At 73.5% G+C, this 55,000-nt stretch carries 59 protein-coding genes (1 of these 59 cut by a window edge); 17 read left to right on the top strand and 42 right to left on the bottom strand.

Going from position 1 to position 55,000, the window contains the following annotated elements:
- Positions 1-547 precede the first annotated feature (547 nt).
- Complete coding sequence (gene tyrS, locus ACFYML_RS05190; protein ID WP_387419407.1) at positions 548-1,831, bottom strand: tyrosine--tRNA ligase; 1,284 nt, start codon at positions 1,829-1,831, stop codon at positions 548-550.
- Positions 1,832-1,936: 105 nt separating this feature from the next.
- Between tyrS and ACFYML_RS05195 the strand changes: the two genes are divergently transcribed.
- The 4 genes from ACFYML_RS05195 (at position 1,937) to ACFYML_RS05210 (ending at position 4,367) form a co-directional block, all read left to right on the top strand.
- Positions 1,937-2,320, top strand: a complete 384-nt coding sequence (locus ACFYML_RS05195) for a PaaI family thioesterase (RefSeq protein WP_387419717.1) — start codon at positions 1,937-1,939, stop codon at positions 2,318-2,320.
- A 127-nt stretch (positions 2,321-2,447) separates the two neighbouring features.
- Positions 2,448-3,674, top strand: coding sequence for an NRAMP family divalent metal transporter (locus tag ACFYML_RS05200; protein WP_387419408.1), 1,227 nt, complete (start codon positions 2,448-2,450; stop codon positions 3,672-3,674).
- Entirely contained in the window at positions 3,671-4,051 is a 381-nt protein-coding gene (locus ACFYML_RS05205; protein WP_387419409.1) for a hypothetical protein, read from the top strand. Before ACFYML_RS05200 ends, ACFYML_RS05205 begins: the two co-directional genes overlap by 4 nt.
- Positions 4,038-4,367 carry a PRC-barrel domain containing protein gene (locus tag ACFYML_RS05210; protein ID WP_387419410.1) on the top strand — a complete coding sequence of 110 codons (330 nt, stop codon included), beginning with the start codon at positions 4,038-4,040 and terminating at the stop codon, positions 4,365-4,367. Before ACFYML_RS05205 ends, ACFYML_RS05210 begins: the two co-directional genes overlap by 14 nt.
- Before the next feature lie 65 nt (positions 4,368-4,432).
- Here the strand turns inward: ACFYML_RS05210 and ACFYML_RS05215 are convergent, their stop codons facing one another.
- Entirely contained in the window at positions 4,433-5,074 is a 642-nt protein-coding gene (locus tag ACFYML_RS05215; protein WP_387419411.1) for a hypothetical protein, read from the bottom strand.
- A 10-nt stretch (positions 5,075-5,084) separates the two neighbouring features.
- Positions 5,085-5,588, bottom strand: a complete 504-nt coding sequence (locus ACFYML_RS05220; RefSeq protein ID WP_387419412.1) for a GNAT family N-acetyltransferase — start codon at positions 5,586-5,588, stop codon at positions 5,085-5,087.
- Positions 5,589-5,722: 134 nt separating this feature from the next.
- Here ACFYML_RS05220 and ACFYML_RS05225 point away from each other — a divergent pair, with 134 nt between their 5' ends.
- The gene (locus tag ACFYML_RS05225) at positions 5,723-6,001 is read left to right on the top strand and encodes a hypothetical protein (protein WP_387419718.1); all 279 of its coding nucleotides are present in this window, start codon (positions 5,723-5,725) and stop codon (positions 5,999-6,001) included.
- On the opposite strand, the gene ACFYML_RS05230 is transcribed toward ACFYML_RS05225, so the two are convergent.
- Complete coding sequence (locus tag ACFYML_RS05230) at positions 5,974-6,450, bottom strand: cyclic nucleotide-binding domain-containing protein (protein WP_387419413.1); 477 nt, start codon at positions 6,448-6,450, stop codon at positions 5,974-5,976. The genes ACFYML_RS05225 and ACFYML_RS05230 overlap by 28 nt on opposite strands.
- A gap of 272 nt (positions 6,451-6,722) precedes the next feature.
- Between ACFYML_RS05230 and ACFYML_RS05235 the strand changes: the two genes are divergently transcribed.
- Positions 6,723-7,610 (top strand): universal stress protein, encoded by an 888-nt coding sequence (locus ACFYML_RS05235; RefSeq protein WP_387419719.1) that lies wholly within the window; start codon positions 6,723-6,725, stop codon positions 7,608-7,610.
- 21 nt (positions 7,611-7,631) lie between these two features.
- Here the strand turns inward: ACFYML_RS05235 and ACFYML_RS05240 are convergent, their stop codons facing one another.
- The 5 genes from ACFYML_RS05240 to ACFYML_RS05260 form a co-directional block, all read right to left on the bottom strand.
- Positions 7,632-8,258: an FMN reductase gene (locus tag ACFYML_RS05240; RefSeq protein ID WP_357442756.1), complete on the bottom strand. Its 627-nt coding sequence runs from the start codon at positions 8,256-8,258 to the stop codon at positions 7,632-7,634.
- The gene (locus ACFYML_RS05245; RefSeq protein ID WP_387419414.1) at positions 8,255-9,394 is read right to left on the bottom strand and encodes an LLM class flavin-dependent oxidoreductase; all 1,140 of its coding nucleotides are present in this window, start codon (positions 9,392-9,394) and stop codon (positions 8,255-8,257) included. Before ACFYML_RS05245 ends, ACFYML_RS05240 begins: the two co-directional genes overlap by 4 nt.
- 168 nt (positions 9,395-9,562) lie before the next feature.
- Positions 9,563-9,838, bottom strand: a complete 276-nt coding sequence (locus ACFYML_RS05250) for a ubiquitin-like small modifier protein 1 (RefSeq protein ID WP_387419415.1) — start codon at positions 9,836-9,838, stop codon at positions 9,563-9,565.
- On the bottom strand, positions 9,839-10,921 hold the full coding sequence (locus ACFYML_RS05255; RefSeq protein WP_387419416.1) for a WD40/YVTN/BNR-like repeat-containing protein: 1,083 nt from the start codon (positions 10,919-10,921) through the stop codon (positions 9,839-9,841).
- A gap of 176 nt (positions 10,922-11,097) precedes the next feature.
- On the bottom strand, positions 11,098-11,727 hold the full coding sequence (locus tag ACFYML_RS05260; RefSeq protein WP_387419417.1) for a DNA-3-methyladenine glycosylase: 630 nt from the start codon (positions 11,725-11,727) through the stop codon (positions 11,098-11,100).
- An 82-nt stretch (positions 11,728-11,809) separates the two neighbouring features.
- On the opposite strand from ACFYML_RS05260, the gene ACFYML_RS05265 reads away from it, so the two are divergent.
- Genes ACFYML_RS05265 through ACFYML_RS05275 form a run of 3 tightly spaced genes read left to right on the top strand, consistent with a single transcriptional unit; the run spans position 11,810 to position 12,805 of the window.
- Entirely contained in the window at positions 11,810-12,235 is a 426-nt protein-coding gene (locus ACFYML_RS05265; protein ID WP_148799218.1) for a DNA-binding protein, read from the top strand.
- 59 nt (positions 12,236-12,294) lie between these two features.
- Complete coding sequence (locus ACFYML_RS05270) at positions 12,295-12,648, top strand: MmcQ/YjbR family DNA-binding protein (RefSeq protein WP_387419418.1); 354 nt, start codon at positions 12,295-12,297, stop codon at positions 12,646-12,648.
- A gap of 37 nt (positions 12,649-12,685) precedes the next feature.
- The gene (locus ACFYML_RS05275) at positions 12,686-12,805 is read left to right on the top strand and encodes a DUF397 domain-containing protein (RefSeq protein WP_387419419.1); all 120 of its coding nucleotides are present in this window, start codon (positions 12,686-12,688) and stop codon (positions 12,803-12,805) included.
- Between the two features lie 61 nt (positions 12,806-12,866).
- Here ACFYML_RS05275 and argH read toward each other — a convergent pair whose 3' ends face one another.
- From argH to ACFYML_RS05365, 18 genes are all read right to left on the bottom strand, one after another.
- Positions 12,867-14,330, bottom strand: coding sequence for an argininosuccinate lyase (gene argH, locus ACFYML_RS05280; RefSeq protein ID WP_387419720.1), 1,464 nt, complete (start codon positions 14,328-14,330; stop codon positions 12,867-12,869).
- Between the two features lie 14 nt (positions 14,331-14,344).
- On the bottom strand, positions 14,345-15,550 hold the full coding sequence (locus ACFYML_RS05285) for an argininosuccinate synthase (protein ID WP_387419420.1): 1,206 nt from the start codon (positions 15,548-15,550) through the stop codon (positions 14,345-14,347).
- The gene (locus ACFYML_RS05290) at positions 15,547-16,062 is read right to left on the bottom strand and encodes an arginine repressor (RefSeq protein ID WP_073835312.1); all 516 of its coding nucleotides are present in this window, start codon (positions 16,060-16,062) and stop codon (positions 15,547-15,549) included. The genes ACFYML_RS05285 and ACFYML_RS05290 overlap by 4 nt, the downstream gene beginning before the upstream one ends.
- Positions 16,059-16,988 (bottom strand): ornithine carbamoyltransferase, encoded by a 930-nt coding sequence (gene argF, locus ACFYML_RS05295; protein ID WP_387419421.1) that lies wholly within the window; start codon positions 16,986-16,988, stop codon positions 16,059-16,061. The genes ACFYML_RS05290 and argF overlap by 4 nt, the downstream gene beginning before the upstream one ends.
- Positions 16,985-18,205 (bottom strand): acetylornithine transaminase, encoded by a 1,221-nt coding sequence (locus ACFYML_RS05300; RefSeq protein ID WP_387419422.1) that lies wholly within the window; start codon positions 18,203-18,205, stop codon positions 16,985-16,987. The genes argF and ACFYML_RS05300 overlap by 4 nt, the downstream gene beginning before the upstream one ends.
- 111 nt (positions 18,206-18,316) lie before the next feature.
- The gene (argB, locus tag ACFYML_RS05305; protein ID WP_387419423.1) at positions 18,317-19,252 is read right to left on the bottom strand and encodes an acetylglutamate kinase; all 936 of its coding nucleotides are present in this window, start codon (positions 19,250-19,252) and stop codon (positions 18,317-18,319) included.
- Positions 19,249-20,421: a bifunctional glutamate N-acetyltransferase/amino-acid acetyltransferase ArgJ gene (gene argJ, locus ACFYML_RS05310; RefSeq protein WP_387419424.1), complete on the bottom strand. Its 1,173-nt coding sequence runs from the start codon at positions 20,419-20,421 to the stop codon at positions 19,249-19,251. Before argJ ends, argB begins: the two co-directional genes overlap by 4 nt.
- A 76-nt stretch (positions 20,422-20,497) precedes the next feature.
- Positions 20,498-21,499, bottom strand: coding sequence for an N-acetyl-gamma-glutamyl-phosphate reductase (argC, locus tag ACFYML_RS05315; protein WP_387419721.1), 1,002 nt, complete (start codon positions 21,497-21,499; stop codon positions 20,498-20,500).
- A gap of 86 nt (positions 21,500-21,585) precedes the next feature.
- Positions 21,586-22,782, bottom strand: coding sequence for a low temperature requirement protein A (locus ACFYML_RS05320; protein WP_387419425.1), 1,197 nt, complete (start codon positions 22,780-22,782; stop codon positions 21,586-21,588).
- Between the two features lie 60 nt (positions 22,783-22,842).
- Positions 22,843-24,057, bottom strand: a complete 1,215-nt coding sequence (locus ACFYML_RS05325) for a hypothetical protein (protein WP_387419426.1) — start codon at positions 24,055-24,057, stop codon at positions 22,843-22,845.
- Between the two features lie 5 nt (positions 24,058-24,062).
- Positions 24,063-25,112 (bottom strand): thiopeptide-type bacteriocin biosynthesis protein, encoded by a 1,050-nt coding sequence (locus tag ACFYML_RS05330; protein ID WP_387419427.1) that lies wholly within the window; start codon positions 25,110-25,112, stop codon positions 24,063-24,065.
- Positions 25,109-27,889 (bottom strand): lantibiotic dehydratase, encoded by a 2,781-nt coding sequence (locus ACFYML_RS05335; RefSeq protein ID WP_387419428.1) that lies wholly within the window; start codon positions 27,887-27,889, stop codon positions 25,109-25,111. Before ACFYML_RS05335 ends, ACFYML_RS05330 begins: the two co-directional genes overlap by 4 nt.
- A 38-nt stretch (positions 27,890-27,927) precedes the next feature.
- Positions 27,928-29,580 (bottom strand): nitroreductase family protein, encoded by a 1,653-nt coding sequence (locus tag ACFYML_RS05340; RefSeq protein ID WP_387419429.1) that lies wholly within the window; start codon positions 29,578-29,580, stop codon positions 27,928-27,930.
- A 10-nt stretch (positions 29,581-29,590) separates the two neighbouring features.
- Positions 29,591-31,558 carry a TOMM precursor leader peptide-binding protein gene (locus tag ACFYML_RS05345; RefSeq protein ID WP_387419430.1) on the bottom strand — a complete coding sequence of 656 codons (1,968 nt, stop codon included), beginning with the start codon at positions 31,556-31,558 and terminating at the stop codon, positions 29,591-29,593.
- 101 nt (positions 31,559-31,659) lie between these two features.
- The gene (locus ACFYML_RS05350) at positions 31,660-31,845 is read right to left on the bottom strand and encodes a thiazolylpeptide-type bacteriocin (protein WP_046564718.1); all 186 of its coding nucleotides are present in this window, start codon (positions 31,843-31,845) and stop codon (positions 31,660-31,662) included.
- Between the two features lie 76 nt (positions 31,846-31,921).
- Positions 31,922-32,140 (bottom strand): thiazolylpeptide-type bacteriocin, encoded by a 219-nt coding sequence (locus tag ACFYML_RS05355; protein ID WP_241825274.1) that lies wholly within the window; start codon positions 32,138-32,140, stop codon positions 31,922-31,924.
- 185 nt (positions 32,141-32,325) lie between these two features.
- A complete protein-coding gene (locus ACFYML_RS05360) occupies positions 32,326-32,508 on the bottom strand; it encodes a hypothetical protein (RefSeq protein WP_046564715.1) in 183 nt (60 codons plus the stop codon).
- Between the two features lie 54 nt (positions 32,509-32,562).
- The gene (locus ACFYML_RS05365) at positions 32,563-34,662 is read right to left on the bottom strand and encodes a TOMM precursor leader peptide-binding protein (protein WP_387419431.1); all 2,100 of its coding nucleotides are present in this window, start codon (positions 34,660-34,662) and stop codon (positions 32,563-32,565) included.
- 524 nt (positions 34,663-35,186) lie between these two features.
- Here ACFYML_RS05365 and ACFYML_RS05370 point away from each other — a divergent pair.
- Genes ACFYML_RS05370 through ACFYML_RS05380 form a run of 3 tightly spaced genes read left to right on the top strand, consistent with a single transcriptional unit; the run spans position 35,187 to position 37,202 of the window.
- Entirely contained in the window at positions 35,187-36,107 is a 921-nt protein-coding gene (locus ACFYML_RS05370) for an ATP-binding cassette domain-containing protein (protein WP_387419432.1), read from the top strand.
- Entirely contained in the window at positions 36,104-36,946 is an 843-nt protein-coding gene (locus ACFYML_RS05375; RefSeq protein WP_387419433.1) for a hypothetical protein, read from the top strand. The genes ACFYML_RS05370 and ACFYML_RS05375 overlap by 4 nt, the downstream gene beginning before the upstream one ends.
- 22 nt (positions 36,947-36,968) lie before the next feature.
- A complete protein-coding gene (locus ACFYML_RS05380; protein ID WP_187413612.1) occupies positions 36,969-37,202 on the top strand; it encodes a hypothetical protein in 234 nt (77 codons plus the stop codon).
- Positions 37,203-37,341: 139 nt separating this feature from the next.
- Here ACFYML_RS05380 and pheT read toward each other — a convergent pair whose 3' ends face one another.
- The 10 genes from pheT to ACFYML_RS05430 all read right to left on the bottom strand — a co-directional run bounded on the left by pheT (position 37,342) and on the right by ACFYML_RS05430 (position 46,447).
- Positions 37,342-39,924 (bottom strand): phenylalanine--tRNA ligase subunit beta, encoded by a 2,583-nt coding sequence (gene pheT, locus ACFYML_RS05385; protein ID WP_387419434.1) that lies wholly within the window; start codon positions 39,922-39,924, stop codon positions 37,342-37,344.
- Positions 39,925-39,961: 37 nt separating this feature from the next.
- The gene (gene pheS / locus ACFYML_RS05390) at positions 39,962-41,041 is read right to left on the bottom strand and encodes a phenylalanine--tRNA ligase subunit alpha (RefSeq protein WP_387419435.1); all 1,080 of its coding nucleotides are present in this window, start codon (positions 41,039-41,041) and stop codon (positions 39,962-39,964) included.
- Between the two features lie 170 nt (positions 41,042-41,211).
- The gene (locus ACFYML_RS05395) at positions 41,212-42,096 is read right to left on the bottom strand and encodes a TrmH family RNA methyltransferase (RefSeq protein WP_387419436.1); all 885 of its coding nucleotides are present in this window, start codon (positions 42,094-42,096) and stop codon (positions 41,212-41,214) included.
- 32 nt (positions 42,097-42,128) lie between these two features.
- On the bottom strand, positions 42,129-42,521 hold the full coding sequence (rplT, locus tag ACFYML_RS05400; RefSeq protein ID WP_030335718.1) for a 50S ribosomal protein L20: 393 nt from the start codon (positions 42,519-42,521) through the stop codon (positions 42,129-42,131).
- A gap of 32 nt (positions 42,522-42,553) precedes the next feature.
- Positions 42,554-42,748 carry a 50S ribosomal protein L35 gene (rpmI, locus tag ACFYML_RS05405; RefSeq protein ID WP_073835294.1) on the bottom strand — a complete coding sequence of 65 codons (195 nt, stop codon included), beginning with the start codon at positions 42,746-42,748 and terminating at the stop codon, positions 42,554-42,556.
- A 19-nt stretch (positions 42,749-42,767) separates the two neighbouring features.
- Positions 42,768-43,403 (bottom strand): translation initiation factor IF-3, encoded by a 636-nt coding sequence (gene infC / locus ACFYML_RS05410; RefSeq protein ID WP_073835293.1) that lies wholly within the window; start codon positions 43,401-43,403, stop codon positions 42,768-42,770.
- Between the two features lie 450 nt (positions 43,404-43,853).
- The gene (locus ACFYML_RS05415; RefSeq protein ID WP_357442705.1) at positions 43,854-44,318 is read right to left on the bottom strand and encodes a PH domain-containing protein; all 465 of its coding nucleotides are present in this window, start codon (positions 44,316-44,318) and stop codon (positions 43,854-43,856) included.
- Positions 44,315-45,286, bottom strand: a complete 972-nt coding sequence (locus tag ACFYML_RS05420; protein ID WP_387419437.1) for a DMT family transporter — start codon at positions 45,284-45,286, stop codon at positions 44,315-44,317. The genes ACFYML_RS05415 and ACFYML_RS05420 overlap by 4 nt, the downstream gene beginning before the upstream one ends.
- Complete coding sequence (gene hisG / locus ACFYML_RS05425; protein WP_073835290.1) at positions 45,274-46,119, bottom strand: ATP phosphoribosyltransferase; 846 nt, start codon at positions 46,117-46,119, stop codon at positions 45,274-45,276. The genes ACFYML_RS05420 and hisG overlap by 13 nt, the downstream gene beginning before the upstream one ends.
- Positions 46,120-46,165: 46 nt before the next feature.
- Positions 46,166-46,447, bottom strand: coding sequence for a phosphoribosyl-ATP diphosphatase (locus tag ACFYML_RS05430; protein ID WP_221623237.1), 282 nt, complete (start codon positions 46,445-46,447; stop codon positions 46,166-46,168).
- A gap of 139 nt (positions 46,448-46,586) precedes the next feature.
- On the opposite strand from ACFYML_RS05430, the gene ACFYML_RS05435 reads away from it, so the two are divergent.
- The 5 genes from ACFYML_RS05435 to ACFYML_RS05455 all read left to right on the top strand — a co-directional run bounded on the left by ACFYML_RS05435 (position 46,587) and on the right by ACFYML_RS05455 (position 51,125).
- Positions 46,587-47,462, top strand: coding sequence for a transporter substrate-binding domain-containing protein (locus ACFYML_RS05435; protein ID WP_387419438.1), 876 nt, complete (start codon positions 46,587-46,589; stop codon positions 47,460-47,462).
- A complete protein-coding gene (locus tag ACFYML_RS05440) occupies positions 47,459-48,304 on the top strand; it encodes an amino acid ABC transporter permease (RefSeq protein ID WP_073835288.1) in 846 nt (281 codons plus the stop codon). The genes ACFYML_RS05435 and ACFYML_RS05440 overlap by 4 nt, the downstream gene beginning before the upstream one ends.
- Position 48,305: 1 nt before the next feature.
- Positions 48,306-49,049, top strand: a complete 744-nt coding sequence (locus ACFYML_RS05445) for an amino acid ABC transporter ATP-binding protein (RefSeq protein ID WP_387419440.1) — start codon at positions 48,306-48,308, stop codon at positions 49,047-49,049.
- 100 nt (positions 49,050-49,149) lie between these two features.
- On the top strand, positions 49,150-49,809 hold the full coding sequence (locus tag ACFYML_RS05450) for a winged helix-turn-helix domain-containing protein (protein ID WP_387419441.1): 660 nt from the start codon (positions 49,150-49,152) through the stop codon (positions 49,807-49,809).
- A complete protein-coding gene (locus ACFYML_RS05455; protein WP_387419442.1) occupies positions 49,806-51,125 on the top strand; it encodes an MFS transporter in 1,320 nt (439 codons plus the stop codon). The genes ACFYML_RS05450 and ACFYML_RS05455 overlap by 4 nt, the downstream gene beginning before the upstream one ends.
- Positions 51,126-51,216: 91 nt before the next feature.
- Here ACFYML_RS05455 and ribH read toward each other — a convergent pair whose 3' ends face one another.
- The 5 genes from ribH to ribD all read right to left on the bottom strand — a co-directional run.
- Entirely contained in the window at positions 51,217-51,717 is a 501-nt protein-coding gene (gene ribH, locus ACFYML_RS05460) for a 6,7-dimethyl-8-ribityllumazine synthase (RefSeq protein ID WP_387419443.1), read from the bottom strand.
- A gap of 2 nt (positions 51,718-51,719) precedes the next feature.
- A complete protein-coding gene (locus ACFYML_RS05465; RefSeq protein WP_387419444.1) occupies positions 51,720-52,985 on the bottom strand; it encodes a bifunctional 3,4-dihydroxy-2-butanone-4-phosphate synthase/GTP cyclohydrolase II in 1,266 nt (421 codons plus the stop codon).
- Between the two features lie 76 nt (positions 52,986-53,061).
- On the bottom strand, positions 53,062-53,757 hold the full coding sequence (gene pnuC / locus ACFYML_RS05470; protein WP_387419445.1) for a nicotinamide riboside transporter PnuC: 696 nt from the start codon (positions 53,755-53,757) through the stop codon (positions 53,062-53,064).
- Positions 53,757-54,374 (bottom strand): riboflavin synthase, encoded by a 618-nt coding sequence (locus tag ACFYML_RS05475; protein ID WP_387419446.1) that lies wholly within the window; start codon positions 54,372-54,374, stop codon positions 53,757-53,759. The genes pnuC and ACFYML_RS05475 overlap by 1 nt, the downstream gene beginning before the upstream one ends.
- On the bottom strand, positions 54,375-55,000 hold the 3' portion of the coding sequence (ribD, locus tag ACFYML_RS05480) for a bifunctional diaminohydroxyphosphoribosylaminopyrimidine deaminase/5-amino-6-(5-phosphoribosylamino)uracil reductase RibD (protein ID WP_387419447.1). Its footprint extends 436 nt past the window's final position; the window shows 626 of its 1,062 coding nt (coding positions 437-1,062); its start codon lies off the right edge, out of view; its stop codon occupies positions 54,375-54,377.

Below are 55,000 nucleotides of genomic sequence, written 5' to 3' on the forward strand. Positions count from 1 at the left end.
TTTGGCACTGGCTTATCAAGCACCCTGTTGAGTTCTCAAAGAACAACCACACACCATCCAGCAACCCCGCATCATGCAGGACCCTGTCCGGGGCATTTCGTTCACCGCGACCGCCGCTCTCGCGCCGGGCGCTTTTACTACGTTACCCGGTGGTTTCTGCCGTGTCAAACCGCTCTCTGGCGGTTCGTCGTGCTTCCACCCTTTTGCCGGGCACCTCGATTCGACCGACTCACGCCGGACGCCTCGTGGATTTCGGCAGGACGGCCGCTGCGGTCTCCCGCTTGCTCGTCCGTATCCCTGCCGGCCCATAACCTTACCTGGTCGGTTCCGCCTCGCCAAATCCGCCTCGCGGCGAATCCGGGGCACCACCCGGGTCCAGGGTCAGACGGAGAGAACCATCCGATCCTGGCGGTCATTCCCGCGCTCCGGCCTTTTGGGCTTTCGCCCTGTTTCGTCCGTTCCGCGCTGGCAGAGAGAAAGTTACGCGCCCAGCGGTTTGATCGTCAAATCCGCTGGGCGCGTCCCACGTCACATTGTCGAGATACGACTATTTGCGCAGCTCAACGCCCGCGAAGGAACGCTTGCCCCGGCGCAGCACCAGGTACCGCCCGTGCAGCAGGTCGTCCGCCGACACGGTCGCGTCGACGTCCGTCACCCGGGTGTTGTTGACGTACGCGCCGCCTTCGGCGATCACCCGGCGCGCCTCCTTCATGCTCGGCACCAGCCCGGACTCCTTGAGCAGGCCGGCGACGTCCGGCAGCTCGGCCAGGTGGACCAGGCCGGCCTCGGTCAACGCGGCGCGCAGGGTCGCCGGGGTCAGCTCCTCGAGCGAACCGCGGCCGAAGAGCGCCTGGCTGGCGGCGACCGCCTGGGCCATCTCCCGCTCGCCGTGCACCAGCGCGGTCAGCTCCTCGGCGAGCGCCCGCTGGGCCAGGCGGGCCTGGGGCCGTTCCGCGGTCGCCTTCTCCAACTCCTCCAACTCCTCCCGCGAGCGGAAGCTGAAGTAGCGCAGGTAGCGGACGACGTCCCGGTCGTCGGCGTTAACCCAGAACTGGTAGAAGGCGTAGGGGCTGGTCATCTCCGGGTCGAGCCAGATGGAGCCGCCCTCGGTCTTGCCGAACTTGGTGCCGTCCGACTTGGTGACCAGCGGCGTGGTGAAGGCCTCCACCGGCCCGGCGCCCCGCCGGCGGATGTAGTCGACCCCGGCGGTGATGTTGCCCCACTGATCCGAGCCGCCGTACTGGAGCTGGCAGCCGTGCCGGCGGTGCAGCTCGAAGAAGTCGTTGGCCTGCAGCAGCTGGTAGCTGAACTCGGTGAAGCTGATGCCGGTCTCCAGCCGGGCCTTGACCACCTCGCGGGCCAGCATCTTGTTCACCGGGAAGTGCTTGCCGACGTCCCGGAGGAACTCGACCACCGACATCTCGCCGGTCCAGTCCAGGTTGTTGACCAGTCGGGCCGCGTTCTCCCCGGCGTACGAGACGAACGGGGCGAGCTGGTCGTGGATGCGCTGGACCCAGCCCGCCACCACCTCGGGCGGGTTGAGGGTGCGCTCGGCGGTCTCCTTCGGGTCGCCGATCTGGCCGGTGGCGCCGCCGACCAGCAGCAGCGGCCGGTGCCCGGCGAGCTGGAGCCGGCGCGCGGTGATGACCTGCATGAGGTGGCCGACGTGCAGGCTGGGCGCGGTCGGATCGAAGCCCACATAGAAGGTGGCCGTCCCGCCGTCGAGCAGCTCGCGCAGCTCGTCGAGGCCGGTCGAGTCCTGGATCAGGCCCCGCCACTGCAGGTCTTCGGTCAGGGAGTCCCGCCCCTGCGGGAGGTTGCTGTCGGTCACGGCTACCGATTCTCCCCCATCACCGGCCAGGACCCGTACCGGGTTTGCCCACGCCGAGGCGATTAGGCTGGCGCTGCATCGAGGGCGAGGAGGGCTGCCGTGGAGATGCCGGACCTGACCGGGGGCTTCGTGGCCCTGCTGGGCCTGAAGTTCGACGAGGTCAGCGGGGACCGGGTGGTGATCCGCTGGCAGGTCCGCCCGGAGCTGCACCAGCCGTACGGGATCCAGCACGGCGGGGTCTACTGCTCGGTGGTGGAGACGGCGGCCAGCATCGGCGGCGCGCTCTGGCTGGGCGACAAGGGCCAGGTGGTGGGCGTGTCCAACCAGACCGACTTCCTGCGCGCGGTGCGGGACGGCGAGCTGACCGCGGTGGGCACCCCGATCCACCGGGGCCGGAGCCAGCAGCTCTGGCTGGTGGAGATCACCGACGGGGACGGCCGGCTGGTCGCGCGTGGCCAGGTACGGCTGCAGAATCTCACCGCCGCCTGACCTCGGACGGGTGCCGAACGACGCGCCACCGGAGCCGGCGCGGGCGACGGCCTGGTCGATTCAGCCTAAAAGAGATACTTGACGCCGATATCGTCGCGTCGGTGAGATCACCCGCTCCCGATCCGACGTGAGGAAGCTCCTCGCCGCCACCCTCGGCGTCCTGTCCGCCATCGGCGGCTTCGTCGACATCGGCGACCTGGTGGCGGCGAGCCAGGCCGGCGCCCGGTTCGGCATGGCCCACGCGTGGGTGCTGCTCGTCGGGGTGCTGGGCATCTGCGCGTACGCGGAGATGTCCGGCCGGATCGCGGCGGTGAGCGGCCGGGCCGTGTTCGACCTGGTCCGGGAGCGGCTGGGGCCGCGGGTGGCGCTGCTCAACCTGGTCGCCTCCTACCTGGTCACGGTGGTCACCCTCGCCGCGGAGCTGGGCGGGGTGGCCCTGGCGCTGCAGCTGGCGACCGGGCTCAGCTACCTGCTCTGGGTGCCGGTGGCCGCGGTCGCGGTCTGGCTGGTGCTGTGGCGGATGCGCTTCGCGCTGATGGAGCGGGTGTTCGGGCTGGCCGGGTTGGCGCTGCTGGTGTTCGCGGTCGCACTGTTCGCCCTGCCCACCGACTGGGTGCGCCTCGGCCACGAGGCGCTGTACGTCAGCTCCGCCGGGGCGGGCTGGTCGGTGTACTGGTTCGTGGCCGTGGCGCTGTTCGCTTCCACGGTCAGCCCGTACGAGGTGTTCTTCTTCTCCTCCGGCGGGGTGGAGGAGAAATGGAGCGCCGCCGACTTGGCCGACGCGCGTTCCAGCGTGCTGATCGGCTTCCCGGTCGGCGGGTTCCTGGCGCTGTCGCTGCTCGCCGTCGCGGCCGTGGCGTACCACCCGTCCGGGACGGCGCTGGACAGCCTCGACCAGGTGGCCCGGCCGGTGGCGACCGCGCTGGGCGGGGCCGGGCTGGCGGTCGCGGTGCTGGCGTTCTTCGCGGTTACCTTCGGCGCCGCGCTGGAGACCGGGCTGTCCGCCGCGTACGCGGTGGCGCAGTACTTCGGCTGGCAGTGGGGTAAGCGGGTCACCCCCCGGGAGGCGGCGCGGTTCCACACCGTGCTGCTGGTCAGCGTGCTGCTCGGGGTGCTGATGCTGCTGACCACCATCGACCCGGTGCAGCTCACCGAATACATGCTGGTGCTCAGCGCGGTGGTGCTGCCGCTGACGTATTTGCCGATCCTGGTGGTGGCGAACGACCGCAACTACCTGGGCGACCGGGTCAACGGCCCGTGGATCAACCTGCTCGGGGCCGTGTTCCTGCTGCTCATCGTCGCCGCGTCGGTGGCGGCGATCCCGTTGGCGATCATCACGAGGATGGGACAGTGAGGCTCCAGCTCGCCAAGCAGCTGCTCGACCGGCAGATCGTCGACCGGGATGGCCGGCTGGTCGGCCGGGTCGACGACATCGCGTTCGCGATCGACGCCGATGGGGTGCCGTACGTGGACTGCCTGCTCTCCGGGCACGGCGTGCTGGGGCAGCGGATCGGCGGCCGGATCGGGCGGTTGCTGGTGTCGATCGCCGAGCGGTTCGCCGAGGAGGTGCCGGTGCCGCCGCGACGCATCCCGCTCGCCCAGGTCGCCGAGGTGGACAGCGCGGTACGCCTGCGCTGCCGGGCGGCCGACCTGCCGCCGTCTCCCACCGAGTCCTGGCTGCGCCGGCACGTGATCGACCAGATCCCGGGGGCGGATCATGCGCGCCGGTGAGCTGCTCGGCCGGATGGCGTACGACCTGCACGGGCGGCGGCTGGGCCGGGTGGTCGACGTGGTGGTGCGCGGCGGCTGGCCGCCGGACCGGCTGCGGATCACCGACGTGATCGTCGCCGGCCATTGGTGGACCCGGGTGGTCGGGCGACTGATCGCGCCGGAGCTGCACCCGTCGGGACCGTGGCTGCTGCGCGCCGCCGCCCGGGTCCTCGGCCGGAGCACCCACCAGTTCCCCGCCGACCGGGTGCAGCTGCTCCCGCCGGTCGCTGACTTCCCGTTCGGCGCGCCGTCCGGGCCGCCCGGCCACCCCGGCTGAGGCGGCCCGGTGCCCATCGGACCGGCCCGCGAATCCTCCGCCGCGCGCCCGATCCGCTCCCCCGGCTACCCGCGCTGCCCGGCCGGGGCTGCGGGCAGGTCCAGCACGAACGCGTCACCCTCCCGGTTGAAGCCGAGCCGGTGGTAGTACGGGGCGACCATGCCGGGCGGGCTGACCACCCGGCGGAAGCCGCGGTCGGTGAAGAGGCGGCTGCGCCGGTAGACGAACTCGCCCGGGGTGAAGTCGCGGAACGGCGGGGTGACGTAGTCGAGGTCGATCTGGGCCACCCCGTCGGCCTCGGCGTGCGACACCACCACGCCGACCACCTGGTCGGCGCGGACCACGAGGAACGCCGAGCGGTCGGCGCCGGCCGGGTCCCAGCGGAAGGCGGGGTTGAACCGGGCGATGTCGGCGGCGTGCACCCGCAGCGTGTGGGCCAGGAAGGCGTCCCCGGTGCCCACCTCGACCACCTGGTAGGTCTGCTCGTCGTGCCGGGTGGCCAGCAGCTTCCGCAGGTACCAGACGTTGATCACGGCGAGCACCACGTTCAGCCCGACCATGGGCCACACGTGCACGGCGGCGTTGTAGCCGATCAGGATGAGGCAGCCGACGAGGTTGAGGGCGCGCAGCCGCAGGATGCGGGTCTGCAGCAGCGACCAGACCAGCAGCGCGGAGCCGGCCCAGCCGACGAGTTCCAGCCAGTTCACCCGGGGGAGACTAGTGGTCGCGCTGGTCAGCCGCCACGGCGGGCAGCTCCAGCACGTACTCCTCGACCTCGGTGCCGCGGCCGTTGGCGTACCCGGAGTCCTCACCGACCACCACGAAGCCGCACTTGCGGAGCACGGCGAGCGAGGCGGCGTTGTCCTTGGCGGCGCGGGCGTGCACCGGACGCTGCGGCAGCTCACGCAGCAGCGCGGCGAGCGCGGCGGTGGCGTGGCCCCGGCCCCAGCGGCGCGGATCGATCCAGTAGCTGACCTCGGTGCGCTCCCCCACCGGGAAGGCGGTCACGCGCCCGACCACCTCCCCGTCGACCGTCACGGTCCGGAGGACGATGCGCGGGTCGGCGCGGATGCGCGTCCAGTGGTCGTCGAAGGCGGCCCGGTCGGCCGGGTCCTTCGGGCCGAACGCGGCCATCCAGTTGGCCTGCGGATCCTGCTCGTGGCGAAAGAACGCGGGCAGGTCGTCGTCGCGCACCGGGCGGAGCCGCACCTCACTGGTCACCGCCGGAGGATACGCGGACCGACCGACAGGTTCGGACCCGCTGGCGAACGGGCGACGTCACCCGGGCGGTGGACCGGCGCCCGGACCCGCCCCGGACGGCCGGGTGGGAGCGGAGGATTCGTCGGGTGAAGCGGATGACCCACTGCCGGCACCGGCCGGCATTCCCGATGCGTACCCCCTCCGTCACGGGCCCGATGCTGGCCGGCCCGCGGGCCCTGGGCCCGACGGCGGCCGCGCCGCTGGCGCTCGCCGCGGCGGCGCTCGGTGCCGTCGCGGTCGGCACGCTGGCGATCGGTCGGCTGGCGATCCGCCGGGCGGTCATCAAGGAGCTGCGCATCGGCCGGCTGGAGGTGGACGAGCTGGTCGTGCGGCGGACCGACGGCGGTCAGCCGGTGGGCGGCAGCCTCGTCTGATAGCCGTACAGCTCCAACAGGCGGACCCGGGAGGCCTGCAGCCGGTCCACCACCACGCTCATGAAGCAGGTGGTGAGCTGCCGGCCGAGCGCGTCGTCGGACTCCATCAGCCGGCGTACCCCGGCGGCCTGGAACTCGACGGCGAGGCTGCGCCGCACGGCCACCGCCCCGAACTGCCATCGGTACGGCGGGAAGAGCCAGGACCAGCCGACCACCCCACCCGCGCCGATCGTCTCGATCCCCACGTCACCGCGACCGGGCACCGGGAAGTCCAGCGCCACCTCGCCGCCGCGGACCAGCCAGAACCGCTCCGCCGGCTGCCCGGCGCGAAACAGCCGGTGCCCGGGGTGCCACACCACGGGGCGGGCGTGACCGGTCAGCGGGGGCAGCCACTCCGGCGGCAGCCCGGCGAGGAACGGATGCGCGCGGAGCATCTCCAGCGGAGTCATCAGTCTCACCCCCGTCCACGGTCCGGGTCGACGGTCCTGGATCCATTGGACCTCGACCCGGCCGGGATCGTCAGGGCCGAAGGTCCCGGACCGCGGATGCGCGACGCCGCCGGATTTCCCCGGGACGCCTCCGCGCCGGCCCCTCCCCCGCCGACACGGATGGCGGTCCGGCAGGCCGAACCTCGGGGCCGAGGTGTCAACGCCGGGGTGGCCGGGCAAATGCGGTCCGGGGACGAGCGGGCCGCCGACAATGGCCTGAGCCGACCGAAGGGATTCCGATGAACCGACCTGTCGTGGTGGGGGTCGACGGATCACCGACCAGCCTGACCGCCGCCGAGCACGCCGCGCGGGCGGCCGTCCAGCGATCCCGGCCGCTGCACCTGGTGCACGGCTACCTGCACCCGCTCGGCTACGGCGTGCCACTCAACCCGTACGACCTCGGGGTGCCGGCGCCGACCGAGGCGGCGCAGAAGATGCTCGAACAGGTGGCCGGCGACCTGACCGACCGGCATCCGGGCCTGCGGGTGGAGGTACGCCAGGTGGCCGGCGGTCCGGGCGCCACGCTGGTCGAGGAGTCCCGCCGGGCCGACCTGGTGGTGGTGGGCAGCCGGGGGATGGGCGGGTTCGCCGGGCTGCTGCTCGGCTCGGTCAGCGGCCAGGTGGCCCAGCACGGGCACTGCCCGGTGCTGGTGGTCCGCCCGGCCGAGCAGCCGATCCCGGTCGACGGACCGGTGCTGGTGGGCGTGGACGGCTCCGAGTCGGGCGGGCTCGCCGTCGGGCTAGCCGCCGATGAGGCGGACCGCCGCGACAGCGATCTCGTGCTGGTGCACGTCCGGCCGCCCGAGCGGGCCGGGCCGGTGCCGGAGCAGGCGGCTGAGTCCGCGGCGGCCGGGCAGGCCGAGTCGGCCGAGCTGCTGGCCGGGGCGGCGGCCCAGGTCCGCGCGGACCATCCGGTGCTGGCCGTGGTCGAGCGGCCGGTCCGGGCCGCCTCCCCGGAGCAGGCCCTGATCGAGGCGAGCGGGGAGGCGGCGCTGGTGGTGGTCGGGTCGCGGGGCCGCGGCGGCTTCGCCGGACTGCTGCTCGGGTCGGTCAGCCAGGCGCTGGTGCAGCACGCGCACTGCCCGGTGCTGGTGGCCCATCCGTACGAGCGGGCGGAGTGAGGACCGCCCGGAACGGGCCGGTCAGACCGGGTCGCGGCCGGCGAGCAGGTCCTCGAAGTTGGTGGTGAGGGCGAACGGGTCGGCCGGGCCGGTCGCGACCGGGCGGCGGTCCACCTGCTCCGCCAACTCGACCCCGGCCCGCCGGATGCGGGCCCGCAGGGCACCGTCGGCGCTCTCGCCGGACCAGTCCTCCGGCGCCGCGTAGACCACCGTCGGCACCACCACCGCCCGCAGGTACGCGAACATCGGCCGGACCGCGTGCTCCAGGGCGAGCGAGTGCCGGGCGGTGCCCCCGGTGGCACCGATCAGCACCGGCCGGTCGGCCAGGGCGTCCCGGTCCACCACGTCGAAGAACGACTTGAACAGCCCGTTGTACGAGGCGTTGAAGATCGGGGTGACCGCGATCAGCCCGTCCGCCCCGGCCACGGTGTCCAGCGCCTCGCGCAGGGCGGCCGACGGGAAGCCCGTGAGCAGGTGGTTCACCACGTCGTGGGCGTGCTCGCGCAGCTCGATCGGGCGGATCTCCACCTCGGCGCCGCGCCGGACCAGCTCGTCGCGGGCGGCCGCGGCGAGCTGGTCGGCGAGGAGCCGGGTCGAGGAGGGCTGGCCGAGGCCGGCGGAGACCACCGCCAGGGTGCGCCGGGTCATCGGGCCCCCTCGGGCGCCTTGCCGGTCACGTCGTCGACGGCGTGCACCGTGTTGTCCCTGGCGCCGCCCGCCATGGCCAGCAGCGAGGCGTGGGTGGGCGCCTCCGGCACCTGCACCGGTCGCAGCGAGTCGAACTCCTTGCGCAGCACCGGGACGACCTCCTCGCCAAGGAGGTCGAGCTGTTCCAGGACGGTCTTCAGGGACAGCCCGGCGTGGTCCATCAAGAAGAGCTGACGCTGGTAGTCGCCGACGTACTCGCGGAAGCCGAGCGTGCGGTCGATGACCTGCTGCGGGCTGCCCACGGTCAGCGGGGTCTCCCGGGTGAACTCCTCCAGCGACGGCCCGTGCCCGTAGACCGGGGCGTTGTCGAAGTACGGCCGGAACTCGCGGACGGCGTCCTGGGAGTTCTTCCGCATGAACACCTGCCCGCCGAGGCCGACGATGGCCTGGTCGGCGGAGCCGTGGCCGTAGTGCTCGAAGCGCTGCCGGTAGAGCCCGATCATCCGCTGGGTGTGCTCCTTGGGCCAGAAGATGTGGTTGGCGAAGAAGCCGTCGCCGTAGTAGGCCGCCTGCTCGGCGATCTCCGGGCTGCGGATCGAGCCGTGCCAGACGAATGGCGGCACCCCGTCCAGCGGGCGTGGGGTGGCGGTGAACGACTGCAGGGGGGTGCGGAACCGGCCCTTCCAGTCGACCACGTCCTCACGCCACAGCCGGTGCAGCAGGTCGTAGTTCTCGATGGCGAGGGGGATGCCGTTGCGGATGTCCTGCCCGAACCACGGGTAGACCGGGCCGGTGTTGCCGCGCCCCAGCATAAGATCCACCCGGCCGTCGGCCAGGTGCTGGAGCATCGCGTAGTCCTCGGCGATCTTCACCGGGTCGTTGGTGGTGATCAGCGTGGTCGAGGTGGAGAGCAGCAGCCGCTCGGTCCGGGCGGCGATGTAGCCGAGCATGGTGGTCGGCGACGAGGGCACGAACGGCGGGTTGTGGTGCTCGCCGGTGGCGAAGACGTCAAGCCCGACCTCCTCGGCCTTGAGCGCGATGGCCACCATGGCCTTGATCCGCTCACGCTCGGACGGCAGCCGCCCGTTGGTCGGGTCGACCGTGACGTCGCCGACGGTGAAGACTCCGAACTGCATGATCCAGCTCCTCGCGTGACGCCCGGGCCGGTGCGGCCCGGATCGCACCCCACAACATATTTGACGAGTCAACTATTCCGTCATGGGTCGTGGGCGGCGTGGCCCAGGTCACCACCCGCCGGCCGGTTGCGGCCCGCCGGCGTCACTCCTGTCCGGCACGCGGCCCCGTCAGCCGCCGGCCACGGAGGGGAGCACCTGCACCTCCGCGCCGTCGCCGACCGGGGTGTCCAGCCCGCCGGCGTGCCGGCAGTCCTCGCCGTCGACGTAGACGTTGACGTAGCGGCGCAGCTCGCCGCGCTCGTCGCGGATCCGGCGGCCCAGCCGGGGCCAGGTGCCGTCGAGCTCGTCGAGGACGGCCCGCAGCGTGCCGGTGGCGGCGACGGTCAGCCGGCTCGCGCCGCCCGCCTCGCCGCGCAGCGGGCCGGGCAGCAGCACGGTGACCACTCACACCTCCGCGGCCCGGACGCAGAGCACGTCCGGCAGGTGGGCGGCGACCAGCGACCAGGAGTCACCCTCGTCCGGGCTGGCGTAGACCTCGCCGGAGCGGGTGCCGAAGTAGACCCCGGCCGGGTCGGCGTCGTCGGCGCACATCGCGTCGCGCAGCACCGACGGGTAGAACGGCCCCTCGGGCAGCCCGACCGAGAGCGGCTCCCACTTGTCGCCCGCGTCGGTGGAGCGGTAGACCCGGCAGCGGTAGTCGACCGGGAAGCGCTGCCCGTCGGCGACCAGCGGGAAGACGTAGACCGTGCCGGGGCGGGACGGGTGGGCGACCATCGGGAAGCCGAAGTCGCTGGGCAGGCCGGCGGCGATCGAGCTCCAGGTGCGCCCGTCGTCGTCGGAGCGGTAGACGCCGTGGTGGTTCTGCGCGTAGAGCCGGTCCGGGTTGCCGGCGTCCCGGGCGATCTTGTGGACGCACTGCCCGAACTCGGGCCACTCGTCCGGCAGGAAGTAGGCCCGGATGCCGCTGTTACCGGGCGTCCAGCTCGCCCCGGCGTCCTCGGTGCGGTAGACCCCGCCGGTGGACATGGCCACCGCCATCCGGGCCGGATCCCGCGGATGCGGCAGCACGCTGTGGATCGCCTGGCCGCCGAAGCCGGCGCCCCAGGACTCGCGGTGCGGATGGTCCCAGAGCGCCCGGACGAGCTGGAAGCTGCGCCCGCCGTCGTCGGAGCGGAACAGCGCGGACGGCTCGGCACCGGCCCAGACCACGTCGGGCTGGTCGGCGCCCGCCGGAGTGAGCTGCCAGACCCGGCCCAGGCTGGCGCCGGTGTCGGCCGGAAAGGCCACCGGCGCCCGGTCGGGCTCCTGCCAGGAGGCGCCGAGGTCGTCGCTGGTCGCCACGCTCGGCCCGAAGTGCGAGCTGGTCATCCCGGCGAGCAGGCGGGGCCGGCCGGCGCGCTTGTCGACGGCGACCGCGTAGACGCCAGTCATCGGGAAGTGCGGGCCGGTCACCTCCCAGGCGCGTCGATCGGTGCTGCTGGCGAGGAAGAGCCCCTTGCCGGTGCCGATTGCGAGCAGTGTCGCCATGCCGGTCCTCCGATCCGTGCCGAGCGGGTGGCTGCCAGGTCCGGGCGGCACCCGGCGAGAGGCGTACGACGCGGGCGGGCGGGACCTGGCGTCGTGATTATGGTCACCCCGTCCGACAGAATGCCGCTTCACCGGGCCGGTGGCCAGCCCGCACCGCCGTCCGGCAGCCGCCGGCGTCAGCGACGGGTGCGGGGCACGTGGCGGCGGTAGGCGCTCACCGTCGGATCGCCGGCGATCCAGAACCGCCAGGGCACGTCGTGCGCCCCGGTCACCCCGACCCGGGGGCCGGCCGCGATCGCCGCCGCCGGCACCGGCGCCGCCGCGGGCCTCAGCCGTACCGGGCCGTCGCCGAGCAGGTCGACGCCGTAGACCGCGCCGTCGATGCCGAGCGCCGCGCAGAGCCGGGCGGGCCCGCGGGCCAGGTCCACGTCCCGGCGTACGGCAGGGCGTCGCGACCGGGCCGCCGCCAGCCCGTCGACCACCTCTCCGGCGCGCAGCAGCACCGCCGAGGCCTCCCCGTCCGGGCCGGTGACCACGTTCATGCACCAGTGCATCCCGTAGGTGAAGTAGACGTACGCCCGCCCGGACGGGCCGAACATCACCGCGTTGCGCTTGGTGCGGCCCCGGTGCGCGTGCGAGGCCGGGTCCCCGGCGGTGCCGGCGTACGCCTCGACCTCGGTGATCCGGACGGTGACCCCGTCGGCGGTGAGCAGGCAGCCGAGCAGCCCGCGGGCGGCCGGCACGACCGGCCCGGCCAGCAGGTCGGCCAGGTCGGCTGCGGTGGTGGCGGGCTCGGCACTGGTCATGGGTCGACGATAGCCGCTAGACGCTGACGACCTTTTCAATACACCGTTGACAAGATGCTGTTCAAGGGTGTGTCATGGAACCATGCCCACGCTGGACAACGACCCGTTCACCGCTCCGGACGCGGCCCAGGCCCGCGCACACCGCAACTACGCCGCGCTGCTGCGGATCGCCGAGCGCCACGCCGGCACCAATGCCCGCCGCCGGCGGTACGCACACCCCGACGTGCCGGACGCGTACGAGGCGGCCACGCTGGTGATGGCCCTCGCCGGCGGCGCGGAGCTGGAGCCCGGCGAGGAGCCGGTCGACCAGGCGGACCTGATGGCGGCGCTGACCCTGGTCCCGCACGTGCGGGCGGAGGTGGACGCGCTCGAGGCGGGCCTGGTGCAGGTGGCCCGCGGCCGGGGGCTGACCTGGCAGGCGATCGCCTTCGGGCTCGGGCTGGGCAGCGCGCAGGCGGCCCGGCAGCGCTACGACCGGATCACGGTGCGCACCGGCACCGCCGACTGACCGACGGAAACTGTCACAGGGTCCGGCGAGACTGCCCGGGTGGACGGGACGAGGACGCGATGACGCGCGACGAGATGCGGGCGTACTGCCTGGCGAAGCCGGGCGCCTGGCTGGACCAGCCGTGGGAGGGCGACGAGGTGGTCAAGGTCGGCAGCAGGATCTTTGCCTTCCTCGGCTCGCCGGAGGGCGACGCGCGGGTGGGCCTGAAGTGCGGCCCGTCCCGGGAGGTCGCCGACGAGTGGCTGCACCGGTTCCCCGACGACGCCCGCGCCTCCCCATACATCGGCCGTTCGGGGTGGAACACGCTGCGGCTCGACGGCGGCATCCCCGACGAGGAACTGCGCGAGGCGCTCGACGGGTCGTACGACGCGGTGGTGGCCAAGCTGCCCAAGCGTGAGCGACCGACGGCCTGACCGCATTCAAGGTGGGACACACCCGCCGCGTTGAGGTGTGGCCGACAACCTGCCGGGCGTGGTTGCCGTCTGCGACAGCAAGGATCCGGCCGGCCCGGTGCTCGCCTTCGACCCGCAGACGTGGCGCTCGTTCGTCAAGTCTGCCAAGCAGTCCTGACACAGCGAAGGAGCAGGCCCTCAGCAGCATGCTGAGGGCCTGCTCCTTTCCGTCCCTGGGGTCAGCGGGGCACGACCTGCTCGGCGGCCCAGTCGCGCCAGCCGGCCAGCTTGTCCGCGGCGACGGCGAGCTGGTCGGCGACCGGGCCGGGGCCGGTCGAGCCGGGGGTGGTCCGGGCCGCGAGGGCGGAGCGCACCGAGAGCGCGTCCCGCACCGACGGGTCCAGATGCGGGCTGACCGCGGCCAGGTCGGCATCGGACACCTCGTCCAGGGCGCAGTCCCGGGCCACGCAGAGCGCCACCAACTGGCCGGTGATCTCGTGCGCGTCACGGAACGGCACGCCCCGGCGGACCAGCCAGTCCGCCACCTCGGTGGCGAGCGAGAAACCGACCGGCGCGGCGGCGACCAAGCGGTCGACGCGTACGGTCATCGTGGAGATCATCCCGGCGAGCGCCGGCAGCAGCAGCTCCAGGGTGTCGACCGCGTCGAAGGCCGGCTCCTTGTCCTCCTGCATGTCCCGGTCGTAGGTCATCGGCAGGCCCTTGAGCATGGTGAGCACGCTCATCAGGCCGCCGACCAGCCGGCCGGACTTGCCCCGGGCCAGCTCGGCGATGTCCGCGTTCTTCTTCTGCGGCATGATCGACGAACCGGTGGCGAACGCGTCGTCCAGCTCCACCCAGCCGAACTCGTGCGACGTCCAGAGCACCACCTCCTCGCCGAGGCGGGACAGGTGCACGCCGATCATCGCGGTGACGAAGAGGAACTCGGCGACGAAGTCCCGGTCGGCGACCGCGTCCATCGAGTTGGCGAAGGACGTGCGGAAGCCCAGCTCCTTGGAGACCGCCACCGGGTCCAGCGGCAGGCCCGAGCCGGCGAGCGCGCCCGCGCCGAGCGGGCTGATCGCCGCCCGGTGGTCCCAGTCGCGCAGCCGCTCCAGGTCGCGCAGCAGCGGCTGCACGTGGGCGAGCAGCCAGTGCCCGAAGGTGACCGGCTGGGCGTGCTGGAGATGGGTCATGCCGGGGGCGGCGGTGTCCACGTGCCGCCCGGCCTGCTCGACCAGCGCCTCGGCCAGCTCGACCAGGCGGGCGGCCACGCCCCGGGCGTGATCGCGCAGGTAGAGCCGCAGGTCGGTGGCGACCTGGTCGTTGCGGGACCGGCCGGCGCGCAGCTTGCCGCCGAGGCTGCCGAGCCGCTCCAGCAGGCCGCGCTCCAGGGCGGTGTGCACGTCCTCGTCATCGACGGTCGGGCGGAACGCCCCGGAGGCGCAGGCGGCCTCCAGGTCGTCCAGCGCGGCCAGCATCTTGCCCAGTTCCTCGGGGTCGAGCAGGCCGGCGCCGGCCAGGACCCGGGCGTGCGCCCGGGAGCCGGCGATGTCGTACGGGGCGAGGCGCCAGTCGAACTGGACGCTCACCGACAGCCGCGCGAGCGCCTCGGCGGGGCCGCCGGCGAACCGGCCTCCCCAGAGGCTCGTCCGGTTGGGGGCGGCGCTGTTCTCGGTCAGGCTCTTGTCGTCCACCCCACCCATTGTGCTGTTCACGATCAGGCGCCACCCAGCCGGGCGTCCCGCGCGGCGGCCATCCGGCTGGGCAGGCCCCACAGCTGCACGAAGCCCTTCGCGAGGGACTGGTCGAAGGTGTCGCCGGTGTCGTAGGTGGCCATGCCGAAGTCGTACAGGCTGGCCTCGGAGCGCCGGCCGGTGACGGTGGCCCGGCCGCCGTGCAGGGTGAGCCGCACCTCGCCGGAAACGTGCTGCTGGGCGTCGTCGATGAACGCGTCGAGGGCGTTCTTCAGCGGCGAGAACCAGAGGCCGTCGTAGACCAGCTCGCCCCAGCGCTGGTCGACGCCGCGCTTGAACCGGGCCAGGTCCCGCTCGACGGTGACGTTCTCCAGCTCCTGGTGGGCGGTGATCAGGGCGATCGCGCCGGGCGCCTCGTACACCTCGCGGCTCTTGATGCCGACCAGCCGGTCCTCGACCATGTCCAGCCGGCCGACGCCCTGGGCGCCGGCGCGCCGGTTGAGCTCCAGGATCGCCTGGTACGGGGTGACGGTCTCGCCGTCGATGGCGACCGGCACGCCGGCGTCGAAGGTGATGACGACCTCGTCGGCGTCCCGCGGCTCGCTGGGGTCGGAGGTGTAGGAGTAGAGGTCCTCGATCGGGCCGTTCCAGATGTCCTCCAGGAAGCCGGTCTCGACCGCGCGGCCCCACAGGTTCTGGTCAATGGAGTACGGCGACTTGGCCGACACGTCGATCGGCAGCCCCGTCTCCTCGGCGAAGGCGATCGCCTTGTCCCGGGTCCAGGCGAAGTCCCGGGCCGGGGCGATGATCTTCAGGTCGGGGGCGAGCGCGCCGAGGCCGACCTCGAAGCGGACCTGGTCGTTGCCCTTGCCGGTGCAGCCGTGCGACACGATGGTGCCGCCGTGCTTCTTCGCCGCGGCCACCAGGTGCTTGACGATCAGCGGCCGGGACAGCGCGGAGACCAGCGGGTAGCGGTCCATGTAGAGGGCGTTGGCGCGGATCGCCGGCAGGCAGTACTCGGCGGCGAACTCGTCGCGCGCGTCGACCACCTCGGACTCGGCGGCGCCGCAGTCCAGCGCCCGCTGCCGGATGACGTTCATGTCCTCGCCGCCCTGGCCGACGTCGACCGCTACCGCGATCACCTCGGCGCCGGTCTGCTCGGCCAGGTACGGGATGGCGACGGAGGTGTCGAGACCCCCGGAGTACGCCAGGACGACCCGCTCGGTCATGGTGTGGTGCTCCCTTCAACGTTCTCTTCCCGGCGGGCCCACGCGGCGAGCTTGTCGCCCAACGCGGCGCCGCCGACGGCCTCGCGGGCCACGACGAGGATGGTGTCGTCGCCGGCGATGGTGCCGACGACCTCGGGCAGGCCCGCTCGGTCCAACGCGCTGGCCAGATAGTGGGCTGCGCCCGGCGGGGTGCGCAGCACGGCGATGTTGCCGCTGGAGTCGACCCCGTTGAGCAGCTCACGCAGCAGCCGGACGAGCCGGGCCGGGGCGGCCTCGGCCTCGCGCAGCGGCCGGTGGCCGTCCTCCGGGATCAGATAGACGCCCCGCCCGTCGCCGCCGCGCGCGGTGACCGCCCCCAGCTCCTTGAGGTCCCGGGAGAGGGTGGCCTGGGTGACCTGGATGCCGTCGCCGGCGAGCAGGTCGGCAAGCTCGGTCTGCGAGTGGATGGCCCGGTCGCGGATCAGCTCGACGATGCGGGCGTGCCGGGCGGCGCGGGTCAGCGGGGCGGTCATGGGGTTGATGCCTCCAGGAGAAACGTCAGCAGCGCCTTCTGGGCGTGCAGGCGATTCTCCGCCTGGTCGAAGACGGCGCTGCGCGGCCCGTCGAGCACCTCGTCGGTGATCTCCTCGCCCCGGTGGGCGGGCAGGCAGTGCAGCACGATGACGTCGGCCGCGGCGTGGCCGAGCAACGCGTCGTTGACCTGGTACGGCAGGAACGGGGTGGTCCGGTCGAGGCCGTCGGACTCCTGACCCATGGAGGTCCAGGTGTCGGTGGCGATCACGTCGGCGGCGCGGACCGCCTCGACCGGGTCGGTGAGCACGCGGACCGATCCGCCGGTGCCGGCGGCGATCTTCTCGGCCCGGGCGACCACCTCGGGGTCGGGCTGGAACCCGGCCGGCCCGGCGATCCGGACGTGCATCCCGGCGGTCGCCCCGGCCAGCAGGTAGGAATGCGCCATGTTGTTCGCCGCGTCCCCGACGTACGCGAGGGTCCGTCCGGCGGTGGCGCCGAACCGCTCGCGGACGGTGAGCAGGTCGGCGAGCAACTGGCAGGGGTGGTACGCGTCGGTGAGCGCGTTGACCACCGGCACGGTGGCGTGCGCGGCGACCTCGGCGATCCGGTCGTCGCCGTGGGTCCGCAGCACGATCGCGGCCACGTAGCGGGAGAGCACCCGACCGGCGTCGGCCAGGGTCTCGCCCCGCCCGAAGTGGGTGACCTGGGTGTCCACCACGAGCGGGTGCCCGCCCAGCTCGGCGATGCCCACGTCGAACGAGAACCGGGTGCGCAGGCTCTGCTTGTCGAAGAGCACCGCCACCGACCGCGGCCCGGCGAGGGGCTGGTGGCCGAAGCGGTCCGCCTTCATCCGGGCCGCGAGGTCGAGCACGGCCGACTGCTCGGCGGGCGAGAGGTCGTCGTCCCGCAGGAAGTGCCGGATCATGCGGGGACCTCCGTCGTGGTCGGGGCATCCTCGGCGGGGATCGCCGGGACGGGCGCGGCGGCGGCGAGCGCGGCCGGCAGGGCGGCGAGGAAGGCGTCGACCTGCGCGGCGCTGAGGATCAGCGGCGGGGCGAGCCGGACCACGCCGGGCTGCACCGGGTTGACCAGGAAGCCGGCGCCGCGCAGCGCGGTCGCCAGCGCGCCGGCCACCGGCTGGTCGAGCACGACGCCGAGCAGCAGGCCGGCGCCGCGTACCTCGGCGACGAGCGGGTGGCCGAGCGCCTCGATCCCCCGCCGTAGCCGCTCCCCGATCCGCTTGACGTGGTCGAGCAGCCCCTCGCTGGCGATCGTCGAGATCACCGCGAGGGCGGCCGCGCAGCTGACCGGGTTGCCGCCGAACGTGGTGCCGTGTGAGCCGGGGCCGAGCAGCTCGGCGGCCCGGCCGAAAGCCAGGCAGGCGCCGATGGGCAGGCCCCCGCCGAGTCCCTTGGCGAGCGTGACCAGGTCCGGCTCGACGCCCTCGGCCTGGTGGGCGAACCAGTGCCCGGTGCGGCCGACGCCGGTCTGCACCTCGTCGAGCACCAGCAGGGCGCCGTGGCCGGCGGTGATCCGCCGCGCCTCGGCCAGGTAGCCGGGCGGCGGGACGACGACGCCGTTCTCACCCTGGATCGGCTCGATGATCACCATGGCGGTGGCGTCGGTGACGGCGGCCGCCAGGGCTGCGGCGTCGCCGTACGGCACGTGGGTGACGTCACCGGGAAGCGGGCGGAAGGGGTCGGCCTTGGCCGGCTGGCCGGTGAGCGCCAGGGCGCCCATGGTCCGGCCGTGGAAGCCGCCCTGGGTGGCGACCACGTGGGTGCGCCCGGTCAGCCGGGAGAGCTTGAACGCGGCCTCGTTCGCCTCGGCGCCGGAGTTGGCGAAGAACACCCGCCCGGGCCGGCCGGCGAGGGCCAGCAGCAGCTCGGCGAGGGCGACCGGCGGCTCGGCGACGAACAGGTTGGAGACGTGCCCGAGGGTGGCGACCTGCTTGGACACGGCGGCCACCACGGCCGGGTGGGCATGGCCGAGGGCGTTGACCGCGATGCCGCCGAGCAGGTCGACGTACTCCCGGCCGGCCTCGTCGACCACGACGGCGCCGGAGCCGGAGACGAGCGCGAGCGGCGGGGTGCCGTAGTTGTCCATCATGGCCGCGCCCCAGCGCTCCACCAGCGTGCTCATCCGACCTTGCCTTCCTTGTTCGCGGCTGCGGGGCTCGCAAGCTCACTCCTCGCGCTCACCGGGCTCCCCTTTCGTTCCCGACTGCGGGGCTCGCAAGCTCACTCCTCGCGCTCACCGGGCTCCCCTTTCGTTCCCGACTGCGGGGCTCGCAAGCTCACTCCTCGCGCTCACGACCATCGTGCCGAAACCTTCTGAGGTGAAGACCTCGAGCAGCGTGGAGTGGGCGACCCGGCCGTCGACGACGTGCGCGGCGGGCACTCCTCCGCCCACCGCCCGCAGGCAGGCCTCCATCTTCGGGACCATTCCCGACTCCAGGGACGGCAGCAGCTTCGCCAGCTCGTCGGTGCTGATCTCGCTGACCAGGCTGGACGTGTCCGGCCAGTCGGCGTAGAGGCCGGCGACGTCGGTGAGCACGACCAGCTTGCGGGCGTCCAGGGCGACCGCCAGCGCGGCGGCGGCGGTGTCGGCGTTGAGGTTGTGCAGCACGCCGTCGGCGTCCGGCGCGACCGTGGAGATCACCGGGATCCGGCCGGCGGCGATGAGGTCGGCGACCGCCGACACGTCCACCGACTCCACGTCGCCGACCTGGCCGACGTCGACCGGCTCCCCGTCCACGTACGCCGGGCGGCGCACCGCGGTGAACAGCCCGGCGTCCTCGCCGGAGAGGCCGACCGCGAACGGGCCGTGCGCGTTGATCAGGCCGACCAGCTCCCGGCCGACCTGCCCCACGAGAACCATCCGCACGACGTCCATCGCCTCGGGGGTGGTGACCCGCAGGCCGCCCTTGAACTCGCTGGCGATGCCGAGCCGGCCCAGCATGGCGGAGATCTGCGGCCCGCCGCCGTGCACGACGACCGGCTTGAGACCGGCGTACCGGAGGAAGACCATGTCGGCGGCGAAGGCGCGCTGCAACTCGGGGTCGACCATGGCGTTGCCGCCGTACTTGACCACGACGGTGGCGCCGGAGAAGCGGGCCAGCCAGGGCAGGGCCTCGATCAGCGTCTCGGCCTTGGCCTGGGCCCGGGTGAGGTCCGCGGTGAGGCTCATGTGGAGTACGCCGAGTTCTCGTGCACGTACGCGTGCGACAGGTCGTTGGTCCAGATCGTCGCGGCGGCCTCGCCGGCGTGCAGGTCGATCCGGATGGTGACGTCCCGGCCGGTGAGGTCCACCTTGGCGCGGTCCTCGGCGGCCGCACCGCTGCGGCACACCCACACCCCGTTGACCGCGACGTCCACCCCGTCCGGCTCGAAGGCGGCGGTGGTGGTGCCGACCGCGGCGAGGATCCGGCCCCAGTTCGGGTCGTTGCCGAACAGCGCGGTCTTGACCAGGTTGTTCCGGGCCACCGACCGGCCGACCTCGACCGCGTCCTCCTCGGTGGCGGCGCCGACCACGTCGATGGCGATCTGCTTGGTGGCGCCCTCGGCGTCGGCGATGAGCTGCTGGGCCAGGTCGTGGCAGGCGGCGGTGACCGCGGCGGTCAGCTCCGCCTCGGTGGGCGCGATCCCGGACGCACCGCTGGCCAGCAGCAGCACCGTGTCGTTGGTGCTCATGCAGCCGTCCGAGTCGATCCGGTCGAAGGTGACCCGGGTGGCGGCCCGCAGCGCGGCGTCGAGGATCTCCGGCCCGGCCACCGCGTCGGTGGTGAGCACGCAGAGCATGGTGGCCATCGCCGGGGCGAGCATGCCGGCGCCCTTCGCCATGCCGCCGACGGTCCAGCCGCTGCCGCCGACCACGGTGGTCTTGGGCCGGGTGTCGGTCGTCATGATCGCCTCGGCGGCCGGCTGGCCGCCCTCGCGGGACAGCCCGCGGACCGCGGCGCGGACGCCGGGCAGGAGTTTGTCCATCGGGAGCCGCTCGCCGATCAGGCCGGTCGAGCAGACGGCGACCTCACCGGCGCCGAGCATCAGCCGGGGGCTGCTGGCGGTGAGCGCGGTGGCGGTGTGCTCGGCGGTGGCGTGGGTGTCCTGGAAGCCGGCCGGGCCGGTGCAGGCGTTCGCCCCGCCGGAGTTGAGCACGACGGCGCGGACCACGCCGCCCCGGACGACCTGCTGGGTCCATAGCACCGGGGCGGCCTTGACCCGGTTGGCGGTGAAGACGGCGGCCACCCCGGCGTCGGGGCCGTCGTTGAGGACCAGGGCAACGTCGCCGGCGCCGCTGGCCTTGAGGCCGGCGGCGACACCGGCGGCCCGGAAGCCCCGGGGGGTGGTGACGGTCATGCTCCGCCTCCGCTCCGCGCAGGCGCGGCATGACGCCGCGGCGGGCTGTGCTTGCTGATTCGCTCGCTACGCGCGCTCATGGGGCTACTCCGAAGACGGGGAGTCCGGTGGTCTCGGGGAGGCCGAGCATCAGGTTGGCGTTCTGCACGGCCTGGCCGGCCGCGCCCTTGCCCAGGTTGTCGATGGCGCTGACCACGATCACCCGGCCGGAGTCGACGTCGACGGTGGCCTGGAGGTGGCACGAGTTCGAGCCGGCGGTGGCGGCGGTGTGCGGCCACGCCCCCTCGGGCAGCACGTGCACGAAGGGCGCGTCCGCGTACGCCCGCGCCAGCACCGCGCGCGGGTCGGCGTCGCCGGTGGGGACGGCGGTGACCGTGGCGAGGATGCCCCGGGGCATCGGGGCGAGCACCGGGGTGAAGGAGAGGCCGGTCGCCCCGGTGGCCTGCTTGATCTCCGGCACGTGCTGGTGTGCGCCGACCTTGTAGGGCGACAGGTCGCCCATCACCTCGCTGCCGAGCAGGTGGGCCTTGGCGGCCCGGCCGGCGCCGGAGGTGCCGGAGGCGGCGACCACCACCACGTCGGCGGGGTGGACCGCACCGGCGGCGATCAGCGGGGCGAGGGCGAGGGTGGTGGCCACCGCGTAGCAGCCGGTGCTGGCCACCCGGGTCGCCGCGGCGATCGCGGCCCGCTGGCCGGGCAGCTCCGGCAGCCCGTAGGTCCAGGCCCCGGCGTGCGGGCCGCCGTAGTAGCGGGACCAGGCGTCCGCGTCACGCAGCCGGTGGTCGGCGCCGAGATCCACCACCTTGACGGTGGCGGGGAGCGCCGCGGCGAGGGCCGCCGACTGGCCGTGCGGCAGGGCCAGGAAGACCAGGTCCGCGTCGGCCAGGGTGGCCGGATCGGTCGCCCCGAGCACCAGGTCCAGCCCGGCGAGCTGCGGGTGTATGGCGGCGACGGGCTGGCCGGCCTGCGAGTGGGCGGTGGCCGCGACGAGGTCGAGCTCGGGGTGCCCGGCGAGCAGACGCAGCAGCTCACCACCGGCGTACCCACTCGCCCCGGCGACCGCGACCCGGATACCCATACTCACCTCCGCATGACTATGCATCACAGGCTAACAGGATCGGCATCGCGCTGCAAGTTCATACAGGCGACTGCATGAACCTGCCGTCAGGCTCTCGGCGGCACGTCGGGCGGTGCCGCCTCCCTCGGGTACAGCCGCCAGGAGATCACGTTGGCGGTGGCGACGCCGACCAGCACCAGGGCCGCGGCCAGGGCCACCAGCAGCGGTGGCACCGCGTGCGCCACCGGGACCAGGATCGCAAGCAGCGCGAGCCCGACCAGCCGCGACCAGGAGATGCGACTGAAGGCGGCGTAGTCGAGCATCGCCCGGCCGACCAGGAACAGCGCCGGACCGCCGAGGATGACCAGGAACCGCGACGGCTTGGTCTCGCCGAAGGGTTCCGCGATGATCAGCCGGTCCCCCACGGCGCTGACCGAGACGCCGACCACCATGATCAGGTGCGCGTAGGACGCGAGCTCACCGACATAGGCCGGGGCCCGGGACGACGCGATGGCGGCGGGGAGCAACTCGCCCGCGCGGTAGTAGTAGATCTGCCAGAGCAGCACGGTGATCACGAACGCCACCAGCAGCGCGGCCGTCCGCTCGCGCTGGAAGCCGTACGGGCTGATCTGGATGCCGGAGGTCAGGATGGTTTCCCCGAAGGCGATGATGAGCACCTGCCGGTAGCGCTCCGTCAGGTGCTCCTCGGCGATCGGCTGACCGCGCAGGCCCGCACGGCCCAGCCAGGGGGTCGGGAAGTCGAGCAGCCCGCCGACGTAGTCGATGAGGACCGCCACGGTCCACCAGACCAGCCGGATGTCGCCGTGGGCGAATATCCCGGCGAGCCACGGGACGGCCGAGATGCATGCCCAGAAGAGGATCCGGACGCTGACCCCCCGCGCGTAACCGTCGCCGCCGAACAGCACGAGCCAGAGATGTCGGAGAACCTCGACGGCGACGTAGACCCCCGCGAAGACGGCCCCGTAAGCCTCGAACGCCGCCGGCAGCGCGGCGCCCATCAACAAGGCGCCGAGCATGGTCACGATGACCATGACCTGGATCATCGGACGGGTGGGGTCGTACCGGTTGGCCGTCCAGGCCATCCGGTACCAGAGCCACCAGATGGCCAGGGTGAGCACCAGCGCCGAGTAGAAGCCGTGCCAGTCCAACTGGTGGACCAGGCGGTCGGAGAGGCGGGTGAGGGCGAAGACCAGCACCACGTCGAAGAGCAGTTCGACGAAGCCGGCCCGCTGCGGGGGCTGGCGGCTCCCCGGCAGCTCAGCCGCCCCACCCCGCATGACCATACAGATCTGCCCTACTTTTCCCCTTTCGGGCAGTATTCCACGCTGTCGCGCAGGGCAGCGTCAGGTCGAGGGATTCCGGGTGCGCCGGCGGGCGACGCGGGCGGCCAGGGCCATCAGCAGCACCGCCTCCGCGACCAGGATGGCGACGGCCCACCCGGGGCCCACCCAGCCGGCCAGCGAGACGTACCAGTAGCGCACCAGCAGGGTCAGCACCGTCACCGCGAACGCCAGGGAGGCCAGGCCGTAGAGGGCGTACGCCACCCGGTCCCGGGGGCGGTAGCCACGGACCGCGCCCGGGCCCTGGCGCAGCAGCCGGCCGTAGAACCGGTAGCTGTCGGTCCGCAGGTCGCCGAGGTTCAGCGCGTGGCTGAGCATGTAGTAGCCGTCGAGCCGGAGGAAGGGCACCAGGTTGAGCGCGGCGGTCGCGGTGCCGAAGAGCAGCATCGTGCCGGCCAGGTCGTGGAGTGCCCCGGGCGTACCCCAGAGCCGGATGGCGGCGAACGGCACCAGCGCCAGCATGCTGACGAACACGCCGGCGAACGCGGTCGCCACCCGCCGGCGCGGGGTGAACAGCACGATGTCGTCGACCTTGCAGTACGGGGCCAGCAGCGGGAAGCGCCACATCACCCCGATCTCGGTGCCGCGCCCGCCGAAGTGCCGGCAGGTCAGCCCGTGGGCGCACTCGTGCAGGAAGACGATCACCCAGGTGATCACCACGGCGGCCAGGATCGCGGGGAGCGGGCGGTCGCCCCGGGCGACCACGTCGAGCAACGCCGGCAGGTGCAGCGCCACGTACCCGGCGACCGCCAGCACGACCAGCAGCGCCGGCAGCACGAACCACCAGGTGAACAGCGGCGCCAGCCGGGGCAGCAGCCGGTCGAAGAACCGGTCCGGGCCGTACAGCGGCCACCGGGCCGACAGCGGGCCGCGCCGGGTCTTGGCCGCGCCCTCGGCGGCCGCCGCGGTGAGCCGGGCGACAGCCTCCGGATCGGTGGCGCCGTCGAGCAGTTGCCGCTTGTGCAGCATGCCGAAGAGCTGCTGCCAGTTCTCCGGCCCGAGGCGCCGCCGGAACGCGGCGGCGTACTCGGTGGCCAGGTCGTCGAGCGTCCGGGTGCCGTCCATCCGGGACAGCAGGAAGTGCTCGCGCGGCCCGATCCGGTAGTACCAGCCGGTCTCCGGGTCCTTGACGTGGTGGACGAGCTTCTCCCCCCGCCACTGGCCCGGGCCGAGCACGATCCCGGCCCGCAGCCGGGGCCGGGTCCAGGTCACGTCCACCGTGGTCATCGTGGACCGGCCGGAGCGACGTCGTCGAGGAGCGCGGTCCGCATCACGTACGACAGGTAGATCTCGTCGAGGATGCTCACGCCGAGCCGGTTGTTCGTCATGTGCAGGTACGAGCTGAGCAGGATGGGCAGCGCGACGTCGAGGTCGCGGACCGGGGTGGGTTCGCCGCCGCCGCGCTGGAACACCAGGTCACCCCGTTCGACGGCGGCGACGACCCGGCCCCGCAGCTCCCGGCAGTGCGCCGACCAGCGGCCCTCCACACCCCCGGGCCGGACGTCGGCCCCGTCCCGGGCGGCCGCGCGGATCTGCGCCAGGCGCCCGCGCAACGCGGTGTCCATCCGCTGGTAGCTGGTGTCGAAGCTGGCGTGGTACTCGTCGCTCGGCTCCGAGTAGGAGACCTCCCAGAACCGGCGGTACTCGTCGAGGAAGTCGGCGATCCGCCGGTCGTCGGCGAGGAACACCGCGCACATCATCATGCTGAGCTGGGCGGAGAGCCCGAGCAGCACCGGACGGACGTGCACGTTGGTGGTGGCCAGCAGGTCCAGCACCACGTCGCTGGAGTGCTCGAAGTGCCACTCGGCGAGTTCGATCCCGGCCGGTCCGCCGTAGCGGCCGTACTCCCGCTCGTAGGCGATGTGGTGGTAGCTGTTGTTCGCCCGCATCGGCATCACGCCGTCCGGCCCGTACTCCTCGTCCCACCGTTGCTGGCCGTACTCGGCGAGGAACATCTGCTTGTACAGGTCGCCCAGCCCCTCGCTGTCCACCTCGTAGAGGGCGGGACGGCGGCGCAGGAACGCCTCGATCGCCTCGTCCACCCGCGCCCGGACCACCGCCGGATCGACGCCCGGCGCCGGCAGCACCCGCAGCCGCACGTGCGGCCCCTCCATCCAGTACTTGATGAAGAAGTACCGGCTGATCAGCCCCTCGGCCCGTAGCTCGTCCACCAGCGGCCGGACGCCCTCGACGAGCATCGGGTTGGCGTTGCTGGCGTAGAAGACGTGGACGCTGAGCCAGCCGTGCTCCACCGGGGAGGGGAAGTGGGTCATCGGTCCACCTTTCCGGCGCGGACGCCGTTGAGTTCCACCGTCAGTTCGGTGACGTGGCTGCCACCGGCGCCGCGGAGCACCTGCTCGTCGCGGTCCGGCAACATCTCGGTGAGCACCAGGCGGCTGCCCGCCCCCCGTCCGGTCGCCTCCAGCAACTGCAGGCAGAAGTGGCTGTCGAAGTCGACGTAGAGCGGCTTGTGGTCCGGCCGGCCGCCCGGCTGCGCCCCCGGTTGGCCGTCGTCACCGGCGGCCGGGGTGAGCCGGGTGCCCTCCGGCGTGGCGAAGACCCGCCGGGGCAGGCCGTTGTCGCGCCGCCACCGCTGCCAGCGCAGGAACCAGTCGGCGTCGCTCTGCTCCGGGGTACGCGCCGGCGGCAGGTGGTCCGGGTGCAGCTTCCACATCCGCCGTTGCAGCACCAGGTCGCCGTGCACGATCCGCGGGTAGCCGGCGATGCCGCGACCAGGCAACGGCACGGTGGTGCCGGCCCACAGGTCCGGCTGTGCCATGCCCAGGTAGGCGAACGTGAGCAGCACCTGCTGCACCTCGGGCAGCGCCATCGGCAGCAGGAAGCCCAGGTAGACCGGGATGACCTCGGCGTCGAGCCGGCGCGAGCGCAGCAGCAGCCGGTCGGCGACCGGGTCGTGTTCGACGCTGAGGTCGTCCATGTGGATCTGCTCGCCGGCCGGCCGGAAGCTGATCTCCCCGGGGCAGACCAGCTCGTACGGGGTGACCGCCGGGTGCAGGTTCAGGTTGGTGGCGTCGTACCCGCCCTTCAGCTCGGCGAGCACCGCGCCCGGCGGCTGCAGCCGGGCCAGCTCGGCGCGGAGCGTGCCGGCGAGGTCCTGGTCGGCGAAGAGGTGGGCGAACCGGGAGAACAGCAGCGTCATGCCGGAGTAGATCCGGTTGACCACCACCCGGTGCCGGTCGCCCTGGTCGGCGAGCTGGAGGAAGAACGACCGGGGATCGAGCGTGCCGAGCGTCTCCGGCACCATGGCGGCGACGTCCGCCATGAAGTCGTCGTCCAGCCGCAGCTCCTCGGCGCCGGCCGGCAACCGGTCGTACGCCTCGTTCACCCGCCGGGCCACCTCGATCCGGGCGTCGTCCAGCGCGGTGATCTCCTCCTGCCGGAACCAGTTCTCCTGCCGCACGTACGCGTTGTCGGCGTCGAACGCCCGGCGGCGCATCATCCGACCGGAGTAGTGCTCGAAGAAGTCCTGTTGGAACTCGTGGGCGAAGGTGAGCAGGTCGTCGCAGCGGCCACCGACCCCGTAGCGGGCCCGGAAGAACCCCTTCGTGGCCAGCCGGCGCGGCAGGTTGATGTCGAACACCGGCATGATCCGGGCCAGCGCCCGCAGGCCGGGCAGCACGTCCCGCTCCCAGCGGCCCCGGTCGGCGGTGACCGGCACCCGGGTGCGCAGGGTCGCGTCCTCGTACACCAGGGTGCGGGGGGCCGGGACGTCGGCGCGGCCGAGATCCGCGTGGGCCGCGACCAGCTCCCGCCGGATGTCGGCGAGCACCCGGCGGCGGCCGGCCACGTCCTGGTCGGGATAGCCGGCGGCGAGCCGGTTGACGGTGCCGACCCGCTCGGCGAGCCGGTCCGCCCAGTCGCGGCCGATCTCCCGCAGTGCCCGCCGGTAGCCCTCGACCGGGTCGTCGGCGTGGATGTCCAGGTGCAGGTTCGGCACCACCAGCAGGCCGACCCGGAGCAGGTGGTGCAGGTACTGCTCCATCTCGGCCGCCGGGCGGTCGGCGGTGGCCAGTTCGGTGACCAGGTCGGCCATCCGCCGGGCCCGGCCGCCGTCGAGCGCGGCCAGGATGTCGTGCAGCACCCGGCCGGTGGGCAGCACGAACAGCGACTCGTGGATCGACTCCAGGGTGATCGCGGCCTCGCCGTCCTCCGAACTGGTCCGCCGCCGGCGCAGGTAACGCAGCCGGCCACGCTCGATGCGCCAACCGGTGGTGAGGGCGACCGGCAGGTCCGCCCGCAGCCCCTCGTCAGCGAGCACGATGGCCGACAACCGGCCCAGCGCGGCCAGGTTCAGCCGGGCGACGCCCCGCTTCGGCTCCTCGCTCCGCTCGGTCACCGGCACGGCGTCGAGCAGCGCGCCGGACCCTGGGCCGAAGGTGCCGACGTTGACCGTGGTCAGCCGGCTGAACGGGCTGGTCTTGGCGGTGGTGCGCAGCGCGTACTCCAGCAGCGACCGTTCCACCCGCCGGGCCCGCTTGCCGAGCCGGCCCTGTCCGGCGAGGTACGCGGGCAGGTACTGGTCCAGCGAGGGGGACGCGAGCAGGATGCCGCCGCGAAGGTCGGGGTCCTCGGCCAGCTCGTGCAGCACGGCCCGGCGTTCCGCCAGCTCACCGTCCAGCACCGCCGCGCCGTCGGCCAGCTCCCGCCGGTACGCGGCGAAGGTCTCCAGCCAGCCGACCAGCATCCGGTGCGTGTCCCCGCCCAGTGGACCGGCCGGCCAGGCCCCGGGGTCGGCGGGATTGGGCCGGCGGAGGTTCCAGACGTCCCGGCGCAGCCGGATCAGCCGTCGCCGCAGCTGGTCGTCGTCCAGGTTGCGGGCCACCGCCTCCTGCAGCGCGTCGGCCAGCGGCGGCCCGGTCGCCCGCAGCCGGTCCTCCAGGTCCAGGACGCGGCGGGCCCAGGCGGCGCTGCGGTCGAAGGCGAGCCGGTCGGCGACCTCCAGCGGCAGGCCGGCGGTGCGGAGCATGAACACCTCCGGCATCCGCCAGGACAGCTCGGTGACCGCTGGCGCGGGCAGGGACACGGTCACGGGTCTCTCCTTCGTCGACGTCTTCGCGAGGCGGGTGGTCACAGCCGGTACATCAGGTCGGCGGTGGCGTCCGGGTGTCGCCCGAGCAGCAGGAACAACACGGTCCGTTCGTCGGTCCCGGTCAGGCCGAGGGCCTCGTCCATGGCGACGTTGTCGAAGCCCAGCACCGCGCCGCAGCCCAGGCGCTGGGCCGTGGCCGCGCAGTACGCCCGCTGGGCGACGGCGCCGATCTCGGCGTTGAGGATGCGGTAGCCGCGCGGGCCGACGGCGTCGAGCACGGCGTCCAGCCGGCCGGCGATCGCCAGCACCGCCCCGACCTGCCCCATCGTGTAGTTGGTGAGGAAGTACTGCTGCTGCAGGAAGGCGGACATCCCACCGTCGGGCTCGGGCGCGGCGGGCAGCAGCACGTGCCGCCGGGAGCAGTAGGCGTAGGTGCCGGCGTCGAGGCCGTCGACGTGGTTCGCGAAGACCCAGAGGCGGGTGAGGGCCGGCGCGTCCCCGGGCAGCCCGGCGTCGGCCGGGTGGTGCCGGCCCGCGGTGGCGAAGGCCAGGGTGGTGCCGAGTTCGGCGGCGGTCAGCTCGGGCGGCCGGCGGAACCGGCCGAAGCTGCTGGACCGGGTGGCCAGCACCGTCGACAGGGGACGCGCCAGTCGCGCCAGCTCCGGCGCGGGCAGGGCCTGCGGTTCGCCGGGCAGTTCGCGGGGCGCGGCGTCCGTCAGGGCGTCCGGGGCCGGGATGGCCGGGGCCGCCGCCGCCCGGTGCACCTCGGTGACGGCCGGGAACTCCCGCAACCGGCGGGACCGCTCGAACGCCGGGTACCGGACCCGGGGCTGCGCCGGCCGCTCCCCGGTGGGTCCGCTTCCGCCCTCACGACCGCCGCCGTCGGGGGCGGTGTCGGCGCCGGCGTCCGGGGCGGCGCCGGCCCAGTCCAGGGGTACGACCGCGAAGGCGCTCTCCCGGTCGCTGTCGAAGCCGAGCAGCCGGTCCACCGGCGCCGGATCGAAGCCGAGCAGCCGGGGCAGCGGCACGCCGAGCCCGCGCGCGAGCAGGTCCCAGGAGCCGAGCAGGGCGCCGAGGTCCTGGGTGACCACGTGGTAGCAGAAGCTGTTGTACTTGAACGAGTTCTTCCAGAACCGGATGCTCGCCACCAGGAAGCTGTCCGCACCGCCCGCCGGGTCGCCGACGGCGGCGCGGATCGTGCCGCTGACGTCGCCGAGCAGCAGCCGCTCCAGCACGTGCGGGCCGGTGCCGTAGTGGTAGACCCCCGGCAGCAGCGGCGCGGAGGGCCCGGCGACCAGGAAGAGCTCCACCGGGTACATGCCCCCGCCGGAGGCGGTGCCCCGCCCCCAGACGGCGTGCTCGAAGTGCGCCCGCTTGGCCAGGTCCTGGTTCCAGTTCACGGTCAGCCGCCGGTCGAGCACCCCGTACGACAGGCGCAGCAGCGTGGCCAGGCGGTCCAGCGTCCAGCCACCGGCCGGCGGCAGGTGCTCCCCGGTGAACAAGTCGCGCAGGGTGGGCAGGTCGGGCAGCGCCACCGGCAGCGGCACCCGGGGGGCGCCGGGGTAGCTGGTGTGCCGGGAGGGCTGGTCGGCCCAGTCCACCTCGTAGTTGAGCGGTTCCATCGGGACCCGGGCCCGGCGGAACACCGCCTGCGCGTACTCCCGGACGACCTCGAGGGCCTCCTGCTGCATGTCGGTGCTCCTACGGGAAGGGGTGCGGGTGGGGGTTGCGGCCGGTGGCGCCGAGCCGGTCGGGTCCGTGCGTGCCCCGGGCCAGGTGGCGCTCCAGCCGGTCGCTCCAGAGCACCCGCTGCCGCTGCCAACCGAAGTCGATGGGGACCAGGGCGGGCGCCACCACGGCCATCGTGTGCACCCCGGCGACCTCCTGCTCCGGGCAGGTCTGGTCGACCGCGACGACGTCGCCGCCGAGCCCAGCGATCAGCCCGGTGAGGTACTCCATGTCGGCCCGCAGGTCGTCGTGGTTCGGCCGGGCCGACAGCCAGTCGCCGTACAGCTCGGTCATCGACCGCAGCGGCGGGTCGTCGAAGAGGAACGCGGCGTGGCGGGTCATCTCCGGCAGCCCGTAGAGCAGGGCGTGATGGCTCAGCTCGGTGACCTTGGTGTAGTCCCGGGTCATCTCGCGCAGCTCCGGCTCGCTGGCGGCGACCCGTTCGTCGAAGCCGGGCACGTAGGAGGCGGTCTCGCAGACCGCGGCGCGGACCGCGTCGTCCGGGTCGAGGCTGGCGCCGGCGGCGAAGCAGAGCTGACCGAGCCCGTCGCCGCGCTTGACCGCGACCGCGGTGACCACCGGGACGGGCAGGTCCGCGCGGGTGTCGAAGAGCCGGATGTCGTAGCCGAGCAGGTCCACCCGGTCGAGCATGAAGTGCACCCGCTCGTCCCGGCAGGTGCTCGGGTCGATCTCGGCCAGCCGGGCCGAGCCGTACCAGGCGAGCAGGAAGGCGTCCCGCTCGATGAGTTCGAGCATGCCGTGCAGCAGCGCCTCCTCCGGGCAGCTGCCGCTGGCGCAGCCGTTGGAGCACTCCTGGACGAACTTGCGGTGGTCGGTGCGGCGGTCCAGGTAGTAGACGAGCTGCTCGGGCACGAGACGGGGGGTGCGGTCGCGCAGCGAGTAACCCCAGACCCAGGGCATCGGCGCATCCGGCGAGTACGGGGCGTAGTAGAGCCCGTGCCCGTGGTAGAACGCCGGGTGGTAGCCCAGACCGGCCGGGTCGAGGGCGTCCGGGGCCAGGTTGGCGTAGCTGTCGACGACCGTGGTCCGCCGCGCCCGGGGGAACTGGCCGGCGTACCGCTCCAGCCCCTCCAGCAGGGCGTAGGTCTCGCTGCTGCCGTAGCTGTTGGCGTGCCCGCTCCACCACATCTCGTGCAGGTCGTAGCGGCTGCGGATCCGGAAGTAGCCGGTCACCGGCGCGGTGGCGGTGGCGTTGTACGCGCGCAGGGCGCTGCCGCCCAGCGCCCCGGCGACCGGGTTCGCCAGCGCGGCGACCGGGAGGTCCAGCTCGCCGGCCGACCGCAGCCGGTACGCGGACGGGTCCGGCTTGGGCCGGCTGGTGAGCGGGATGACCGCGGCCTCCGCGGTGTCCGGGCGGACGGTCGCGCAGGCCGGGCACTCGGAGTCGGCCAGCACCTCGACGACGGTGGTCTCCAGGGTGTCCATCCGCAGCTGCCGCAGGCGGCCCACGCCGGGCCGGTCGGTCCGGGGGCGGCAGGCGTCCAGCAGGAGCTGCCACAGCGCGTCGACCGCGAACGGCGTCAGGTGGGGCAGCGGGGCCACGGTGCCGACCCGGGCCTGGTGCTCCAGGGCGTGCCGTTCGTCGCGTACCCGGATGGCCTGCCAGCGCCGCTGCACACAGAGCGGGCACGGGCCAGGCCGGGCGCCCGCCACGTCGTCGGTGTCCGTCCAGCGTGGCCCGACCAGCGCGGTCGCGCCGTGCAGCCAGATCGGCACCACGTCGCCGGTCAGGCCCTCGCCGCCGTCGGCGTACCCGTCGGTCAGGCCGAGGGCGGCGATCCGGACGGTGATCCCGTCGAGCGGCGCGGCGTGGCGGGCCGGCTGCCGCGCCTGGTCCTGGCGTCGCTCGTGGAACGCCTCGCCGAGCTGCTTGAGGCTGCTGTCCCACCCGGTGGAGGTGGTCCGGACATCGACGATCATGCGGTTCACCTGTCTACGGTCGCGACCTGTGCTGATGAGATTGGGACCGGCGCCCCGCCGACGTGGCCCGCCGGCGGGGGCGGTTACGGCGCTGGGCTGGGTCAGCCGCCGCCGCATCCGGTGCTGGTGCTGCTGCTGCAGCAGCTGGACGTGCTGCAACTGCAGCAGCTGGAGCAGGAACAGCTGGAGCTGGACCAGTCCATGACCATCGCGTCGATGGCGTCGACGTCCTCGATCTCGAACGTCTCCGTCTCGAGCGCGCGGAGTTCCTCAGTCAGTTCCGGCATTTTCCTTCTACCTCCCCTCGGTCGATCAGGGCCGCGGTGCCGGCCGGACGTCCGGAGCGACCGGCGGCGCCGTGGCTCAGCTGGTGCTGCTGCAACTCGACGAGGTGCAGCTGCAACAACTGGACGTGCTGCAGCTGGAGCAGCTGGACGTGCTGGTGCTGCTGCTGCAGATGTCCATCAGGTCGGCGGACAGTTCAGCGATGTCCTCGACCTCGAACGTCTCGGTCTGCAGGTCGCGCAGCTCGCTGCGGACCGAGTCGGGCAGTAGGCCGGATGTCGGGGGTTGTGTCGGCACGGGCCTCTCCTTGAGCCGCGGTGGCGCCAGTCGTCGGTGGGTCCGCGTCGCACCACCACGGTGGATCCAGCGGAGGCACGCAGGGCTACTCGCCGGTCGGGCCGGCGGCGGATGGTGCGTCGTTCGTGCGGCGTCCCACCGGGGACTGGAAGTCGTCAGCGTCGGGGGCAACCCCGTTCACCCGGTCAGCCGCAGCTGGAGGTGCTGGTGCTGGTGCTGCAGCAGCTCGAGGTGCTGCAGCTGCAGCAGCTGGAGCAGGAGCAGCTGGAGCTGGTCGCAGCGAGCGCCTCGCCGCCGTCCTCGACCTCCTCGATCTCGAAGGTCTCGGTCTCCAGCTCGCGGAGCTCGTCGTTCAGGGTGATCGGCATCTTTTCCACCTCCTTCCATGGTGCGTGCCTCGCCGAAACCACTGACGTGGTGGTTCAGTCGGCCGCCGGGGCGGACCGGCGCAGCAGGACGACCCCGCTGCGGAAGGCCCCGGTGGCCCGGACGTCCCGGGTGGTCGTCTCGACCAGCAGGGCGCTCATTCCCTGCTCGTCCAGCGCGGCCAGCACGGCCGCCCGGTCGGTCGCCGGTCCGGCCGGGCCGGCGGGGGTGGCGCCGGCCGTGAGCGCGGCCGGGTCGAAGTCACGCAGCACCGGGTCGCCGAGGTCGGCGGCGGCGTCCTCGAAGTGCCGCACCTGAACACGCCCGACCGCGTCCCGGACGGCGGCCAGCCGAGTGGCGACCGGGTCGAACCCGCCGGCCAGCGCCCAGTCCCGGTCACCGCCGCCGGGCGGCTCGGCGACGGCGAGCACGGCGTACGCCGGGTCGGCCCCGGCCAGCGCGAACACCGACAGCCGGCGGCCGAACCGGTGGGCGGCCTTGACCACGAAGGCGGTGTCGTCGTCGCCCACCAGGTCCTCCTCGTTCACCACGCGCGGCCCGCCCCGGCCGCGCAGCGCGGCGGTCAGCGCCCGGTAGGCCAGCGCGTCGGCCAGCCCCTGGTCGATGACCTCGTCGAGGGTCCCGGCGGCGGCCGCGCCGGCCACCGTCGGCTCGGCCCAGCCCTCGGCGTTGAACGCGGAGGTGGGCAGCGCCAGCGCGGCGGGCACCCACACGGACTCCGCCCGGCCCAGCACGACGGCCGGCAGCCAGCGGACCGGCCGGTCGTCGGGCGGCACGAGGGTCGCCGTCGCCAGGTCCGTCCAGGGCACCGGGTGCTCGCCCCGCTCGCGCAGCTCGGCCGCGGAGGCGGTGACCGCCGCGGCCGGGTCCGCGTACCGGGCGGCGTGGTCGCGGACCGCCGCCCGGTAGGCGGCCAGTCGGGCGCCCATCACGGTGTGCACGTCGAAGGCGCTCACCTCGCGCGGGCCACGCCGGCCGGGCAGCCGCAGGCGGGCCGTCTTCAGCGGGGCCTGCTCCAGCGGGTCGTCGACGAACCGGGTGAAGACCCCGGCGTTCGGCGAGACCAGCGCCTCGGCCCGCTGGTAGGTCTCGTCGTCGGAGCCGGCCGGCGGCCCCGGCTCGGTCACCTCGACGTCCCGGCAGACCGGGCACCCGGGGTGCGGCAGCACCCGCTCCCGGCTGGACTCCAGGGTGGCCGCGTCGAGCAGCAGCACCCCGCCGGCGGTGTCCGGGGCGACCGCGCCGGTGAGGGCCCGGAACAGTTCGAAGGCGGCGGCGTTGCCGAGCATCCGCGCGGTCACCTCGGGCAGCGCCGCCGCTGCGGCCGGGTCGCCGACGGCGAGCTGTCGCCAGAACTCCGCGGCCGCCGCCGGGTCGTCGCCGGCCGCGAGCCGGAGCTGAGCGCAGTGCCAGCAGGGGGCCTGTCCCGCCCCGACGGTCGGCCCGACCACCGCTCGCCGGTCGTCCCAGATCACCGGTACGAGCAGCGGACCGTCCCGGTGAGCGGCGCGGGCCAGCTCGGCCAGGCGGGCCAGGCCGGCGGGACCGGTGCAGCAGACCACCGCGTCGACCGCCCGCGGGTCGGGGGCTCCGGTGGGGAACCTGACCTCCGCCGGCAGGCCGTCGGCGCGCAGCTCGGCCAGCTCGGGGCGCAGCGCCTCGGCGTACCGGGCCGGGTCGTCGTCCGGGTGGAGGTCCAGCCGCACGCACCCGTTGCGGAGCAGGCCACTCGCCGCGGCGAGCAACGTCTCTCCCCCGCCGCACAGCGCCACCCGGGCGGCGTGGAAACGCTGGAACCGGCCGGTGGGATCGTCCGCGAAGTGGTCGATGAACTCGATCTGGGCGGCGAAGCGGCGGGCGATCGGCTCGGACAGCTCGCTGCGGTCCCCCGCGTCCTTGGCGAACCCTCGCGAGATCAGGGCGCGGACCAGGGTGAGCACGGTCTGCCGCTGCCCCGGATCGAGGGCGGCGGTGAGCTGCCCGAGCGTGTGTTCGCCGGTCAGGTATGGGCTCAGCGACGTCAACCACCGGAAGGCCGACTTGCCCTTGATCAGGAATGCGCTGTCCGGGCCGCGCAGGTAGGCACCGGCCGGAGCGTCCAGGAAGACCACGTCGTGCCGCAGCTTGGGACGCATTTCCAGGCTTGCTCCACCGTCCGACGGCTGGTTCATGCGCCCCCCATGACAACTCCTGTGGCGGTCTCGAAAGTGCCTTCATGCTGCCCAAGATCAAGTATTAAGTCAACAGAATGTTTCGGACCAGGCAGTGGCGGAAGTAAATTGAGGGGCAGTGAGCTGCGGCTAAGACAAAAACGCCGCACCGCCGCCCCCGGCGACCTTCCGGAGCCGATCAACCTCCGCTAGTCTGTGGGCGCCGCCTACGCCGCCGCAGGTCAGAGGGCCTTTCATGACGGCATGCTGACCGCTGGCGACGGCGGGTTACGACGGCGCGACCGCGGGCCAAATCGGTCGCCACCGACCCAGTCCGCCCGAAACGAACAGTTAATTGATGTCACCCAATTAACCCTGTGGTGCGGTAGGGAATTCGAGGGACTGCGGATGAACGCAAAGGAAATTCAGGTCGAGCGGCGCTTTGCTCGGCATCGTGCGATTGCGGTGTCACGTTGAGGAATGACCGTTTTGCCATTGAACTTCATGAGGTGACCAAGCGTTATCCCGGCGGAGTCACCGCAGTCGACGGCCTTGACCTGCGGGTGCGCGAGGGCGAGGTCCTCGGCTTCCTGGGCCCCAACGGGGCCGGCAAGACCACCACGATGCGCATGCTGGTCGGGCTCGTCCGGCCGACCAGCGGTTCGATCCGGGTCCTCGGCCGATCGCCCGGCACGCCGCAGCAGCTGGCCAAGGTGGGTGCGCTCATCGAGTCGCCGGCCTTCTACCCCCACCTGTCCGGCCGGGACAACCTGCGGCTGGCCGCCCGGTACGCGGGCGTCCCGGACACCGCCGCCGACCGGGTGCTGGCCGAGGTCGGGCTGACCGAGCGGGCGGGCTCGAAGTTCCGGACCTACTCCCTCGGCATGAAGCAGCGCCTCGGCGTGGCCGCCGCCCTGCTCAAGGACCCGAGCCTGCTGATCCTCGACGAGCCCACCAACGGCCTCGACCCGGGCGGGGTGACCGACATCCGCGAGCTGCTCCGGGCACTCGGCCGGGGCGGGCGCACCGTGCTGCTGTCCAGCCACGTCCTCGGCGAGGTGGAGCAGATCTGCGACCGCATCGTGGTCATCGACCGCGGCCGGCTGATCGCCGACGGCACGCCCGACGAGCTGCGCGGGACGCTGGGCCAGGCGGTGCTGCTGATCGACGCCGATCCGATCGACGAGGCGGTGGCGTGCCTGCGCGCACACGACCGGGTCCGGGCGGTGGACCCGGTCGACGGGCAACTCCGGGTCACCACGGACCCGGCGCTCGCCGCAGCCCTCAACCGGCGGCTGGTCGAGGCCGGCATCGACGTGCGGGAACTGCGCCCGCTGCGCCACTCGCTGGAGGAGGCCTTCCTGGAACTGACCGCGCCCGAGCGGCCCGCCCGCCAGGAGCAGACGATCACGACGGGAGGCACCCGATGATGGCCTCGGTGCGGGCGGCCTGGTTCGCCGACCGGAAGCGGCCGGCGGTATGGACGGTCACGGCGACCTGGGCGGCCCTCGCGCTCGCCTTCGGCATCGGTGTGCCCTACCTCGTGCACCTGGCGCTGGCCGGTGATCCGAAGGAGACCGACGCCGCCGAGTCCCTGCTGGCCACCGTCCTGCCGGGGCAGCTCGTGCCCACCGGGATCGGGCTGTTCCCGCTCTTCGGCGGCGCCATCGTGGTCATCCTCGGCGCGCTGGTGGTGGGCAACGAGTACCGCTGGGGGACGTGGAACCTCCTCTTCACCCAGCGACCCCGGCGCGCGCAGGTGATGGCCGGGCACGCCGTCGTCCTGTGCGGCCTGACCCTGCTGATCGCCGTGCTCACCTTCGGCCTGCTGGCGGTGACCACCGGGTCGCTGGCGGCCGCCGAGGGACGGGCCGCCGACTGGCCGACCATCGCCGATCTCGCCGGCGCGGTGGCGGCCGCCTGGTTGATCTGCACCGCCCACGCCAGCGTGGGCTGGTTCCTGGCGATCGCGTTCCGCAGCGCCACCACCGCCATCGCGGTCGGTCTGATCTGGACGCTGGTCCTGGAGAACGCGATCAGCGGACTCGCCCTCGTGCTGAGCCCGCTGACGGCGGTGCAGAAGGTGCTGCTGGCACCGAGCTCCGGCGCGCTGGCCGGCGCGCTGGGCGCGCGGTCGCAGTTCGACGGGGGCACCCCCGGCGTGATCGAGTCCGCCGGCGCGCTGGTGCCGACCGTCGTGTTGCTGGGTTACGTCCTGGTGATGTTCGGCCTGGGCAGCTGGCTGGCGGCGCGCCGGGACGTCGGTTGATCGGGCGGAGGACAATGCTGAGATGGATTTCCTGCTCGCCTTCGCGGTGACCGGCCTGGCGGCTTCCGGCGGCTGGATCGCCTGGGCCGCCGTCCGGAGCTGGTCCCGCATCCGCGACCGCCGGCACGAGTTGCGGCTGGCCCGCGCCCGGGCGGCGGCCGACATCCGCCGGGCCGAGCTGGCCGCGCAGGTTCGCGAGATCGAACTCGCCAACGAGACCTACCAGGACTTCGTCCGCCGCCACCCCGAGCGCTGAGCGACCGCACACCCCGGGCCCCGGGCCGGTGTCAAAGCCCCTGGCCGTCCGGCGGCTCGACCGGGGACTTGACCAGGCCGTAGGTGGTGGCCGACGCGGACGCGTCGGCCACCACCGGTGATCGGACGAGCGGCCCCGGTCAGGCGCCGCGGAGCGTGGCGCCGAAGCGGCGCGCCGCCTCGGCCACTGCCGCGTCCCGGGTGGCCACCGCCTCCTCGACGGTGAGCGTCCGGTCCGGGGCCCGGAACGTCAGCTTGTACGCCAGCGACTTGCGGCCCGCGCCGAGCTGCTCGGAGGCGTACACGTCGAACAGCCGGACGCCCTCCAGCAGCTCGCCGGCCCCCTCGACGAGGGCCCGCTCGACCTCGGCCGCCGGCACCGAGTCGTCCACCACCAGCGCCACGTCGATCAGCGCGGGCGGGAAGGTGGAGATGGCCGGGCCGGCCACCATCGGCGCCGGAGGCAGCGCGTCCAGGTCCAGCTCCATGGCGCAGGTGCGGCGGGGCAGCTCCAGCGCCGCCACCACGGCCGGGTGCAGCTCACCGGCGTGCCCGACGACGGTGTCGTCCACCAGCAGCTCGGCACAGCGGCCGGGGTGCCAGGGGGCGTACTCGGCGGACCGGACGGTGACCCGGTCGGCCGGGATGCCGGCGGCGTCGAGGACGGCCCGGCCGGCCGCCACGGCATCCGCCCAGCCGGCCGCCCGGCCCGGGCCCCACCAGCCGGCCGGCTCGAGCTCGCCGGTGAGCGCCACGGCGACGTGCCGCGGCTGGTCCGGGACCACCGCGTCGGCGGCGGCGAACTCCTCGTCGGTGGGGCGCCGGTCCACGCCCATGGCCGGCGGGGTGCCGGCGCCGGGGCGCGGGTGGAACACCGTGCCGATCTCGTAGATCGCCAGGTCGCGCAGGCCCCGGCTCACGTTGCGCTTGAGGATGCCGAGCAGCGGGCCGAGCAGCGTGGTACGCAGCAGCGGCTGCTCCTCGGACAGCGGGTTCGCCACCCGCACCGTTCGGCGGCGCGGGTCGTCGGCGGGCAGGCCGAGCTGGTCGGCGAGCTCCCCGGCGACGAACGGGTGGGCGAGCACCTCCGCGTACCCGCGCTCGGCGAGCGACCGGGCGACCGCCCGGCGGCGCTGCTGCGGCCCCGTGAGACCACGGCCGGGCGGCGCGGTGGGCAGCACCGACGGCACCCGGTCGTACCCGTCGAGGCGGACCACCTCCTCGACCAGGTCGGCCGGGTCGGTGAGGTCGGGCCGCCAGCTCGGCGGGGTCACCGTGAGCACCTCGGCCCGCCCGGCGGCGGCCACCCCGACCTCGCCCGGGTCCTCACCGAGCCGGTCGCCACCCCGGGCGACCGTGCAGCCGACCTGCTCCAGCAGCTCGACCACCCGCTCCGGCGAGTACGCCACACCGACCCGTCGCGACGCCAGGTCCGCCGGCAGGGTGACCGGGGTACGCGGCCGGACGTGGTCGATGTCCAGGATCTCCGCACCGACCGTGCCGCCCGCGTGCTCGGTGAGCAGCCGGACCGCCTTCTCCAGCGCGACCAGCGGCAGGGCCGGGTCGACGCCCCGCTCCCAGCGCTTCGCCGCCTCGCTGAACAGCTTGTGCCGGCGGGCGGTGCGGCCGACCATCGCCGGGTCCCAGTGCGCCGCCTCGAACAGCACGTCGCTGGTGGTGGCGACCACCTCGCTGGTCTCGCCACCCATCACGGCGGCGAGCGAGATCGGGACGCCCGCGCCCTCGCCCGCGTGGGCGTTGGGCAGCCCAGCGTCGCAGATCACCATGTCCTCGGCCGACAGGGTGCGGTCGACCCCGTCCAGAGTGGTCAGCTTCTCCCCCGGCTCGGCCCGGCGGACCACCAGCGGGCCGCGGATCCGGTCGGCGTCGAAGGCGTGCATCGGCTGGCCGAGTTCGAGCATCAGGTAGTTGGTGATGTCGACCGGCAGCGAGATGCTGCGGATGCCGGCGACGGTGAGCCGCTGCTGCATCCAGCCGGGCGTCTGGGCGGTCGGGTCGACGCCGCGGACCATCCGGGCGGCGAACCGGTCACAGCCGACGGTGTCCCGCACCTCGACCGGGTACGCCGGCTCGGCGGTGGCACCGGGCGCCGGCACGTCGGCCGGGTCGCGGAACGGCACCCCGAGGGCGTGCGACAGCTCCCGGGCGATGCCCCGCACGTTCAGCGCGTACCCGCGGTCAGGGGTGATCTCCATCTCGACCACGACGTCGTCGAGGCCGACCACCGGGCGGGCGTCGTCGCCGGGCTTGGCCGGGGTGTCCTCGGGCAGCACGATGATGCCCGAGTGGTCGTCGCCCAGGCCCAGCTCCTTCGCGGAGCAGATCATGCCGTTGGAGTTCCGCCCGTACGTCTTGCGCGCGCCGATGGCGAAGTTGCCGGGCAGCACGCCGCCGGGGAGGATCACCACCACCCGGTCGCCGGGGGCGAAGTTACGCGCCCCGCAGACGATCTCCTGCGGCTCGCCGGTGCCGTTGGCGGCGCCGACGTCCACCTTGCAGAACCGGATCGGCTTCTTGAAGCCGGTCAGCTCCTCGATCTCCAGGACCTCACCGACCACCAGCGGGCCGGTGACGGTCTCCCGCAGGTCCACGACGGACTCGACCTCGATGCCCAGGTCGACCAGCGCCTGCTCCAGGTCGCCGGCGGGCAGGTCGGCGGGGAGGTCGACGTACTCCCGCAGCCAACTGACAGAAACTCGCATGACTGTTAACCACCGTCTCCGTAGCTCGTGGCGCCGATCAGGCCCCGAAGGCGCGGGTGAACCGCACGTCGCCCTCGGCCATGTCCCGCATGTCGCTGACCCCGTGCCGGACCATCACGGTCCGGTCGATGCCCATGCCGAAGGCGAATCCGGAGTAGACCTCCGGGTCGATGCCGCAGGCGCGCAGCACCCGCGGGTTGACCATGCCGCAGCCGCCCCACTCGACCCACTGCGGCCCGTCCCGGTGCTCCGGGAACCAGACGTCGAACTCGGCCGACGGCTCGGTGAACGGGAAGTAGTGCGGCCGCCAGCGGGTCTTCGCGCCCTCGCCGAACATCGCCCGGGCGAAGTGGTCCAGCGTGCCGCGCAGGTGCGCCATGGTGATGCCCTTGTCCACCACCAGGCCCTCGACCTGGTGGAAGACCGGCGCGTGGGTGGCGTCCAACTCGTCGGTGCGGTAGACCCGGCCGGGCACGACCACGTAGATCGGCGGCTGGCGGGTGAGCATCGTGCGCGCCTGCACCGGCGAGGTGTGGGTACGCAGCACCAGGCCGGACGCCGCGCCAGCTGACCCGTCCTGCGGGGCGATGTGGAAGGTGTCCATCAGGCCACGGGCCGGGTGGTCGGCGGGGATGTTGAGCGCGTCGAAGTTGGTCCACTCCAGCTCGACCTCGGGGCCCTCGGCGATCTCGTAGCCCATCCCGATGAACAGGTCGCTGATCTGCTCCATCAGCACGGTCAGCGGGTGGCGGGCGCCGCGCGGCCGGCGGTCGTAGGGCAGGGTCACGTCGACCCGCTCCTCGACCAGCACCCGCTCGGCCTGCTCGCGCTCCAGCGTCTCCTGCCGGGCCGCGTACGCGGTCTCGATGGCGCGGCGGGCCTCGTTGACCCGCTTGCCGGCGTCGGACTTGGCGGCCGGCGGCAGCGCGCCGATCTCCCGGCGGGCGAGCGAGACCGGCGCCCGATCGCCGAGGTGCGCGGGGCGCAGCGCGTGCAGCGCGTCCGGGTCGGTGGCGGTGGCGAACGCCTTCTCGGCCTCGGCCACGGCCTCGGCCAGGGCGTCCGGGTCGAGCAGGGCGACCTGCTTCGGGTCGTACGGATCGTTGCGGTAGCTCATGGCGTACGGGCACTCCCTCACGGCGGCGCCGGCCCTCACGGGCGGCTAGGCGAGTCTACGGACGCGCGGCTTCGCCGCAGCCCGCCGGTGGGAGGTATGCAGGAGGAAGGGTCACGCCCGCCGCCCGCCGACACCGGCGGGCTGGCTAAACGAACGCCGTGGCGCGTTCATCATCCGGACGACTCCCCTGCTGTGTGACCGCGCGGACCCGACGGTCGGCGCAGTGCTCTCGCTGAAGCGTACAGGCAGATTGCCGCAGCCGCAGCCAGGTTCAGGCTCTCGGCACGCCCGTGCAGCGGCACCCGGACCCGGGCATCGGCCGCCTCGGTCAGCTCCCGGGGCAGGCCATGGGCCTCGGATCCGAAGAGCCAGGCGGTGGGCGTGGCGAGCCGGCCGGCATCGGCCAGGTCGTCGAGGTCGGTGTCGCCGTACCCGGTGGTGGCCAGCACGGTGCGGCCCGCGGCGCGCAGCGCGTCGACCACCGCGACCGGGTCGGGGGCGCGCACCACGTCGACGTGGAAGAGGCTGCCGGCGGAGGCCCGCACGCACTTGCCGTTGTACGGGTCGACCGCCTCCCCGGCGAAGACCACCGCGCCCGCACCGGCGGCGTCGGCGGTGCGTAGCACGGTGCCGGCGTTGCCGGGGTCGCGGATCTCGGCGAGCACCGCGACCAGGCGCGGCCCGCGTGCCATGGCCTTCTCGAGCGGAACGTCGAGGTGTCGGCAGACGGCGACCAACCCCTGCGGGGCGACGGTCTCCGCAAGCGCCGCGAGGGCCTCCTCGGTGACCTCGGACACCGGCACGTCGGCCCGGGCGGCCTCGGCGGCGAGGTCGGCGTACCGGTCGAGGGCGGCCGGCGTGCCGAACAGCTCGACGACGGTGCCGGCGCGGCCCAGGGCCTCCCGGACGGCCTGCGGACCCTCGGCCAGGAACCGGCCGGTGGCCTCGCGGTCCCGGCGGCGCTGGAGCCGGCGAGCGGCGACGACCCGGGGGGTACGCGGGGTGAACGGGCCGGGAACAGCGTCGAGGCGCCTCCCGCGCGACGGTGACTGCATGGGAGACGCCTCGATCTGCTGGTGCGGGTGGGTCAGGCGGCCTGGGCCGCGGCGCCACCGGTGCCCTCGGCCGCCACGGCGGCACGGGCCAGCTCGACGATCGCGGCGAACGCCGCGGCGTCGTTGACGGCCAGGTCGGCCAGGATCTTGCGGTCGACCTCGATGCCGGCCAGGCGCAGGCCCTGGATCAGCCGGTTGTAGGTCATGCCGTTCGCCCGGGCGCCGGCGTTGATCCGCTGGATCCAGAGCTGCCGGAAGTCGCCCTTGCGGTCGCGGCGGTCCCGGTAGGCGTACTGCATCGAGTGCAGCACCTGCTCCTTGGCCTTGCGGTAGAGGCGGGAGCGCTGACCGCGGTAGCCGCTCGCGGTCTCCAGCAGGGTACGACGCTTCTTCTGGGCGTTCACAGCCCGCTTGACGCGTGCCATCTCAACTCCTTCTTCGGTTCAGGTGGCGCGCGTCAGCGGCCGAGCAGCTTCTTGATTCGCTTGACGTCGGCCTTGGCCAGCTCGACGGTGCCGGTCAGCCGGCGGGTCTGGGTGGAGGCCTTCTTCTCCAGGTTGTGGCGGAGGCCGGCCTGCTGGGCAACGATCTTGCCCTTGCCGGTCACCTTGACCCGCTTGCCCATACCCGTGTGGCTCTTCATCTTCGGCATGTGGAACGTCTCTCCCCTGTTACTGGCCGCTGGTGTCAGCGGTCGTGCCGGTCTCACCGGCTGCTGCGGTCTCGCCGGCCTCCGGAGCGACGGATTCCTCCGCGGCCCGCTCCCGGGGCGCCCCGCCCCGAGAGGCCGTCGCGGCGACCGCGGCGGCCTTGGTGGCGCGGTGCGGCGCGAGCACCATGATCATGTTGCGGCCGTCCTGCTTCGGCGCGGCCTCGACGTACCCCAGCTCCGAGATCTCGGACTCGAGCCGGCGCAGGAGCCGGTAACCCAGCTCCGGGCGGCTCTGTTCGCGACCGCGGAACATGATCGTCACCTTGACCTTGTCGCCGGCCTTGAGGAACCGCACCACGTGACCCTTCTTGGTCTCGTAGTCGTGCGGGTCGATCTTCGGCCGGAGCTTCATCTCCTTGATGACGGTCTGCTGCTGGTTACGCCGCGCTTCGCGCGCCTTCAGTGCGCTCTCGTACTTGAACTTGCCGAAGTCCATGAGCTTGCACACCGGCGGGCGCGCCATCGGCGCAACCTCGACCAGGTCCAGGTCGACGTCCGCGGCCAGCTGAAGGGCGCGCTCCAGCGGGACGATGCCCACCTGCTCACCCTCAGGACCGACCAGTCGGACCTCACGTGCCCGGATCTGCTCGTTCACGCGTGGTTCGACGCTGATGGGGCCTCCTCGAGTCGAGTCTTTCTTTCTGCATGTGTGCCGACTCCGCGGGCTCCCGGACGGGAGCCGACCCGGAAAGCAGAAGGCCCTGGCGCATGCCAGGGCCCGCTCGACCGGTCGGCACGATCACATGATCGCGCATCCGGCGCCGGGACGTGCCCGGAACCGGTGACCGGACCCGGCCGCCGCGAGGCGACTCGGGTGGGAGCAGGCGCTCCGCTTCGGGACCACCCACGCGTCAGGGACGGGGGCAGTCTGGTCGACTCAGCAACACTACACCCCCGGCCCACCCGTCCCCAAACCCACCCCACCCGCGCCTCGCCGGGTGACCAGGCCACTCATTCCTGGAGAGGGTGCCCACTCCGGAGCGGATGCCCGCTCTCTCCGCGACTCCGCCGTCTTCGACCGGGCGGGGCGGGTGCGGTGGCGGGGTCAGCGGGAGGCGTTGGCGAGGGTGGCCAGGTGGGCCTGGTGCAGGCGGCGCAGGGCCCGCACCCCCTCGACCGCGCGCTCCTTGTCGGCGGCCTGCAGGGCCACCATCGGCAGCAGGTCGTCGTCGTGCAGCTCCAGGCTGGCCCAGGGGGCACCCCGGTCGAAGCGGACCCCGCGGACGACCTCCCAGGGCAGCTCGTACGAGCCGATCACGTTGCGCACCCGGATGCCCTTGGCGTCGGCCACCACCCGGGGGCGGGTGAACAGCAGGACGCCCAGGGCGCCGAGGACGCCCAGCCCGATCATGGCGAACTGGTCGCCCCGCTGGAACGTGCCGTAACCCTCGCCGGTGGCGCCGGTCAGCGAGGTGGCCACCAGGCTGAACACCACCACCAGGGTGGCCGCCGAGGCCCAGCAGACCAGCCGGATCCGACGCGGCCGCACGGTCACCACCGAATCGCTCACCCGACCAGTCTGCCATCCGCCTCGGACGCCGGGTCCGCTGCCACACGGGTCGGTGTCCGCCGGCGTACGCCGGCCAGCAGCACCGCCGCGGCGGTGAGCCCCGCGCCGGCCAGCACCGGCAGCCGCACGCCCGCCCCGCCGGGCAGCGCCACGTCCAGCAGCAGGGCACCGCCGAGCTGCCCGGCGACCAGCGCCAGGCCGGTCCGCAGCACCCCGACCGCCCGGACGCCGACCAGCAGGGCGAGCACGATGCCGACCCCGAGCAGGCCGCCGATGTAGAGCCACCACTGCCCCGGCCAGGCGGGTCGGATGGCGAACGCCCCGACCGCGGCCGCGACCGCCAGGATCACCGGGGTGCTCACGGCGAAGTTGACCGCCAGCCCGGCGGCGGTGCTGCTGGCGGCGGAGACCCGACCGTTGAGCGCGGACTGCAGGGCGACCGCCAGACCGCCGGCGACCGCGAGCAGGACCAGCCCGACCGCCAGGTCGCCGACCGGGCGACCGAGCTGGGCCAGGGCCACCGCGCCGATGCCGAGCAGCGCCCCGGCGACCCGGGGCGCGGTGAGCGGCAGCCGCCCCGCCGGGGACACCCCGGCCCGGTCCACGGCCAGCCCGCCCAGGCTGCCGCCGGCGACCTGGGCGATCGTGAACACGGCCACCCCGAGCACCGGCACCACGTACGTGCCGATCACCACGATCGCCGCGCCGCCGAACCCGCCCAGGTAGGCCCACCAGGGCAGGCCGCCGCGCCGCAGCACGGCCAGCCCGGCCCGCATCGACGGGACGGCGAACAGCCCGACCAGGACCAGCAGGCAGCCGCCAAGATTGTTGACCACCGCGCCGAGGACCGGGTTGCCGGCCCGCTCCCCCAGCTCGGAGTTGACCACGCCCTGCGCCGCCGAGGCCATCCCGCCGAGGACGACCACGCCCAGGGCGGCCGGCGCGGGCAGCGCCCTCACAGCCGGCACGCGTGGATGTTGGTGACCAGAATGGCCCGCGCGCCCAGCTCGTACAGCTCGTCCATGATCCGGTGCACGTCGTCGCGCTGGACCATCGCCTGCACGGCCACCCAGCCCTCGCGGTGCAGCGGGGAGACGGTCGGCGACTCGATGCCGGGGGTCAGCGTGCTGGCCCGGTCGAGCAGGCCGGCCGGCACGTCGTAGGCGAGCATCACGTAGCGCCGGGCGACCAGCACGCCGTGCAGCCGGCGCAGCAGCTGGTCGGCCTGGGCGCAGCCGGGGGCGCCGGCCCGGCGGACCAGCACCGCCGAGGAGCGCAGCAGCGGCTCGCCGAAGACCACGAGGCCCGCCTGGCGCAGGGTGGCGCCGGTCTCCACCACGTCGGCGACCACGTCGGCGACGCCGAGGCGGATGGCGTTCTCCACCGCGCCGTCCAGGCGGATCACCTCGGCCTTGACGCCCAGCTCGGCCAGGTGCCGCTCAACCAGCCCGGGGTACGCGGTGGCGATCCGGTGCCCGCCGAGCTGCTGGACGGAGTCCACGTCGTCCGGGCGGGCGGCGAAGCGGAAGGTGGCCCGGCCGAAGTTCAGGTCGACGACCTCCTCGGCCGGAGCGCCGGAGTCGACCAGCAGGTCCCGCCCGGTGATGCCGACGTCCAGATCACCGGAGCCGACGTAGGTGGCGATGTCCTTGGGGCGGAGGTAAAAGAACTCGAGGTCGTTGGGCTCGTCCCGGCAGACCAGGTCCTTCGGGTCGGTGCGCTGGCGGTAGCCCGCCTCGCGCAGCATCTGGGCGGCCGACTCGGCCAGGGCGCCCTTGTTCGGTACGGCGACACGCAGCATGACGGAGTGCTCCTTGATCGATCAGATGATCAGCGGACGGGGGCACTCACAGATGTCGGTAGACGTCCTTGAGCTCGAGACCGGTGGCGAGCATCAGCACCTGGGCCTGGTAGAGCAGCTGGGAGATCTCCTCGGCGGCCCGCTCCGGCCCCTCGTGCTCGGCGGCCATCCACGACTCGGCCGCCTCCTCGACCACCTTCTTGCCGATGAAGTGCACCCCCTTCTCGAGCGCGGCGACCGTGCCCGAGCCCGGGGTGCCGGCGGCGGCCTTGGCCTGCAGCTCGGCGAACAACTCCTCGAACGTCTTCACGGAAGGCGATTCTTCCAGTTCACCGGCCGGGCCGCGTGCGGCGGGTCGGGCCGGGCCCACCGGCCGGGACGGCGCGCGGACCGGTGTGACGGAATTCCCTACCACCACGGTGGGACACGCTTCGGCCCCGAACGCGCCTGGCTCTACGCTGTCCGCCATGGCCAGCAGCTCACGGATCGTCCCGCTCACCCTCGCCGCCGCCACCGCCGTCGCGGTGGCCGGCTGCGCCCCGCAGGACGACGGGAAGACCACCACCGCCAGCCCCACCGGCACGGCCGCGGCGTCCTGCGCCAAGGACAGCCTGCCGACGCGGACCCCGGGCAAACTCACCATCGCCACCGACGAGCCGGCGTACGAGCCGTGGTTCCGCGAGAACAAGCCGGAGAACGGCGAGGGCTTCGAGGCCGCCGTCGCGTACGCGGTGGCGGAGCAGCTCGGGTACGCCCGGGAGGACGTCACCTGGACGCGGGTCAAGTTCGACGCCGCCATCGCTCCCGGCCCGAAGAGCTTCGACTTCGACGTCAACCAGTTCTCCATCACCGAGGAGCGCAAGCGGGCGGTCGACTTCTCCGCGCCCTACTATCGGGTGCGGCAGACCGTGATCGCGCTCAAGTCCTCGAAGATCGCCGGAGCGAAGACCCTGGCCGATCTCAAGGACGCCACCCTCGGCGCCCAGGTCGGCACCACCAGCTACCAGGCGATCACCGACGTGATCAAGCCGACCCCGAAGCCGCAGGTATACAACAGCAACGACGACGCCAAGAAGGCGCTGCAGAACGGCCAGCTAGACGGGCTCGTGGTGGACCTGCCGACCGCCTTCTACATCACCGGGGCGGAACTCACCGACGCCACCATCGTCGGCCAGCTGCCGCAGGTCGGCGCACCCGAGACGTTCGGGCTGCTGCTGGACAAGAACTCCCAGCTCACCCCGTGTCTCGACGCGGCCGTCGGCAAGCTCGACGAGGCGGGCACGCTCAAGCAGCTGGAGCAGAAGTGGCTCGCCCAGGTGGCCGGAGCGACCGAGCTGACGTGAGCCTGCTTGAACACACCCCCTCCGCCGCCCAGCTGAGGCGGACCGCGTACCGGCGGCGGCAGACCGTACGCAGCGTGCTGGTCGCCGCCTCCTCGACGGCGGCACTCGGCACACTGCTGGTCCTCGCGGTCACCGGCGCGCCCGGGTGGGACCGGGTCCGCGAGTCGTTCCTGGACCCCTCGATCGCCCGGGACGCCCTGCCGGCGGTGCTCGCCGGGTTGTGGCTCAACGTCCGGCTGCTGGTCTGCTGCGCCGCCGGCGCGCTGCTGCTCGGGCTGCTGATCGCGCTCCTGCGGACGCTGCGCGGCCCGGTCTTCTTCCCGGTGCGGGCGCTCGCGGCCGGCTACACCTACACCTTCCGCGGCCTGCCGCTGATCATCGTGTTGTACGTGCTCACTCTCGGCGTGCCCGGGCTGCGCCTGCAGGGCATGCCGCCGGTTCTGGTGCTCGGCGGCCTCGCGCTGGTGCTCACCTACGGCGGCTACCTGGCGGAGGTGTTCCGGGCCGGCATCGAGTCGATCCACCCCAGCCAGCTCGCCGCCGCCCGGTCACTCGGGCTGACCTACCGGCAGACCATGCGGCACGTGGTGCTGCCACAGGCCGTCCGCCGGGTCGCCCCGCCACTGCTCAACGACGTGGTGGCGTTGCAGAAGGATGTGGGCCTGGTCTCCCTGGCCGGGCCGATCGACGCGGTCCGCGCCGCCCAGATCGCCACCGCGGAGACCTTCAACTACACCCCCTACATCCTGGCCGGGGTGTTGTTCGTGCTGCTCGCCATCCCGCTGATCGCGGTCACCGACTGGGTGACGCTGCGCTCGGCCCGACGCCAGTCCGGAGGCTGAGATGCCGGTGCTGACCTGCCGTGGGCTGCGCAAGGAGTTCGGCGGCCACGTGGTGCTCGACGGGCTCGACCTGACCGTCGACGAGCATCAGGTGGTGGCGCTGATCGGGGCGTCGGGGTCGGGCAAGTCGACCCTGCTGCGCTGCGTCAACCTGCTGGAGGAGCTGAACGACGGGAGCATCGAGCTGGACGGGGAGGACATCTCCGACCCCCGTGTCGACCCGGACCTGGTCCGCCGCCGGATCGGGATGGTCTTCCAGTCGTACAACCTCTTCCCGCACCTCACCGTGCTGGAGAACATCACCCTGGCGCCCCGGCGGGTGCACCGGCGGGCGCGGGCCGAGGCCGACGCCCAGGCCCGGGAGCTGCTCGACCGGGTGGGGTTGGGCGCGAAGGCGGACGCCTACCCGGACCGGCTCTCCGGCGGGCAGCAGCAGCGGGTGGCGATCGTCCGGGCCCTGGCCAACTCGCCCAGGCTGATGCTGCTGGACGAGGTCACCTCCGCGCTGGACCCGGAACTGGTGGGCGAGGTGCTGACGATGATCCGCGACCTCAAGGCCGATGGGATGACCATGGTGCTGGCCACCCACGAGATGGGGTTCGCCCGCGAGGTCGCCGACCAGGTCTGCTTCCTCGACGGGGGCCGGGTGGTGGAGGCCGGGCCGCCGGGGCAGGTGCTCGGCGAGCCGACACAGCCGCGTACCCGGCAGTTCCTCAGCCGAATCATCGAGGCCGGCCGGCTCTGACGGCCGGGGGGCGGCCGGGGCCGGCCTGTCGGAAGCCAATCACGAACACCATGGAAACAGAGCTTTCGAAGGCTACCTTTCGAAAGGTACGCTTCGACGCATGGCCGAGCAGCAGCCCCGCGAGATCACCGACGTCGACACCCTCCGCGCCCTGACGCACCCGTTGCGACTGCGCATCCTCGACGCCGTCGGCCTGTACGGCCCGCTGACCGCGACCGAGGTGGCCGAACGGGTCGGCGAGAGCCCCGCGAACTGCTCCTGGCACCTGCGTCAGCTCGCCCGGTACGGCTTCGTCGCCGAGGCCGGCGGCGGCACCGGGCGGCAGCGACCGTGGCGGCTGGTCACCGACGGACACCGGTGGGGCGAGGGCGAGGAGAGCCCGGAGCTGGCCCGGGCCGGTGACGCGGCCGCCCAGGTCCTGCTCGACCTGGAATACCGCAAGCTCCGGGACTGGATGGCCGTCCGCCGGCAGCAGTCCCCCGCCTGGCGGGACGCCGGCTTCTTCAACCAGTTCATCGGCTGGTACACCGCCGACGAACTCGGCGAGCTGAAGGAGGAACTCCGGTCGCTGTTCGGGCGCCATCTGGACCGGCTCACCGACCCGGCGGCCCGCCCGCCGGGTTCCCGGCCGGTGCGGCTGATGGCCTGGGGCGTACCCGAGGTCGACGGGCCGGTCGTCGGCGGCGCCGACGCCGGGAGGGACACGGAACACGGACCGGTCGTCGGCGACGCCGACGCGGAGCGGAACGGGGAACGATGAGACACCTGCTGCGCCGGCCGGACTTCCGGCTGTTCTTCATCGCGTTGACCGTCAGCATGATCGCCGAGTCGGTCCTCCTCCTGGCCCTGGCCGTGTGGGTGAAGGAGCTGACCGGCTCCGACGGGCTGGCCGGCGCCACCTTCGTCGCGCTGACCGCGCCGATGGTGCTGGCCCCGCTCGTCGGCTGGGTGGTCGACCGGGCGCCCCGCCGAACGCTCTTCGTGGCGCTCAACGTGGCCACCGCCGTGCTGCTGCTGCCGCTGCTGGCGGTCCGCGACGACGGCCGGCTCTGGGTCGTGTACGCGGTCGCCGCCGGCTACGGGCTTTCCTACATCGCGCTCGGCGCGACTATCACCGCGCTCGTGCAGGAGCTGGTCCCGGCCGAGCTGCTGCCCGACGCCAACGGCGCGTCCCAGACCGTCAAGCAGGGGCTGCGGCTCGCCGGTCCGCTGCTCGGTGCCGGCCTCTACGTGCTGCTCGGCGGACCGGCGCTGGCCGCCACCTGCGCGCTCGGCTTCCTGCTGGCCGGCGCGGTCGGGCTGGGGCTGGGCCGCGCTCCGGCTCCGGCTCCGGTTGCGGGTGACGGGTTCGGGTCGGCGGCCGGCGGCGACCCCGGCGCCACGCCGACCGGGGCGGTGCCCCCGGGCGGAGCCGACGTCCTGGCCGCCGGCGGGCGCGCTGCCCTGGTCGCCGGCGTCCGGCACCTGATGGCCGAGCCCGCGCTGCGCCGGGCACTGGTGGCGGCGGTGGTCGCCACCATCGGGCTCGGGTTCGGGGAGACGCTGTGGTTCGCGTACGTCGACCAGGGGCTCGGCCGGGAGCCGGCCTTCCTGGGGGTGCTGGTCTCACTCCAGGGGATCGGCGGGCTGGTCGGTGGCCTCGCGTCGGCGGCGCTGGTGCGCCGGCTCGGGGAACTGGGCACCATGGCGCTCGGCGTGGCCGCTCTGGCCGCCGGCAGCCTGGCCCTGGTCCGGCCGGCCCTGGGGCTCGCCGTCACCGCCAGCGTGCTGATCGGGCTCGGGCTGCCGGCCGCGATGGTGGGCATCATGACGCTGATCCAGCGGCGTACCCCCGCAGACCTGGTCGGCCGGGTCTCGGCCGCGCTGGACGCGCTGGCCAGCGGCCCGCAGGCGGTGGCGATCGGGGCGGGCGCGCTCCTGGTCGGCCTGGTCGACTACCGGCTGCTGTACGGGGTGATCGGCGCGCTGCTGGTGGCCGCGGCCGGCTACCTGCTCACCGGCCGCCGCCTCACCCCGCCCGCCGCCACGCCGCAAGGGGTGACGCCCACGCCGCTCGCCGTCGGCGACGCGGCCTAGCTCCACTGCGGGTCGGCGAGGTGGCGGTGTCCGGACGTCCTGGACACCGCCATCTCGGCGATTCCGCGCTGGCCAACTCGGGGCGGCGGCGTCAGCCGCCGAAGCCGACCCGGTGGCCGTTGGTGGCGTCGAGGCCGCGGATGGCCAGGGCGGCGTCCAGCGCCGCGACCGTGGCCGCCCAGCCCTTGTCCTCCGCCGAGCCGGGCAGCCCGGCCCGATCCCGGGCCTGCTCGATGGTCTCCACGGTGAGCACCCCGTGCGCCACCGGCTTGCCCTCGTCGAGCGCGACCCGGGTCAGCCCCTCCGTCACCGACTTGCAGACGTAGTCGAAGTGCGCCGTGGCGCCCCGGACCACCACGCCGAGGGCGACCACCACGTCGTACCGGCGGGCCATCGCCTGGGCCACCACGGGCAGCTCCACCGATCCGGCCACCCGGGCCACCACGGCCCGCGCGCCGCACGCCTCGGCGGCGGCGACCGCCCGGTCGACCATGTGGTCGGTGAGGTCGCCGTGCCAGCGCGCGGCCACGACGCCGACGGTCAGCCCGGCCGCGTCCACCGAGGTGACGCCCGGTTCCCCGAAACCCGCCATGCCTACGCTCCGATCTCGTCACCGGCGACCGGGCGGCCCATCGGCGCCTCGGTCACCTCGTCCAGCCCCTCCAGGAGGTGGCCCATCCGGTCCCGCTTGGTCCGCAGGTAACGCACGTTCTCCGGGTTGGACCGCACGGGCAGCCCCTCGCGGCCGCTCACCGTGAGGCCGTACCCCTCCAGGCCGGCCCGCTTGGCCGGGTTGTTGGTCAGCAGCCGCATCGAGCGGACGCCGAGGTCGTAGAGGATCTGCGCGCCGGTGCCGTAGTCCCTGGCGTCGGCGGGCAACCCCAGCTCGAGGTTCGCTTCCACGGTGTCCCGGCCCTGGTCCTGAAGCTGGTACGCGCGCAGCTTGTGCAGCAGACCGATGCCGCGCCCCTCGTGCCCGCGCACGTAGAGCACCACCCCGCGGCCCTCCTGGGCCACCCGGGCCAGGGCGGCCTGCAACTGCGGGCCGCAGTCGCAGCGCAGCGAGCCGAAGACGTCCCCGGTGAGGCACTCGGAGTGCACCCGGACCAGCACGTCCCGCCCGTCGCCGAGGTCGCCCATGACCAGCGCGACATGCTCGGCCGGGTCGTGCTCGCTGCGGTAGCCGTACGCCCGGAACACCCCGTACGGGGTGGGCATCCGCGCCGCGGCGACCTGCTCCACCTGCTTCTCGGTACGCCGCCGGTGGGCGATCAGGTCGGCGATGGTGACCAGGGTCAGCCCGTGCTCGGCGCAGAACTTCTCCAGGTCCGGCAGGCGCATCATGGTGCCGTCGTCGTTGACCAGCTCGCACAGCACCCCGGCCGGACGCAGCCCGGCCAGCCGGGTCAGGTCGACCGCCGCCTCGGTGTGCCCGGCCCGGCGCAGCACCCCGCCCTCTCGGGCCCGCAGCGGCACCACGTGCCCGGGACGGGCCAGGTCGGTCGGGTCGGTCGCCGCGTCGGCGAGCAGCCGGATGGTGTGCGACCGGTCGGCCGCGGAGATCCCCGTGCTGACCCCTTCCCGGGCGTCCACGGTCACCGTGTACGCGGTGCCCCGCCGGTCCTGGTTGGTGTGGTGCATGGGCGGCAGGTCCAGCCGGTCGCACTCGCTCTCGGTCAGCGGTACGCAGATGTAGCCGGACGTGTAGCGGACCATGAACGCGACCAGCTCCGGCGTGGCCAGCTCGGCCGCGAAGATCAGGTCGCCCTCGTTCTCCCGGTCCTCGTCGTCGACCACGACGACCGGCCGGCCGGCGGCGATGTCCGCCACCGCCTGCTCAATGCTGCCAAAGCTGCTCATGCCGGCACTCCACTTCGTTCCATGCCGTCATGAGGCACCGGCGCGCTGCACCTGATGATTCGCTCGCTGCGCTCGCTCATGCGACGGCCTCCGAATACCTCGGCGGGATCGGGGTGCGGGCGGACGGGGCGGCCCGGGAGGCACGCCACCAGGCGGCCAGGCCGGCCACGCAGAACCCGCCGTAGACCAGATACATGGCGGCCGACGGGTAGAAGCCGCCGCGCAGCAGCAGCGGTACGCCGACCGCGTCGACGGCGATCCAGACCAGCCAGAACTCCACCCAGCCGCGGGCCATGCCGTACGTGGCGAGCAGGCTGCCGACCAGGATCCAGGCGTCCGGCAGCGGCCCCCACGAGCCGAGCGCGGCCAGCACCGGGTAAGCGGCGGCCGTGCCGACCAGCGCGGCGGCGAGCAGACCGAGCCGCTCCCGGCCGGTGGCCCAACGCGGGACGACCGCCGGCTGCTCTCCGCCGCCGGCCCGGCGGTTGCGCGACCAGCGCCACCAGCCGTACAGGCTCACCGCGAAGAAGAAGACCTGCCGGCCGGCCTGGCCGTAGAGGTCGTGCGCCTGCGGCGTGGCGAAGACCCCGCCGAGGAAGACGGTGAACAGCAGGGCGTTGCCGATCATGCCGATCGGCCAGGCCCAGACCAGCCGGCGCAGCCCGAGCAGCGCCGAGGCGAGGCCGAAGACGTTGCCGACGATCTCCCGGACCAGCACCGGCGAACCGGCGACCTGGAGCTGCGCGTCGAGCAGCCAGCCGAGCGGGCCCATCAGCGGTCACCGCCCGGGCCGGGCGCGCCGCCGGCGAGCAGCCGCTCGACGTACTTGGCCAGCACGTCCACCTCGAGGTTCACCGGGTCGCCGGGCCCCTTGGCGCCGAGCGTGGTGAGTTTGAGGGTGGTGGGGATCAGCCCGACCGCGAACCAGTCGTCACCGACGTCGGCGACGGTCAGCGAGACGCCGTCGACGGTGATCGAGCCCTTCTCCACCACGTACCGGGAGAGCGCGGCGGGGAGCCGGAAACGGACCGTCTCCCACTGGGCGGCCGGCTCCCGGGAGACGATCTCGCCCACCCCGTCGACGTGCCCCTGCACCAGGTGCCCGCCGAGCCGGCTGCCGAGCGCGGCGGCCCGCTCCAGGTTGACCGGGTCGCCCGGGCGCAACGCGCCGAGCGCGGTGCGCCGCAGGGTCTCCCCCATCACGTCGGCGGTGAAGACGCCGCCGTCGACGTCGACCACGGTCAGACAGACCCCGTTGACGGCGATGGAGTCGCCGTGCCGGGCGTCCGAGGTGACCAGCGGGCCACGGATGGCGACCAGCGCGGAGTCGCCGCCGGTCTCGGTGGTCCGGACCACCTCTCCCAGCTCCTCGACGATGCCGGTGAACATTCAGCCCTCCCTCTTCCGGGGCAGCGCGGTGATCCGCAGGTCGGGGCCGACCTGCGTAACGTCGGTGATCTCCAGATCGATGGCGTCGGCGATGGTCGTCACGCCCGCGTCGAGCAGCGCGGTCGGGCCGGCGCCGAGCAGCTTCGGCGCGACGTACCCGACGACCTTGTCGACCAGGCCGGCGGCGAGGAACGCGCCGGCCAGCCGTGGACCGCCCTCCAGCAGGGCGGCCCGCACGCCGCGGTGGTGCAGCTCGGCGAGCAGCGCCGGCAGGTCGACCCGGCCGTCCGGGCCGGCCCCGACCTCCGCGGCGGTGGCGATCCAGGTCCGGGCGGCGCCGTCGCGGACCCGGGCGTCGGCCGGGGTACGCCCGGAGCTGTCCACCACCACGCGCAGCGGCTGCCGGATGGCGAGGGTGCCGTCGCGCAGGTTGCGGGCGGTGAGCCGGGGGTCGTCGGTGAGCACGGTGCCCACTCCGGCGATCACCGCGTCGACGGTGCCGCGCAGCGCGTGCACGTCGATCCGGGCCGCCTCGGAGGTGATCCACATGCTGGTGCCGTCGGCCGCCGCCGAGCGCCCGTCCAACGTGGCGGCGTACTTCCAGATCAGGTACGGCCAGCCGCGGC

Source organism: Micromonospora sp. NPDC007230 (assembly GCF_042869115.1).
GTDB lineage: Bacteria > Actinomycetota > Actinomycetes > Mycobacteriales > Micromonosporaceae > Micromonospora.

Coding starts and splice junctions, on each gene's coding strand:
- ACFYML_RS05195 (WP_387419717.1), top strand. CDS start 1,937: ATGCCGGACCTGACCGGGGGCTTCGTGGCCCTGCTGGGCCTGAAGTTC.
- ACFYML_RS05210 (WP_387419410.1), top strand. CDS start 4,038: ATGCGCGCCGGTGAGCTGCTCGGCCGGATGGCGTACGACCTGCACGGG.
- ACFYML_RS05225 (WP_387419718.1), top strand. CDS start 5,723: ATGACCCACTGCCGGCACCGGCCGGCATTCCCGATGCGTACCCCCTCC.
- ACFYML_RS05230 (WP_387419413.1), bottom strand. CDS start 6,450: ATGACTCCGCTGGAGATGCTCCGCGCGCATCCGTTCCTCGCCGGGCTG.
- ACFYML_RS05240 (WP_357442756.1), bottom strand. CDS start 8,258: ATGACCCGGCGCACCCTGGCGGTGGTCTCCGCCGGCCTCGGCCAGCCC.
- ACFYML_RS05245 (WP_387419414.1), bottom strand. CDS start 9,394: ATGCAGTTCGGAGTCTTCACCGTCGGCGACGTCACGGTCGACCCGACC.
- ACFYML_RS05255 (WP_387419416.1), bottom strand. CDS start 10,921: ATGGCGACACTGCTCGCAATCGGCACCGGCAAGGGGCTCTTCCTCGCC.
- ACFYML_RS05260 (WP_387419417.1), bottom strand. CDS start 11,727: ATGACCAGTGCCGAGCCCGCCACCACCGCAGCCGACCTGGCCGACCTG.
- ACFYML_RS05265 (WP_148799218.1), top strand. CDS start 11,810: ATGCCCACGCTGGACAACGACCCGTTCACCGCTCCGGACGCGGCCCAG.
- ACFYML_RS05270 (WP_387419418.1), top strand. CDS start 12,295: ATGACGCGCGACGAGATGCGGGCGTACTGCCTGGCGAAGCCGGGCGCC.
- argH (WP_387419720.1), bottom strand. CDS start 14,330: ATGGGTGGGGTGGACGACAAGAGCCTGACCGAGAACAGCGCCGCCCCC.
- ACFYML_RS05285 (WP_387419420.1), bottom strand. CDS start 15,550: ATGACCGAGCGGGTCGTCCTGGCGTACTCCGGGGGTCTCGACACCTCC.
- ACFYML_RS05290 (WP_073835312.1), bottom strand. CDS start 16,062: ATGACCGCCCCGCTGACCCGCGCCGCCCGGCACGCCCGCATCGTCGAG.
- argF (WP_387419421.1), bottom strand. CDS start 16,988: ATGATCCGGCACTTCCTGCGGGACGACGACCTCTCGCCCGCCGAGCAG.
- ACFYML_RS05300 (WP_387419422.1), bottom strand. CDS start 18,205: ATGAGCACGCTGGTGGAGCGCTGGGGCGCGGCCATGATGGACAACTAC.
- argB (WP_387419423.1), bottom strand. CDS start 19,252: ATGAGCCTCACCGCGGACCTCACCCGGGCCCAGGCCAAGGCCGAGACG.
- argJ (WP_387419424.1), bottom strand. CDS start 20,421: ATGACCGTCACCACCCCCCGGGGCTTCCGGGCCGCCGGTGTCGCCGCC.
- argC (WP_387419721.1), bottom strand. CDS start 21,499: ATGGGTATCCGGGTCGCGGTCGCCGGGGCGAGTGGGTACGCCGGTGGT.
- ACFYML_RS05320 (WP_387419425.1), bottom strand. CDS start 22,782: ATGGTCATGCGGGGTGGGGCGGCTGAGCTGCCGGGGAGCCGCCAGCCC.
- ACFYML_RS05330 (WP_387419427.1), bottom strand. CDS start 25,112: ATGACCCACTTCCCCTCCCCGGTGGAGCACGGCTGGCTCAGCGTCCAC.
- ACFYML_RS05340 (WP_387419429.1), bottom strand. CDS start 29,580: ATGCAGCAGGAGGCCCTCGAGGTCGTCCGGGAGTACGCGCAGGCGGTG.
- ACFYML_RS05345 (WP_387419430.1), bottom strand. CDS start 31,558: ATGATCGTCGATGTCCGGACCACCTCCACCGGGTGGGACAGCAGCCTC.
- ACFYML_RS05350 (WP_046564718.1), bottom strand. CDS start 31,845: ATGCCGGAACTGACTGAGGAACTCCGCGCGCTCGAGACGGAGACGTTC.
- ACFYML_RS05360 (WP_046564715.1), bottom strand. CDS start 32,508: ATGCCGATCACCCTGAACGACGAGCTCCGCGAGCTGGAGACCGAGACC.
- ACFYML_RS05365 (WP_387419431.1), bottom strand. CDS start 34,662: ATGCGTCCCAAGCTGCGGCACGACGTGGTCTTCCTGGACGCTCCGGCC.
- ACFYML_RS05375 (WP_387419433.1), top strand. CDS start 36,104: ATGATGGCCTCGGTGCGGGCGGCCTGGTTCGCCGACCGGAAGCGGCCG.
- ACFYML_RS05380 (WP_187413612.1), top strand. CDS start 36,969: ATGGATTTCCTGCTCGCCTTCGCGGTGACCGGCCTGGCGGCTTCCGGC.
- pheT (WP_387419434.1), bottom strand. CDS start 39,924: ATGCGAGTTTCTGTCAGTTGGCTGCGGGAGTACGTCGACCTCCCCGCC.
- pheS (WP_387419435.1), bottom strand. CDS start 41,041: ATGAGCTACCGCAACGATCCGTACGACCCGAAGCAGGTCGCCCTGCTC.
- ACFYML_RS05395 (WP_387419436.1), bottom strand. CDS start 42,096: ATGCAGTCACCGTCGCGCGGGAGGCGCCTCGACGCTGTTCCCGGCCCG.
- rplT (WP_030335718.1), bottom strand. CDS start 42,521: ATGGCACGCGTCAAGCGGGCTGTGAACGCCCAGAAGAAGCGTCGTACC.
- rpmI (WP_073835294.1), bottom strand. CDS start 42,748: ATGCCGAAGATGAAGAGCCACACGGGTATGGGCAAGCGGGTCAAGGTG.
- hisG (WP_073835290.1), bottom strand. CDS start 46,119: ATGCTGCGTGTCGCCGTACCGAACAAGGGCGCCCTGGCCGAGTCGGCC.
- ACFYML_RS05435 (WP_387419438.1), top strand. CDS start 46,587: ATGGCCAGCAGCTCACGGATCGTCCCGCTCACCCTCGCCGCCGCCACC.
- ACFYML_RS05445 (WP_387419440.1), top strand. CDS start 48,306: ATGCCGGTGCTGACCTGCCGTGGGCTGCGCAAGGAGTTCGGCGGCCAC.
- ACFYML_RS05450 (WP_387419441.1), top strand. CDS start 49,150: ATGGCCGAGCAGCAGCCCCGCGAGATCACCGACGTCGACACCCTCCGC.
- ACFYML_RS05455 (WP_387419442.1), top strand. CDS start 49,806: ATGAGACACCTGCTGCGCCGGCCGGACTTCCGGCTGTTCTTCATCGCG.
- ribH (WP_387419443.1), bottom strand. CDS start 51,717: ATGGCGGGTTTCGGGGAACCGGGCGTCACCTCGGTGGACGCGGCCGGG.
- ACFYML_RS05465 (WP_387419444.1), bottom strand. CDS start 52,985: ATGAGCAGCTTTGGCAGCATTGAGCAGGCGGTGGCGGACATCGCCGCC.
- pnuC (WP_387419445.1), bottom strand. CDS start 53,757: ATGGGCCCGCTCGGCTGGCTGCTCGACGCGCAGCTCCAGGTCGCCGGT.
- ACFYML_RS05475 (WP_387419446.1), bottom strand. CDS start 54,374: ATGTTCACCGGCATCGTCGAGGAGCTGGGAGAGGTGGTCCGGACCACC.